Source organism: Roseovarius sp. BRH_c41 (genome assembly GCF_000961715.1).
Lineage (GTDB): Bacteria > Pseudomonadota > Alphaproteobacteria > Rhodobacterales > Rhodobacteraceae > Roseovarius.
On record NZ_LADY01000056.1, the window covers coordinates 110,214 to 167,884 of the forward strand.

53 protein-coding genes and 1 tRNA gene (2 of these 54 cut by a window edge) are annotated in these 57,671 nt (G+C 60.8%); 36 read left to right on the forward strand and 18 right to left on the reverse strand.

Annotated elements, in window-relative coordinates; all coding sequences use genetic code 11:
- From VR71_RS17000 to VR71_RS17030, 7 genes are all read left to right on the forward strand, one after another.
- Positions 1 to 429 carry the final stretch of a VWA domain-containing protein gene (locus VR71_RS17000; RefSeq protein ID WP_045685871.1) on the forward strand. Its footprint begins 1,455 nt before the window's first position, so the window shows 429 of its 1,884 coding nt (coding positions 1,456–1,884); the start codon falls outside the window, past its left edge; it ends in the stop codon at positions 427 to 429.
- A 1-nt stretch (position 430) separates the two neighbouring features.
- The gene (locus VR71_RS17005; protein WP_045685872.1) at positions 431 to 607 is read left to right on the forward strand and encodes a hypothetical protein; all 177 of its coding nucleotides are present in this window, start codon (positions 431 to 433) and stop codon (positions 605 to 607) included.
- Positions 604 to 828 carry an NnrT protein gene (locus VR71_RS17010; RefSeq protein WP_045685873.1) on the forward strand — a complete coding sequence of 75 codons (225 nt, stop codon included), beginning with the start codon at positions 604 to 606 and terminating at the stop codon, positions 826 to 828. The genes VR71_RS17005 and VR71_RS17010 overlap by 4 nt, the downstream gene beginning before the upstream one ends.
- An 11-nt stretch (positions 829 to 839) precedes the next feature.
- Entirely contained in the window at positions 840 to 1,100 is a 261-nt protein-coding gene (locus VR71_RS17015) for a DUF6522 family protein (protein WP_045685874.1), read from the forward strand.
- 123 nt (positions 1,101 to 1,223) lie between these two features.
- Entirely contained in the window at positions 1,224 to 1,442 is a 219-nt protein-coding gene (locus VR71_RS17020; RefSeq protein ID WP_296430522.1) for a hypothetical protein, read from the forward strand.
- 42 nt (positions 1,443 to 1,484) lie between these two features.
- Positions 1,485 to 2,681, forward strand: a complete 1,197-nt coding sequence (locus VR71_RS17025; protein WP_045685925.1) for a crosslink repair DNA glycosylase YcaQ family protein — start codon at positions 1,485 to 1,487, stop codon at positions 2,679 to 2,681.
- Between the two features lie 179 nt (positions 2,682 to 2,860).
- Entirely contained in the window at positions 2,861 to 3,397 is a 537-nt protein-coding gene (locus tag VR71_RS17030) for a putative glycolipid-binding domain-containing protein (RefSeq protein ID WP_009816857.1), read from the forward strand.
- Positions 3,398 to 3,480: 83 nt separating this feature from the next.
- Here the strand turns inward: VR71_RS17030 and VR71_RS17035 are convergent, their stop codons facing one another.
- From VR71_RS17035 to VR71_RS17060, 6 genes are all read right to left on the reverse strand, one after another.
- Positions 3,481 to 4,551, reverse strand: coding sequence for a DUF1513 domain-containing protein (locus VR71_RS17035; protein ID WP_045685876.1), 1,071 nt, complete (start codon positions 4,549 to 4,551; stop codon positions 3,481 to 3,483).
- Positions 4,552 to 4,554: 3 nt separating this feature from the next.
- A complete protein-coding gene (locus VR71_RS17040; protein WP_045685877.1) occupies positions 4,555 to 5,541 on the reverse strand; it encodes an imelysin family protein in 987 nt (328 codons plus the stop codon).
- Positions 5,538 to 7,013: a di-heme oxidoredictase family protein gene (locus tag VR71_RS17045; RefSeq protein WP_045685878.1), complete on the reverse strand. Its 1,476-nt coding sequence runs from the start codon at positions 7,011 to 7,013 to the stop codon at positions 5,538 to 5,540. The genes VR71_RS17040 and VR71_RS17045 overlap by 4 nt, the downstream gene beginning before the upstream one ends.
- 90 nt (positions 7,014 to 7,103) lie before the next feature.
- Complete coding sequence (locus VR71_RS17050; protein WP_045685879.1) at positions 7,104 to 8,129, reverse strand: hypothetical protein; 1,026 nt, start codon at positions 8,127 to 8,129, stop codon at positions 7,104 to 7,106.
- Positions 8,130 to 8,250: 121 nt separating this feature from the next.
- Positions 8,251 to 9,513, reverse strand: a complete 1,263-nt coding sequence (locus tag VR71_RS17055; RefSeq protein ID WP_045685880.1) for an imelysin family protein — start codon at positions 9,511 to 9,513, stop codon at positions 8,251 to 8,253.
- A gap of 735 nt (positions 9,514 to 10,248) precedes the next feature.
- Positions 10,249 to 10,334 (reverse strand) — tRNA-Leu (locus VR71_RS17060).
- Positions 10,335 to 10,480: 146 nt separating this feature from the next.
- Here VR71_RS17060 and VR71_RS17065 point away from each other — a divergent pair.
- Positions 10,481 to 11,464 (forward strand): complex I NDUFA9 subunit family protein, encoded by a 984-nt coding sequence (locus tag VR71_RS17065; protein ID WP_045685926.1) that lies wholly within the window; start codon positions 10,481 to 10,483, stop codon positions 11,462 to 11,464.
- Between the two features lie 3 nt (positions 11,465 to 11,467).
- Here the strand turns inward: VR71_RS17065 and VR71_RS17070 are convergent, their stop codons facing one another.
- Complete coding sequence (locus VR71_RS17070) at positions 11,468 to 12,271, reverse strand: undecaprenyl-diphosphate phosphatase (protein WP_045685881.1); 804 nt, start codon at positions 12,269 to 12,271, stop codon at positions 11,468 to 11,470.
- A 219-nt stretch (positions 12,272 to 12,490) separates the two neighbouring features.
- On the opposite strand from VR71_RS17070, the gene VR71_RS17075 reads away from it, so the two are divergent.
- The 10 genes from VR71_RS17075 to VR71_RS25190 all read left to right on the forward strand — a co-directional run bounded on the left by VR71_RS17075 (position 12,491) and on the right by VR71_RS25190 (position 27,207).
- A complete protein-coding gene (locus VR71_RS17075; protein ID WP_296430525.1) occupies positions 12,491 to 13,924 on the forward strand; it encodes an NAD(P)-dependent oxidoreductase in 1,434 nt (477 codons plus the stop codon).
- 140 nt (positions 13,925 to 14,064) lie between these two features.
- On the forward strand, positions 14,065 to 14,487 hold the full coding sequence (locus tag VR71_RS17080) for a GFA family protein (RefSeq protein ID WP_009816876.1): 423 nt from the start codon (positions 14,065 to 14,067) through the stop codon (positions 14,485 to 14,487).
- A 48-nt stretch (positions 14,488 to 14,535) separates the two neighbouring features.
- Positions 14,536 to 19,068, forward strand: a complete 4,533-nt coding sequence (gltB, locus tag VR71_RS17085) for a glutamate synthase large subunit (protein ID WP_045685883.1) — start codon at positions 14,536 to 14,538, stop codon at positions 19,066 to 19,068.
- Positions 19,069 to 19,158: 90 nt separating this feature from the next.
- Entirely contained in the window at positions 19,159 to 19,878 is a 720-nt protein-coding gene (gene mtgA / locus VR71_RS17090) for a monofunctional biosynthetic peptidoglycan transglycosylase (protein WP_045685884.1), read from the forward strand.
- 59 nt (positions 19,879 to 19,937) lie between these two features.
- Positions 19,938 to 20,603 (forward strand): glutathione S-transferase family protein, encoded by a 666-nt coding sequence (locus VR71_RS17095; protein WP_009816879.1) that lies wholly within the window; start codon positions 19,938 to 19,940, stop codon positions 20,601 to 20,603.
- A 118-nt stretch (positions 20,604 to 20,721) separates the two neighbouring features.
- Positions 20,722 to 21,804 (forward strand): tRNA epoxyqueuosine(34) reductase QueG, encoded by a 1,083-nt coding sequence (queG, locus tag VR71_RS17100; RefSeq protein ID WP_296430535.1) that lies wholly within the window; start codon positions 20,722 to 20,724, stop codon positions 21,802 to 21,804.
- A gap of 20 nt (positions 21,805 to 21,824) precedes the next feature.
- Entirely contained in the window at positions 21,825 to 23,825 is a 2,001-nt protein-coding gene (locus tag VR71_RS17105) for a hydantoinase/oxoprolinase N-terminal domain-containing protein (protein ID WP_045685886.1), read from the forward strand.
- Between the two features lie 77 nt (positions 23,826 to 23,902).
- Positions 23,903 to 25,096: a glycine C-acetyltransferase gene (locus VR71_RS17110; RefSeq protein ID WP_045685887.1), complete on the forward strand. Its 1,194-nt coding sequence runs from the start codon at positions 23,903 to 23,905 to the stop codon at positions 25,094 to 25,096.
- An 11-nt stretch (positions 25,097 to 25,107) separates the two neighbouring features.
- Positions 25,108 to 26,130, forward strand: a complete 1,023-nt coding sequence (gene tdh / locus VR71_RS17115) for an L-threonine 3-dehydrogenase (RefSeq protein ID WP_009816883.1) — start codon at positions 25,108 to 25,110, stop codon at positions 26,128 to 26,130.
- A gap of 96 nt (positions 26,131 to 26,226) precedes the next feature.
- The gene (locus VR71_RS25190) at positions 26,227 to 27,207 is read left to right on the forward strand and encodes a Hint domain-containing protein (RefSeq protein ID WP_296430527.1); all 981 of its coding nucleotides are present in this window, start codon (positions 26,227 to 26,229) and stop codon (positions 27,205 to 27,207) included.
- Between the two features lie 6 nt (positions 27,208 to 27,213).
- On the opposite strand, the gene VR71_RS17125 is transcribed toward VR71_RS25190, so the two are convergent.
- Entirely contained in the window at positions 27,214 to 27,672 is a 459-nt protein-coding gene (locus tag VR71_RS17125) for an Lrp/AsnC family transcriptional regulator (RefSeq protein ID WP_009816885.1), read from the reverse strand.
- 139 nt (positions 27,673 to 27,811) lie between these two features.
- Between VR71_RS17125 and ald the strand changes: the two genes are divergently transcribed.
- The 4 genes from ald (at position 27,812) to VR71_RS17145 (ending at position 33,453) form a co-directional block, all read left to right on the forward strand.
- The gene (ald, locus tag VR71_RS17130; protein WP_009816887.1) at positions 27,812 to 28,924 is read left to right on the forward strand and encodes an alanine dehydrogenase; all 1,113 of its coding nucleotides are present in this window, start codon (positions 27,812 to 27,814) and stop codon (positions 28,922 to 28,924) included.
- Positions 28,925 to 29,047: 123 nt separating this feature from the next.
- Positions 29,048 to 30,094: an ABC transporter permease gene (locus VR71_RS17135; RefSeq protein ID WP_045685888.1), complete on the forward strand. Its 1,047-nt coding sequence runs from the start codon at positions 29,048 to 29,050 to the stop codon at positions 30,092 to 30,094.
- A gap of 16 nt (positions 30,095 to 30,110) precedes the next feature.
- Positions 30,111 to 31,295 carry an ABC transporter permease gene (locus VR71_RS17140; RefSeq protein WP_009816889.1) on the forward strand — a complete coding sequence of 395 codons (1,185 nt, stop codon included), beginning with the start codon at positions 30,111 to 30,113 and terminating at the stop codon, positions 31,293 to 31,295.
- A gap of 70 nt (positions 31,296 to 31,365) precedes the next feature.
- Entirely contained in the window at positions 31,366 to 33,453 is a 2,088-nt protein-coding gene (locus VR71_RS17145) for an ABC transporter ATP-binding protein (RefSeq protein ID WP_045685928.1), read from the forward strand.
- 32 nt (positions 33,454 to 33,485) lie between these two features.
- On the opposite strand, the gene VR71_RS17150 is transcribed toward VR71_RS17145, so the two are convergent.
- Positions 33,486 to 34,445, reverse strand: coding sequence for an L-malyl-CoA/beta-methylmalyl-CoA lyase (locus VR71_RS17150; RefSeq protein ID WP_045685889.1), 960 nt, complete (start codon positions 34,443 to 34,445; stop codon positions 33,486 to 33,488).
- A 256-nt stretch (positions 34,446 to 34,701) separates the two neighbouring features.
- Between VR71_RS17150 and dgcN the strand changes: the two genes are divergently transcribed.
- From dgcN to VR71_RS17175, 5 genes are all read left to right on the forward strand, one after another.
- Positions 34,702 to 35,703, forward strand: a complete 1,002-nt coding sequence (gene dgcN, locus VR71_RS17155) for an N-acetyltransferase DgcN (protein WP_045685890.1) — start codon at positions 34,702 to 34,704, stop codon at positions 35,701 to 35,703.
- A gap of 30 nt (positions 35,704 to 35,733) precedes the next feature.
- Positions 35,734 to 36,699, forward strand: coding sequence for an N-acetyl-D-Glu racemase DgcA (gene dgcA, locus VR71_RS17160; RefSeq protein ID WP_045685891.1), 966 nt, complete (start codon positions 35,734 to 35,736; stop codon positions 36,697 to 36,699).
- A 4-nt stretch (positions 36,700 to 36,703) separates the two neighbouring features.
- Entirely contained in the window at positions 36,704 to 37,564 is an 861-nt protein-coding gene (locus VR71_RS17165) for a D-amino-acid transaminase (protein ID WP_040651189.1), read from the forward strand.
- Positions 37,565 to 37,660: 96 nt separating this feature from the next.
- A complete protein-coding gene (locus VR71_RS17170) occupies positions 37,661 to 38,152 on the forward strand; it encodes a VOC family protein (RefSeq protein ID WP_009816895.1) in 492 nt (163 codons plus the stop codon).
- Between the two features lie 56 nt (positions 38,153 to 38,208).
- On the forward strand, positions 38,209 to 39,072 hold the full coding sequence (locus tag VR71_RS17175; protein ID WP_045685892.1) for a branched-chain amino acid aminotransferase: 864 nt from the start codon (positions 38,209 to 38,211) through the stop codon (positions 39,070 to 39,072).
- 137 nt (positions 39,073 to 39,209) lie between these two features.
- Here the strand turns inward: VR71_RS17175 and gyrB are convergent, their stop codons facing one another.
- The 8 genes from gyrB to VR71_RS17215 all read right to left on the reverse strand — a co-directional run bounded on the left by gyrB (position 39,210) and on the right by VR71_RS17215 (position 48,261).
- The gene (gene gyrB, locus VR71_RS17180; RefSeq protein ID WP_045685893.1) at positions 39,210 to 41,627 is read right to left on the reverse strand and encodes a DNA topoisomerase (ATP-hydrolyzing) subunit B; all 2,418 of its coding nucleotides are present in this window, start codon (positions 41,625 to 41,627) and stop codon (positions 39,210 to 39,212) included.
- A gap of 89 nt (positions 41,628 to 41,716) precedes the next feature.
- Complete coding sequence (locus VR71_RS17185) at positions 41,717 to 42,337, reverse strand: LysE family translocator (protein WP_045685894.1); 621 nt, start codon at positions 42,335 to 42,337, stop codon at positions 41,717 to 41,719.
- Positions 42,334 to 42,765 carry a VOC family protein gene (locus tag VR71_RS17190; protein WP_045685895.1) on the reverse strand — a complete coding sequence of 144 codons (432 nt, stop codon included), beginning with the start codon at positions 42,763 to 42,765 and terminating at the stop codon, positions 42,334 to 42,336. The genes VR71_RS17185 and VR71_RS17190 overlap by 4 nt, the downstream gene beginning before the upstream one ends.
- Positions 42,762 to 43,871 carry a DNA replication/repair protein RecF gene (gene recF, locus VR71_RS17195; RefSeq protein ID WP_045685896.1) on the reverse strand — a complete coding sequence of 370 codons (1,110 nt, stop codon included), beginning with the start codon at positions 43,869 to 43,871 and terminating at the stop codon, positions 42,762 to 42,764. Before recF ends, VR71_RS17190 begins: the two co-directional genes overlap by 4 nt.
- A 53-nt stretch (positions 43,872 to 43,924) precedes the next feature.
- Positions 43,925 to 45,043: a DNA polymerase III subunit beta gene (gene dnaN / locus VR71_RS17200; protein ID WP_045685897.1), complete on the reverse strand. Its 1,119-nt coding sequence runs from the start codon at positions 45,041 to 45,043 to the stop codon at positions 43,925 to 43,927.
- A gap of 125 nt (positions 45,044 to 45,168) precedes the next feature.
- A complete protein-coding gene (gene dnaA, locus VR71_RS17205) occupies positions 45,169 to 46,515 on the reverse strand; it encodes a chromosomal replication initiator protein DnaA (protein WP_045685898.1) in 1,347 nt (448 codons plus the stop codon).
- Between the two features lie 486 nt (positions 46,516 to 47,001).
- Positions 47,002 to 47,265 (reverse strand): 30S ribosomal protein S20, encoded by a 264-nt coding sequence (gene rpsT / locus VR71_RS17210; RefSeq protein WP_009816903.1) that lies wholly within the window; start codon positions 47,263 to 47,265, stop codon positions 47,002 to 47,004.
- 177 nt (positions 47,266 to 47,442) lie between these two features.
- Entirely contained in the window at positions 47,443 to 48,261 is an 819-nt protein-coding gene (locus VR71_RS17215) for a sulfotransferase family protein (protein WP_040651191.1), read from the reverse strand.
- Positions 48,262 to 48,411: 150 nt separating this feature from the next.
- On the opposite strand from VR71_RS17215, the gene VR71_RS17220 reads away from it, so the two are divergent.
- The 6 genes from VR71_RS17220 (at position 48,412) to VR71_RS17245 (ending at position 53,650) form a co-directional block, all read left to right on the forward strand.
- Positions 48,412 to 49,989, forward strand: coding sequence for a DUF5928 domain-containing protein (locus tag VR71_RS17220; protein WP_009816905.1), 1,578 nt, complete (start codon positions 48,412 to 48,414; stop codon positions 49,987 to 49,989).
- A gap of 9 nt (positions 49,990 to 49,998) precedes the next feature.
- Entirely contained in the window at positions 49,999 to 50,385 is a 387-nt protein-coding gene (locus VR71_RS17225) for an HIT domain-containing protein (protein WP_045685899.1), read from the forward strand.
- A 78-nt stretch (positions 50,386 to 50,463) separates the two neighbouring features.
- Entirely contained in the window at positions 50,464 to 51,258 is a 795-nt protein-coding gene (locus tag VR71_RS17230; protein ID WP_045685900.1) for an ion transporter, read from the forward strand.
- A gap of 81 nt (positions 51,259 to 51,339) precedes the next feature.
- Positions 51,340 to 51,804 carry a DUF1203 domain-containing protein gene (locus tag VR71_RS17235; RefSeq protein ID WP_009816908.1) on the forward strand — a complete coding sequence of 155 codons (465 nt, stop codon included), beginning with the start codon at positions 51,340 to 51,342 and terminating at the stop codon, positions 51,802 to 51,804.
- A 69-nt stretch (positions 51,805 to 51,873) separates the two neighbouring features.
- Positions 51,874 to 52,947, forward strand: coding sequence for a phenylalanine--tRNA ligase subunit alpha (gene pheS, locus VR71_RS17240; RefSeq protein ID WP_040651192.1), 1,074 nt, complete (start codon positions 51,874 to 51,876; stop codon positions 52,945 to 52,947).
- Between the two features lie 289 nt (positions 52,948 to 53,236).
- Positions 53,237 to 53,650, forward strand: a complete 414-nt coding sequence (locus VR71_RS17245) for a BLUF domain-containing protein (protein ID WP_009816911.1) — start codon at positions 53,237 to 53,239, stop codon at positions 53,648 to 53,650.
- 22 nt (positions 53,651 to 53,672) lie between these two features.
- On the opposite strand, the gene VR71_RS17250 is transcribed toward VR71_RS17245, so the two are convergent.
- Positions 53,673 to 54,881 (reverse strand): aminopeptidase P family protein, encoded by a 1,209-nt coding sequence (locus VR71_RS17250; RefSeq protein WP_045685901.1) that lies wholly within the window; start codon positions 54,879 to 54,881, stop codon positions 53,673 to 53,675.
- Between the two features lie 150 nt (positions 54,882 to 55,031).
- Between VR71_RS17250 and VR71_RS17255 the strand changes: the two genes are divergently transcribed.
- From VR71_RS17255 to nusA, 3 genes are all read left to right on the forward strand, one after another.
- Positions 55,032 to 56,024, forward strand: a complete 993-nt coding sequence (locus tag VR71_RS17255) for a P1 family peptidase (RefSeq protein WP_045685902.1) — start codon at positions 55,032 to 55,034, stop codon at positions 56,022 to 56,024.
- 131 nt (positions 56,025 to 56,155) lie between these two features.
- On the forward strand, positions 56,156 to 56,731 hold the full coding sequence (gene rimP / locus VR71_RS17260; RefSeq protein ID WP_045685903.1) for a ribosome maturation factor RimP: 576 nt from the start codon (positions 56,156 to 56,158) through the stop codon (positions 56,729 to 56,731).
- A gap of 4 nt (positions 56,732 to 56,735) precedes the next feature.
- Positions 56,736 to 57,671, forward strand: the 5' portion of a protein-coding gene (gene nusA / locus VR71_RS17265) for a transcription termination factor NusA (RefSeq protein WP_009816915.1). 684 nt of this gene lie beyond the right edge of the window; the window shows 936 of its 1,620 coding nt (coding positions 1–936); it begins with the start codon at positions 56,736 to 56,738; its stop codon lies beyond the right edge, outside the window.

Genomic DNA, 57,671 nt, shown 5'->3' on the forward strand with positions numbered 1-57,671 from the left:
TCGCTGCGCCGGGACCGGGTGTTTCTATCCCGCTGCAAGAGGTTCGAGGATCAAATGTCCCCCGAGATCATCGCCAATATCGGCGCGCTGAAACCCGGACATTACACGCGGCTTGGGGCGGCGATCCGCCACGTCAGCACCCAACTGGCGGCTGAGCCGAGTGCGCGCAAACTGCTGATCGTCTTGACTGACGGCAAGCCTAACGATCTTGACCATTACGAGGGGCGGTATGGCATCGAAGACAGTCACATGGCCGTTCGAGAGGCCCGCAAGGCAGGCCACAGACTGCATGGGATCATTATAGACGAGGACGGTCAGGATTGGTTTGCCCGCATCTTTGGGCGCGGCGGCTTCTCTCTTCTGCCGAACCCAGAGCGCTTGACCCGCGCCTTGCCCGACATCTATCGCACCCTGACACAGGAGAATTGACATGCGCTGTCTGACAGTCGTCCTTATCACTCTCATCGCATTACCGGTCTTTGCAAAGAGCTTTGACCGACCCATCCCCCAAGCTCAGTCAGCTACGGCAGAGTTCTGGTTCGCCTTGGGCAGCATCGCAATGATCGCAGCGCTGGTTCTGGTGCAGCGGTTGGTGGCGCGCAAGTGACACGCCACGGATGGTCCGCGGCACGGATTGCACTCGCGCTCTATCCCTTTGGGGCGGGGGCGGCGGCGGTCAACGTGTTCTTTGCGTCGCTGCTCTTTAGCTGGATCGGCTGGCCCGTGGCGACAACCGGCTGGTCGATTGGATTGGGTTGCGTCCTCGGGGTGCCGGCGACATGGTATTTCGCACGCCACATCAGACATTTGATGGATGTAGCAGAGTGAAAGTACAGGCAATGAAGATTGAAATCAGAGATGGGCAACCCGTCGTGGACGCCACGGATCTGGCTGGCCTGCTTGGGCTGACACCAGCAGAGGTCCAAGCCAAGATGCGTGCGGGTGAGATTACGAGCCGGTTTGAAACCGGCGAAGGCAAAGACGCCGGGCGGATACGCCTCAGCTTCTTTCACGGTGGCAAAACCGTGCGCTTGACATGCTCTACAGATGGCACAGTTCTAAAGACAATGCGGACCGATGTCGGGCCCCGCACGCGCTGAAAGGTATGCGCGCAGGGCGGCCAGAGATATGTGCAGCATGGCGATATTGACTACCCCCGACACAGAGGCTGAAAAGCGCGGCAAGAGGCTCTCGGGTGCTTGGCGATCGGCAAAGCTGACTCCGTGGACCCAGACATCCTCGGTCAGTTAAACCTTGCCGCCGCGCGCATCAAAGACATGCACGTTATCACGCAGATCGAGCGCGCCTGTGATGAGCATGGCAGCGACGCGTTCCGAAAGTGCGAGGTCGATGATCCGGACAAAGGCCGCATCCTGATCAAAACACGCCTCCCGATTGGACCATGTCAGCCACAGCGGGAAAGCTCAAGCTGTGGTTGGTAATCCCAATTGCTCCGGATCAGCATCAAGGATACATCTGACGAGATGTTTCGCCCGCTTCTGGACAATTGCACCGCGCGCCGTCTTTTTTTGGACAGGCACCTTTTGCTGCGCCCCGAAGCGGGAACTGGCAAGGGCACAGATCTCAATCGGCTGCTGCATACCTTGGGATTTGTGCAAGTCGATAGCGTCAACACGCTGGCGCGGGCCCATGACCTGATCCTGTGGTCCAGACAAGGTAAATACCGACCACAGAACTTAACGCAACTCGTTGCCCGGCATCGGTCCGCTTTCGAACACTGGACTCACGATGCGGCCGCCGTCCCGATGCAGTTCTATCCGATGTGGCGGTTGAAGTTCATCAGAGACGAAGCGCGCATGAGGGCGCGTTGGCCGCAATGGCGCCGAGAGGGATGGGATGCCGAAATCGATACCGTTCTTCAGCACATAGCCGACCACGGTCCCGCCTGCTCTCTTGATGTCGGAAAGGACGAAACACGGGGGACGTCTGGCTGGTGGGATTGGCACCCGTCCAAGACAGCTCTCGAATTCCTGTGGCGGTCTGGCAGACTGGCGGTCTGTCATCGCGAGGGTTTTCGGAAGTATTACGACCTCGCTGAGCGGGTGATCCCGACGGAACACCTGAAAGACCAACGAGACGAGGCCGAGATCATAGACTGGGCCATGATGGGAGCGCTCGACAGGCTTGGATTCGGGACCAGTGGGGAGCTTGCTGGTTTCTTTGACATCGTGACGCGAGAGGAGGCTAAAGCCTGGTGCCAGACCGCAATGGCGGACGGCCGTATCATCGAAGTGGACATCGCCATGACGGATGGCTCACTACGGCGCAGTTTCACAACCAAAGCCATTCTCGAGGATGTCTCGTCCCTGTCGGAGCCTTCATCGCGCGTGCGCCTCTTGTCTCCGTTCGATCCGGCCTTGCGTGACCGGTCACGCGCAGAACGGCTTTTTGGGTTTCATTATCGGATTGAGATATTCGTTCCCGAAGCCCAAAGGCGCTATGGGTATTATGTATTTCCGCTGTTGCAGGGAGATCGCCTGATCGGCCGCCTTGATGTCAAACGTGACGGAGGAACCATGAACGTCCGAGCCTTCTGGCCCGAGGTTGGCGTCAAGATGGGTAAGGGACGACTCGCCAGCCTCACGGCAGAACTGGAACGCGTGAAACGCTTGGCCAACGCTGATACTATCGACTATTCGAGCGATTGGCTCCGGATTTGATTGCATGCCTTTCGGCGGCGCAGACACCACACTCACCAAAGCGTCACGACGGACTCTTTCGCCCCGATCAAAGTGTTGAACCAAGACAGGCCACGGCTGCCTTAGCCTCAGTGAGGAGCAATATGTGGTGATCGAAAACCTCAGTGTGATAAGATATCTAGATGGAGGGAGTCTTAACCATGATCGCAGGAGCACATGCCGTCGTTTGGGTCAGGCAGGACCGTCCGGGAAATGACGCCTGCCGTTTTGCTGACGCTGAGGGTGGCTATCTGATTGACGGTTCGTCGACGGATGCGGACTGGAATATTTTGCGCTACCGTGTTCGTGCGCGCGGCGATGGGACGACACGGCGCGCTCGTATCGGCTCCAAGTCGCGCATCTTTGCAGTGCGGGCCCCTGATGACACATGGATGTTGAATGGCGCACCGTTCCCGCAGGTCACGGGTGCCAAGGATATTTATCTTGGTTTTACGCCTGCGGCCCTTACTCTGCCGATCCGCCGCCTGAACCTCGGCCTAGGTGAGGACGCAGAAATCTTGGTTGCAAGGCTCGATCTCGAGACCGAACGACTCACGCCTCTTCGCCTCGTATTGCGACGAATTACAAACGAGACCTACGAATGCCTGAACACCGAAACGGGCATGACAGCCCACCTTTTGGTGGACAAACACCACATCGTTAGGACCTACAGCGGGCATTGGATTGCTCAGACGTGATTCCACCAGAGTCCGTGTTGATGGCACGAGTGGCAGCCTATTGAAACGACGAGATTATAGGACCACGAACGACTGCGGAGCCGTCAGAGGGTCACGATGTGATTGTCCCAGGTGCAACCCAGCCGCGCCAAAACTGCCGGACCGTCTCGCCCGATAGTCATCAGGCCGCCCAGGCCATCGCTCGCCAGATAGCCGCCGGGCAAGGGGGCCAGCCCGCAGATTTCGGATCTGGATATCGCACCCAGAAAAGCGCCGGTGTCCCTGAACCTATGAAGCCGTCCGCCATGGGGCGACGTGATGGCCAATTCGTCGCCATCGCCGCTGAAGGCAACACTTCCGGCATAGTCTTGCATGGCCAGTTCATCAGGCAACGGAGCCTCGGCCAGAACGGCGGCTTTTCCCACTCGGTGAAGTCCCAACAATGGGGTTGCCGCGCCCGGCGCACCTTCCCATTGCATTGCAAATCCCACCAGGCCATCGGCCCGAACCGCCAGATGCCGTATCGAATTCTGATGCAGGTCTCGGTCGAGCTCGAACCGGTCCTGCAACGAGCCATCCAAAGTCAGGTATGACAAGTTCGGGCGCATCGTAGCAAGGTTCAGTTTGGCACGGTCGTCTGGGTCGGTGGCGACGCCGCCGTTGGCGACGACCAATGTCGCTCTATTAGGCATGAGGCGGATCTCATGCGGTCCGATGCCACCTGACGAGAATGACCCGGCACGGGCGTATCCTGCCTCCACATTCCAGACACCGATCATGCCCTCACTGCTATCAGCCTTTTGTTCGCTGGTGAGCAGGAGCGCGCCTCGCTTGGCAAAGACGCCGTGACCGTTCAGGTGATACCCCGGCGGCGGAGCCAATCGGTGCAGCACATCGCCCGATGCGCAGTCGATCACCAGCGCAAATAGACCAGGACGGCGGGCAAAGGCCACAGCTTCGGCCCGGCGCGGATGACCGGCCCCGGCATGGCCTCGCGCTGGTAGTGGCACGCGGAATGTGACTGCGCCGCCCTCGCTCAGCCCATAGAGAGCAAAGCGCCCGTCCAGATCCTTTGCGGCGGCCAGATAGGCGGGATTTCCTACGGCTGCCCAGCCAAGGCGCGGAGCAACCCCTGTGGCCAAGAGCGATGCAATAAAACGGCGGCGCGTTGTCATGGCTTAATCTCCGTCTTGCGAGTTGAAGCCGGGTTCGATGCCATAGCGCGCGCCGATCTCATTTTTGATTGCTGTGCGCAAACCCATCACGGCTTGTTGCAACACCTCAGCGCGTAGCCTTCCTTGCGGATCGCTCACGTTCTGAAAGGTTGGGGATCCAATTCGTTTGGCGGCCTTTTGCACAGTCTCCAGCGCTGCGTCAGCCGCAGGGATGGGCCAATCGGCGAGTGCAGCCGACAGCCCGTGCGCGGCCTCGGCTGCAAGTACGACATTTCGCAGGCTGCGCCCGGATCGACGTGCCTCGGCCAATTCAGGTCGCGGGCGCTCGAAGGTGCCCATGGGTTCACCCAGCCGCCTCTTCGCGGAGAATTCCAGTGACGACAGGATCTGCGTGTAAAGCGCGCGCACAGCCTCGTCCTTTGACAGGAAAGTCGTGTTACCTGCCTCGCCCGCGTTGCGCAGTGTGGCGGCGAATCCCTCTTGCCAGTCAGAGTCCAACGCCTCGGCCTGATTGCTCAAATCGGCGGCAAGTGTGGCGACAAGGTCGCAGGTATAGCTGCCGGACGCGTAGCTGGAAAAGGCCGGGTCGTAGATCAGCATGTCCAGCGCGAAGAGGCCACGGGCGGCAATCGAAACATCCGCATAGCCGGTCGGGTCGCGCGCGACAGGATCTTCTTCGGCAACCAACCGGGACAGTGTGCGCTGGGTAAAGCCACGCGGATCCGGCCAGAAGCCCACGGACAGCACACCGGTTTCGGATGGACCCAGACGCAGGTCAGCCACGCGCATCCAGGCATCAAAGGCGGCCTGATAGGCTGGCCGCACCGCGTCTGGCTGGCAATTCTTGGCAGCGGCGTCGGCAAGCGTGTCGGCGCTTTGTGCGAAGGCGTTGAATCCGGGCAAGATGTGTTGGCTCAGTGCGCTATCCACCCCCGCAATCGCTGGCGTGGCAAAACCGAGGGTCAGAATGACGATGGGCAGATGTCTCATAAGCTCTCCAAGAAGCGGATCAGAGCGTTGCGATCCTCGGCTGGCATCGAGACAATCCGCTCACGGGCCTTTTGCGCCTCACCGCCATGCCAAAGAATGGCCTCAAGAAGCGACCGCGCGCGTCCATCATGCAGGAAATAGGTGTGGCCGGAAACGGTCTTGGTCATGCCCAAACCCCAGAGTGGAGCGGTACGCCATTCTTGACCGTTCGCGCGCCCCTCGGGACGGTTGTCGGCCAAGCCCGGTCCCAAATCATGCAGCAGCATGTCGGAATAGGGCCAGATCAACTGAAAGCTGGCCGGGTTATTATCTTTCAGCCGATGAGTGACAAAGTTGGGGCGGTGGCAGGCGGCGCAGCCGGTCTTGAAGAACACCTCGCGCCCACGCAACACCTCTGGATCGTCCACGTCTCGCCGGGCCGGGACGGCCAATGTCTGGCTGTAGAAGGTAACAAGGTCCAGCCCAACCTGATCGATCTCGAAGCCATTCTGTTCGGGATCGTCACCATGCATGGCGGCGGTGCAATCGGTCTGCGCATCAGTGCAGTCACCCGACCCCACTGGATGGATGGGATTTGAAATGCCGATATCGCCCGCAAACGCGCTTGCGGTCTGTTCCAGCACGGTTGGATTGCCCGCTTTCAGGCCAAACCGACCCAGCATGGGCCGGTCATGCACATCGGACCAGACAATTTGGGGACGACCCGAGATGCCGTCACCATCGGTGTCGTCAGGGTCGGCCCAGTCTAGGATATCCTGCACTGGAATCGCCTCCAATAGTCCCATACCGATCATCTGTGGGGCGATGCGGGGCGACAGCATGGCGTTTTGATGAAGTGGGCCATAGGCGAGATCGGCGGCAGTGTAGGTCGGGCTTCGGAGAGTGACTATCTCACTCTCCGACATTTCAACTTTGACATCCTGATAGTCTATCCGAAGCTGGTATTCCGGTGCATGGCCCGGCAGGCTGAGGTCCTGTAGCTGCGTGCCATAGGTGGGATCGGGGGCCGTCGCATGCGTGCCCTCAATATAGGAATTGATCTCTGACGGCTCCGGTGCCGGGATCGAGACACGCAAGAACATTGACACGGACCCGTCCTCCGGTCCTTCGGGCGGGTGACCGCGACCGTCCTTGAGGTGGCAGCGCTGGCAGGAGCGCGCGTTGTACAACGGCCCCAGACCATCCGAGGCCAGCGTCGACGCCGGTGCCGAGACCCAGGTTCGCCGGAATAGTCCATTGCCGATCCGGAAATCCAGCTGCTGTTCGAAGGTCAGGTTGCCGGCGGGCTGGGAAAAGGCATCGGGCGTCCCGCGCGCCCGAACGGTCTGCGCGCCGGCGGAATTTTCTTCGAATCGCCAAGGAGCCCAGAAATCCTTGGGCAGCGCGGTGATACTGGCGACGCGCGCGCGCTCTGCGTCAGTGCGGGGCACGGTGTCGAGATGAATGTCTTCTAGAGGTTGGGCGACGGTCATGCCCGCGCAGATGCTGAGTAATCCGACGACTTGAAGGATAACTTGATATGGCTTTGACTTGGGCACGGGCATGATCTTCGTTAGCGTTCCTTAGAATGCATAGGCAAGCAGCGCGCCAATGGTATGGGTCTCATCTCCACCCTCTTCGCCGTAACGATAGGCCAACGCGGCGCTGAGACCATCGAGGATCTCGATTTCGCCAGAGAGCGTGGCCAGATGATCGCGTGGCAGGGTCTCGACGTCGCGCAACGCATAGACTGCTGAGAGCGTGACAGGCCCGACCGGAGCTTCAACTCCGACTGTGGCAAAGGTGGCGCTGTCGGCGGTGCCGTCGAAATGATCGAAATAGGCCACTTCAGCGAGCAGCGTGACAGGCATAGAGCCGGATCCGAATTCATGGCTGACGCCGCCCACGATACCGTTCTGATCCTCCACGTCGCCGACTCCCCGCGCTTGGGATTGCAGGCCGAGGTTATAGGCGGTCGCGCCGAAGGTTCCCGATAGGGCGATGGAAAAGGACTCCGGCCCGCTGGTATTCGATACGCCACCATCATTCCGATTGGTACGCCCGCGGTTTTCGCCAAGCGACTCGCTGAGCACGCTGCGATCTGCGTTGAAGATCGACACGCTGAGCTCATGTTCAATTTGACCAGTGGCGAATGGGATCACGAGGCCCGCTCCGATCCTTTCGGTGATCTCGTAGTCCTCTGCGAAATCGACGCCGTAAATGCCCGGCGCCACGTCCCAAGCCGTTCCAAAGCCGGGGTTAAACTTGCCAAGCACCACCTGTGCTGCGCCGAAATCATGTGCGAAGTAGAGTTCTTCGGCGTAGAGTCCATGATCCTCTAGAAAGCTGTCAGAAGTGGGTGGCGTGATCTGTTCCAGAACCACTGTGCTGTTGATTGAGGTTTGGGACGTGAAGGCGAACGAAAGCGCACCCTCGACGGTGGCGAATGTGTTGTTGATCTCGCCTCCGGGTGCTGAGGAATCGACTGTGAAATCGCTTTGCAGTTCGACCGAGAATTCGGCTGAGAACCGCGAGCTCTTTTCCTGTGATTGTGCCGCAGTCGCGCCGAGTGCCGCGCAAGCGGCAAGCGTTAAAGGTAGGGTTTTCATCACTGTTCCTTAGTTTGTTCTTGGATGACGGTCTGCTACGTCACCTGCATTGTTATGTGATAACATACCTATCTACAAGATAGCTTTCCCGTCCGCCGAGCAGGACCGCGGACGAGGGGCGTTACTGAAAGACGGCCGAGGGATTGTCGAGGCTGTCAGAGCCTTCGATCTCGATTCCACCGAGGTCCAATGCCGTGACAACGCGCTCAATTGACCGGGTCTGGTTTATCAGACCATCGACGCCACCCATGATCAGCGCCTCCCCGCCTTCGTCGCCGCGCGCTAGCATCTCGTCATAGGCAAAGCCGGATTCGGCGGCGGTCTTGATACGGCCAAGGGCCAAAACCGCTTCGGCCAACCGTGTGCGCATCTCCCGATCCAACTCTGGGTCGATGTTCGCGACAAGGTCGGAAAGAGAAGCGCCGCTGACCGTCGTGCCGTCGGTGCGCACGTAGTTGCCCAAGTAGACGCTCCGGATACCAACGCCGTTGTAGTAGTGATCATTGTGGGTGTTGTCGGCAAAGCAGGAATGCTCTTCTTCGGGATCGTTGAGCATCAGGCCGAGTCGCATTCTCTCGCCCGCCGTCTCACCATAAGACAGGCTCCCCATGCCGGTCAGAATGGCAGTGAGCCCCGCCTGTTCGTCTGCGGTAATCGTCGCACGGGCTTCGCCGTCCTTTGCCCATTGCGCGGTGATCCATTCGAGGTCGGATGACAGAAGATCGGTCGCTGCCATCAGGTAGTCAGCCCGGCGTTCACAGTTGCCGTTGGTGCAGTCTTCGTTCTGCGCATAGTCGGTCCAAGGGCGGCTGCCTGCGCCGTCACCATGGCCATTCAGATCCTGCCCCCAAAGCAGGAACTCGATGGCATGATACCCTGTGGCAACATTTGCCTCGATCCCATCGGCCTCATGCAGGATGTTCTCTAGCAAGTCCGGCGTTATCTCGGTCGCGTCAATCTCCTTTCCCGAGAGAGAGAAGCTCGGATTGGCGATCACATTGAGCGCTGCAAACTGGTTTGCATCGGTCGGACCGCCATAGAGTCCATCGACATAATCGATCAGCCCCTCGTCCAGCGGCCAAGCATTCACCTTACCTTCCCAGTCATCGACGATCGGATTGCCGAAGCGAAAGACCTCGGTTTGTTGATAGGGGACGCGCGCTTGCAACCAGGCGTCGCGAGCGGCAGACATGGACTCGGCTGAGGGGTTTTTGATCAGCGCCGTGACTACCTTTTCCAGTGCCCGGACAGCTTGCAAGCTGTCGCCATAGTTCGCCTCGGCGATATCTGCATAGGTGTCGAGCACCTCATTTGCGGTCTGTGCCTGAGCGGAACCCAACAGCGCAGTGGCGATGGCGGTGGAGGTCAATAGGGTGCGGAGCATCTGTCTGTCCTGTTGTGTATTTCAACGTTTCGCGCTGCAACGGCGTCAGTTTTGGCACATGTTTTTTGTCCCGCGGTCGATATCGGCCAACTTGACAATCCCAGTGCATCCGAAGCGCTCATGTGTAAGTTGACTGATTTAGTAAGCTTAGGCAATACCCAATATTTTCCGTCAGGTTTTCGCCCAATTCTGCTCGTGTCGAGCCCTGTCGCGGCCTCTTGGCAGTCGAGAATGCCGGACGCGGCCCATTTCGTGGAGAAGCGGTTGAAAACTGCGCTCAAGACGGTTTCCCCCTCTTGAGCGCATTAATGCGCATTCCACGATTGAAGATCGACAGTGATAGCAGCTGGACCCACGCTTTGCCCTCAGCCCTTCTGGTGAAGGCCGATGATTCTGCGTTCCACCTGACTGCAAGAGGGTGCCTGCTTGCGACTGAAATCTTGCCTGCACAACCCGAACCCGACGTCACTGAGAGACTGTTGCGCCACCAACTGAGGTGGGCACAAGGACAAGGTCTATTGCCAGAGCCCCGTAGCGCTGTATTCTAAACTGCCTTTGACCAGCAACGCCGGTCGCTTCTCGGACTTTATCGGCCCTCGCCACTCTACTTTGCTGGTCGTCCCGAGCCTCAGATACTCGCACTCGATTTCAACCACGAGGCTCATAGCTGTCGCCCACCGCTGCGTCGCGTTTGTCACGAAACGAGCATGAAAATCCAACGATTTCAATGGAATTTGGTGCCCAGGAGAGGACTCGAACCTCCACGGCCTTGCGGCCACTGGCACCTGAAGCCAGCGCGTCTACCATTCCGCCACCTGGGCAGGTGTCGTGAAGCAGGCGTTTATCGCTCGCCCATCATAGTGTCAACGGCGATTTTACGGGTGTAGTGGAATTGCCTTATCGTCTTGTCCAAACCGCGCGAGAGCGGTAGGAAAGTGAGCGAATGCGCATAGCCCCGGAGGCCGAAATGTCAAAGCTAGTCACCATCTACGGCGGATCAGGGTTCGTGGGCCGCTATATCGCGCGGCGCATGGCGCAGGCCGGTTGGCGGGTGCGTGTCGCGGTGCGACGTCCCAACGAGGCGATTCATGTCAAACCCTATGGCGTCGTCGGTCAAGTTGAGCCGGTGTTCTGCAACATCCGCGACGATGCCAGCGTACGGGCCGTAATGCAGGGTGCCGATGCGGTGGTGAACTGCGTGGGCACCTTTGATCGCAAGGGCAAGAACAGCTTTGACGCGATCCAAGCCGAAGGTGCAACGCGGGTTGCGCGGATGGCGGCGGAGGTGGGCGTGGCGCATTTGGTGCATATATCCGCGATTGGTGCGGATGCAGAGTCGGATGGCGCCTATGCCCGGTCCAAGGCAGCAGGGGAGGCTGGGATTCTCAAGCATTTTCCGGGAGCTGTGATCTTGCGGCCATCGGTGATCTTTGGGCCGGAGGATCAGTTCTTCAACCGATTTGCCGCAATGACGCGGTTTGGCCCGGTGTTGCCCGTGGTCGGGGCCGAGACGCGGTTTCAACCAGTTTACGTGGATGACGTGGCGCAAGCCGCGGTCATGGGTGCAATGGGACAGGCTGCGCCGGGCATTTACGAATTGGGTGGGCCAGAGGTGGCTAGCTTTCGTACTCTGATGCAGCAAATGCTCGGGGTGATCCGCAGATCTCGTTTGATTGTGAATATCCCGTTTGGGGTGGCTGCGATCTTGGCAGGGGCAATGGAACTGGTGCAGACCGTGACACTTGGGTTGATTCCGCCGCAGATCACGCGCGATCAGGTCCGCAGCCTGCGTGTTGACAATGTGGTGTCTGAGCAGGCCAAGGGCTTTGATTCTCTTGGAATTTCCCCGATGGCTTTGGGGGCTGTTCTGCCCGATTATCTGTGGCGGTTCCGTCCTGCCGGCCAGTATTCCGCGATCAAGGAATCGGCCAAGAACCTGCGCGCGCGCTAGGTGTCAGGTATAAGCGATCGTCAGTAGGGTCACGCCAAGGATCAAACGGTAGACCACGTAAGGCGTAAAGCTCAGGCTGCGGAGCAGACGCATCATTAGGCTGAGGGCCAGCAATGCCGCCACAAAGGCGAAGGCGGCGGCAATAGCGCCATCACGCAAGAGCCCAAGATCAGCTTGCATAGCGACCTCACCACCCAAAAGAACGCCACTGGCGATGATTGTAGGCACTGACATGAGCATCGAGATGCGGGCGGCATCTTGGCGCGCGTATCCCATAAACCGCGCGCCGGTGATGGTGATACCAGAGCGGGATGTGCCCGGAATGAGCGCGATTGCTTGCCACAATCCCAAGACGATAGCATCCCGCATGTTCCAGTTTTCGCTCGCTTTTTCGACTTTTCCGGTTTGATCGGCCCAATAGAGTAATCCCCCGAAGATCAACGTTGTCCAGCCAATCACGGCGATTGAGCGGAGCGCCTCATCAAGCCCTGAGAGTTTCAGCAGGAGTCCGCAGACCATAACCGGAACCGAGGACACGATCAAAAGGAGTGCCAGGCGGGCACCCGGCGTGTCGGCGCGGCCAGAGATGAGGCGCGGGAGCCCCAGGACAGCGCCGCGCAAATCAGACCAGAAATAGATCATGACGGCAAAGAGTGTGCCTACATGCACGGCAACATCAATGACCAACCCTTGGTCCGGAATGCCCAACAGATTCGGCAAGAGGATCAGATGACCAGATGAGGAGATCGGCAGAAACTCGGTGATCCCCTGCACGATGGCGACAAGGAAAATATGGAAAAGTGCCATCGGGACTGCCTTATGCTCGTTTTTGTAATCCTATAAACCATTGTGTTTCAAAGGCAAACTTGATTGTAGGTCCGAATCGGAATTAAAATATGAAGATTTTACTAAGTGTCAGTGCTGTCCAGCATATACTAATTCATAATAGGTCATAGTTTGTGACTTTTAATTACAAAACGACTGGGGTAAACCTTCGCGTAAGAACGTGACTCGGGAGGATAAGCCGTGGCGAAGCAACCTATGCTGAAATTCGTGACCGTCGAACGGGACATGCCCGAGAAGCGTGGCGCGGAGGCGCGGCGGCAGGATTTCCATGAGATCTATGCGGAATTTGCCGATGCGAAGGCCAAGGAGCAGTCGGGGCGGTGCAGTCAGTGTGGTGTGCCCTATTGCCAGAGCCATTGCCCCCTGCACAACAATATCCCCGACTGGTTGCGGCTGACGGCCGAAGGTCGCCTAAAAGAAGCCTATGAAATCAGCCAGTTGACCAATACCTTTCCTGAGATTTGTGGGCGGATTTGTCCGCAGGACCGACTGTGCGAGGGCAATTGCGTGATCGAGCAATCGGGTCACGGCACTGTCACAATCGGCGCTGTTGAGAAGTATATCACCGATACAGCCTGGGACGAGGGTTGGGTCGAGGTGATCAAGCCGAGCGTAGAACGTGTTGAATCCGTTGGGATAATTGGTGCTGGTCCTGGTGGTCTTGCCGCTGCGGATGTGCTGCGGCGGGCTGGGATACAGGTCACGGTTTATGACCGCTATGACCGCGGCGGCGGGTTGATGACCTATGGCATTCCCGGTTTCAAGCTGGAGAAAGATGTGGTGATGCGCCGCGTCGATCAATTGGAGCAGGGTGGGGTCAAATTCGTGCTCAATTGCAACGTGGGTGTGGACCTCAGCTTTGACGAAATTCGCAGCAAACACAACGCGTTACTGATCGCCACCGGGGTTTACAAAAGCCGCGATCTGGAGGGACCGGGCGCGGGGGCAAAGGGGATCGTTCGGGCGATTGATTATTTGACGGCGAGCAATCGTGTGTGCTTTGGCGATGCTGTGCCGGAGTATGAAAGCGGCGAGTTGAATGCGGATGGCAAACGAGTTGTTGTGGTTGGCGGTGGCGACACCGCTATGGATTGTGTTCGCACCGCGATCCGGCAGGGTGCGACATCGGTCACCTGCCTCTACCGTCGGGACCGCGAAAACATGCCCGGCAGTCAGCGTGAAGTGGCCAATGCCGAGGAAGAAGGCGTTAAGTTTGAATGGCTTAGTGCGCCGGTTGGCTTTGTGGGTGATCCGATCTCGGCGGTGAAGGTGCAGAAAATGCGCCTAGGTGCGCCGGATGCCACCGGGCGGCAAAGCCCGGAACCGATTGAGGGCGCTATTGAGAATGCACCTGCCGATCTGGTGATTAAGGCACTCGGGTTTGAACCAGAAGACCTGCCAAGTCTCTGGAATCAAAAGGAATTGGAGGTCACTCGCTGGGGGACGATCAAGGCCGAGTTCACCACCGGGCAGACTGCGATGGAGGGGGTTTATGCCGTGGGCGACATCGTGCGCGGTGCGAGCCTCGTGGTTTGGGCGATCCGGGACGGGCGCGATTCCGCAGCGGCAATTCTTGACTATCTGAGCACCGCACAGGCCGTCGCGGCAGAGTGAGTTTGCGGGCCAACCGTACGTTTGTGCGGTGAAAACGTACGGGTCGCTGTCGGAGACAGGGCACGGCAAAAGAGCAGCGGAACTTTCCGCATGACAGGACAACAATCCTGACCCACCGGGTAAAGGAAGGGTTAAGACCGATGACAGGAAAAATGACCGGACATTGCCTGTGCGGCGCTGTGACGCTCACGGCCCTGTCGCATGCCGGGGCGGTGAGCGCCTGTCATTGTTCCATGTGCCGCCGCTGGAGCGGCGCGGCGATGTGGGTTCTGGAGGTGCCGGTGGACTCGGTCGAGGTGGCGGGGCCGGTGGAGCGCTATCGCTCATCGTCTTTTGCCGAACGGGCTTGGTGCGGCGCTTGCGGAACGCAACTCTGGATCAAGAACGATGACGGGCCATACGAATTTATGCCGGGGCTGTTTGATGAGGCGCGCGCGCTTCCGCTCTCGCATGAGCTCTACGTTGACCAAGCATTTACCAGCGTCACGCTGGCGGGCGGGCACAGGCGCGTGACGCGGGCAGAGTACGAGGCGTCAGAGCGCGCCGTGCCGGATCAGTCGTGATAAAGAATAAAACGGATGCGCCGCGGCGCAGGATGAGGAGTGATTGCGATGTCAAACTTCGATAGCAACTGGGCCGCCGAAGAAGAGGCCAAGCGCGACTGGATGGCCGAGAACGGGATGTATGCGCATGAAGAGGAGCATTCCTCTTGCGGTGTTGGTCTTGTGGTGTCGATTGATGGTCAACCGTCGCGCCGCGTGGTCGAGGCAGGGATCAACGCGCTCAAGGCGATCTGGCACCGGGGCGCTGTGGATGCCGATGGCAAGACCGGCGATGGCGCGGGCATTCATCTGCAAATCCCGGTGTCGTTCTTTTACGATCAGATCCGCCGTACCGGGCATGAGCCCAACGAGAGCCGCCTGGTTGCTGTCGGTCAGGTGTTCTTGCCGCGCACCAATTTCGGCGCGCAGGAACAGTGCCGGACCATCGTGGAAACCGAAGTGCTCCGCATGGGTCATACGATCTATGGCTGGCGGCATGTGCCGGTGGATATCACCTGTCTGGGGGACAAGGCCAATGCGACGCGCCCTGAGATCGAGCAGATCCTGATTTCCAACGCCAAGACAATTGGGGAAGAGGAATTCGAGCGCGAGCTTTATGTGATCCGCCGCCGGATCGAAAAGGCAGTGCAGGCCGCCGGGATCATGGGATTCTACATGGCCAGCCTGAGCTGCCGCAGCATCATCTACAAGGGGATGATGCTGGCCGAGCAGGTGGCGGTGTTCTATCCGGATCTGATGGACGAGCGGTTCAAGAGCGCCTTTGCGATCTATCACCAGCGCTATTCGACCAATACATTCCCGCAATGGTGGTTGGCGCAGCCGTTCCGCATGTTGGCGCATAACGGTGAGATCAACACGCTCAAGGGCAATACCAACTGGATGAAAAGCCATGAGATTCGCATGGCAAGCGGGGCCTTTGGCGATCTGGCCGAGGATATCAAGCCGATCATCCCGCAGGGATCAAGCGACAGTGCAGCCCTGGATGCGGTGTTCGAGGTGCTGGTGCGCGCCGGACGGTCTGCGCCTATGGCCAAGACCATGCTGGTGCCCGAGTCCTGGTCCAAACAGGCCGAGGAGCTGCCGCAGTCCTGGCGGGATATGTATTCCTATTGCAATTCGGTGATGGAGCCTTGGGACGGTCCGGCTGCGCTTGCGATGACCGATGGTCGTTGGGTTTGCGCCGGGCTTGACCGCAACGGGCTGCGCCCGATGCGCTATGTGGTGACGGGTGACGGTCTGGTGATTGCCGGGTCTGAGGCCGGAATGGTGCCAATCGACGAACGCACGGTCAAGGAAAAGGGTGCGCTTGGGCCGGGGCAGATGCTTGCCGTGGATATGGCCGAGGGCAAGCTCTATCACGATTCAGAGATCAAGAACCGGCTGGCCAATGCGCAGCCGTTCGGCGACTGGGTCGGCAAGATCAACGAGCTGGATGAGGCGCTGGCGGTGGTGAGCGAAGCGCCGATCTATTCCGGGGCGGAGCTGCGCAAGCGGCAGATCGCGGCAGGCTATAGTATCGAAGAACTGGAGCAAATTCTGGCTCCAATGGCCGAGGATGGCAAAGAAGCGGTGGCGAGCATGGGCGACGACACGCCGAGCGCCGTGCTGTCCAAGCAATATCGCCCTCTGAGCCATTTCTTTCGGCAGAATTTCAGTCAGGTGACAAACCCGCCGATTGACTCCTTGCGCGAATACCGGGTGATGAGCCTCAAGACGCGGTTTGGCAATCTCAAGAACGTGCTGGACGAGTCGAGCGCGCAGACCGAGATTCTGGTGCTGGAAAGCCCGTTCGTGGGCAATGCCCAATGGGCGGAGATGATCAAGCAGTTCAATGCCGATGTGACCGAGATCGACTGCACCTTTGCGCCGGGCAGGAATGCCCTGCAGGACGGGCTGGAGCGTATTCGGGCCGAGGCAGAGGATGCCATCCGTTCGGGCACCGGGCATCTGATCCTGACGGATCAGAACCAAGGTGAGAGCCGGGTTGGCATGCCGATGATTCTGGCGACGAGCGCGGTACACAGCCATCTGACACGCAAGGGATTGCGGACGTTTTCGAGCCTGAACGTGCGGTCGGCCGAATGTATCGACCCACATTACTTCGCGGTGCTGATCGGGGCCGGGGCGACGGTGGTCAATGCCTATCTGGCCGAGGACAGCATTGCCGACCGGATCGCACGCGGCCTGATCGACGGCAGCCTGACCGAGGCGGTGGCGCGGTATCGTGCGGCGATTGATCAGGGTCTCTTGAAGATCATGTCGAAGATGGGGATTTCGGTGATTTCCTCGTATCGCGGCGGTCTGAATTTCGAGGCGGTTGGCCTGAGCCGCGCCATGTGCGCGGAGTATTTCCCCGGTCTTACCAGCCGGATCAGCGGTATCGGCGTGTCTGGGATTCAAGCCAAGCTGGAAGAGGTGCACGGCCGCGCCTATGCTGGCGGACAGGATATTCTGCCGATCGGCGGGTTCTACAAGGCGCGGAAATCGGGCGAAACCCATGCTTGGGGTGCGCAGACGATGCATATCCTGCAAACCGCCTGCAACAAGGCGAGCTATGAGCTCTGGAAGCGGTATAGCGCCGCGATGCAGGCCAATCCGCCGATCCATCTGCGCGATCTGATGGCGATCAAGCCAATGGGCAAGGCGATCCCGATTGAAGAGGTCGAGAGTGTGACCGCGATCCGTAAGCGGTTTGTCACGCCGGGCATGTCGCTGGGGGCGCTGAGCCCCGAGGCGCATAAGACGCTGAACGTGGCGATGAACCGGATCGGGGCGCGCTCGGACAGTGGCGAGGGCGGTGAAGATCCGGCGCATTTCACGCCGGAGGCCAATGGCGACAACCCGTCGGCCAAGATCAAGCAGGTGGCGAGCGGTCGCTTTGGCGTGACGGCGGAATATCTCAACAATTGCGAGGAGTTGGAGATCAAGGTCGCCCAAGGGGCCAAGCCCGGTGAGGGCGGGCAGTTGCCGGGCATGAAAGTGACCAAGCTGATTGCGCGGCTGCGGCATTCGACCGAAGGCGTCATGCTGATCAGCCCGCCGCCGCATCACGATATCTACAGTATCGAGGATCTGGCGCAGCTCATCTATGACCTCAAGCAGATCAATCCCAACGTCAAGGTCTGCGTCAAGCTGGTGGCACAATCGGGCGTGGGCACGATTGCCGCCGGTGTGGCCAAGGCCAAGGCGGATGTGATCCTGATCTCGGGGCATAATGGCGGTACGGGCGCAAGTCCCGCGACCTCGATCAAATACGCGGGTCTGCCGTGGGAGATGGGGCTGACCGAGGCGCATCAGGTGCTGAGCATGAACAATCTGCGCGAGCGGATCACGCTGCGCACCGATGGCGGCCTGCGCACGGGTCGTGACATCGTCATGGCGGCGATGATGGGGGCCGAGGAATACGGCATCGGCACCGCCGCGCTGATCGCCATGGGCTGTATCATGGTGCGTCAGTGCCAGAGCAACACCTGCCCGGTTGGGGTCTGTACGCAGGACGATGCGCTGCGCGCCAAGTTTACCGGCAATGCCGAGAAGGTGGTGAACTTGATTACCTTTTACGCGCAGGAAGTGCGGGAGATTCTGGCCAGCATCGGCGCGCGCAGTCTGGATGACGTGATCGGGCGCGCGGATCTGTTGACTCAGGTCAGCCGTGGGTCGGCGCATCTCGACGATCTGGATCTCAACCCGATGCTGATTACCGTCGATGGGGCCAAGGATCAGCGTTATGATCGGTTGCGTCCGCGCAATGAGGTGCCCGATACCCTAGATGCGGAAATCGTGCGTGATGCACAGCGGTTCCTCAACGATGGCGAAAAGATGCAGTTGCATTATGCGGTGCAGAACACGCATCGGACCGTCGGAACGCGGGTGTCCAGCCATATCGTGCGCAAGTTTGGCATGCGCAACAGCCTGCAGCCGGATCACCTGACGGTGAAGCTGACGGGGAGTGCGGGGCAATCGCTGGGTGCCTTTGCCGCGCCGGGGCTGAAGATCGAAGTTTCGGGCGACGCCAATGATTACGTCGGCAAGGGTCTCTCGGGGGGGACTATCGTGGTGCGTCCGCCGATGGCAAGCCCGCTCGTGGCGTCGCAGAACACGATCATCGGCAATACCGTGCTCTATGGCGCGACCGATGGGTATCTCTTTGCCGCCGGGCGCGCAGGCGAGCGGTTTGCCGTGCGCAACTCGGGTGCGAAGGTGGTGATCGAGGGCTGTGGCAGCAACGGCTGTGAATACATGACCGGCGGTGTGGCGGTGATCCTGGGCGATATCGGGGCCAATTTCGGGGCCGGGATGACCGGTGGCATGGCCTATCTCTATGATCCGCAAGGTCGCGCGTCGGCCCTGGTCAATGGCGAGACATTGGTAAGTTGCGCCGTAACAGAGCCGCATTGGGAGGCCGAGTTGAAAGGGCTGATCGAGCGGCATGTGGCCGAGACCGGAAGCCGTTGTGGGCAGGATATTCTGCAATACTGGGATCAGGAGCGGGTAAATTTCATCCAGCTTTGCCCCAAGGAGATGCTCAACAAACTGAGCCATCCTTTGGGTATGGTGCCAGAGGCTATTCCGGCGGAATAGAGCCTGTTGCGGCCCGGTTTCTCTGGAAGAAATCGGGCCAGCACTGCCAAACGGGTTTTGCTGCGCGCGCGGTGTCGCTATAGCAGAGTCATGGCACGGGCGCGCAAATCAAGTGCTTCGCGAAGCACGGCACGACTGAACCCGACAGCATGGCTGTTGCGGTGGGCATGGCGTGTGGCCGTGGTGGCCGTCTTGATCGTGCTGGGCGTGATTGCCGTGCATCGGGAGATCGAGCCGCCCAAGACCTATTACATGGGACAGGAAGAGCGACGGTTGGGCACAATTGCGCGCGACTGGGTGCCGATGGCGCGGATAGCGCCTGTGATGGCGCGCTCTCTGGTGGCGGCGGAGGATGCCAACTTCTGCCAGCACTGGGGCTTTGACATGGCCGCGATTCGCACCGCGATTGCCGAAGGATCAGGGCGGGGTGCCTCGACCCTCAGCCAGCAGGTGATCAAGAATGTGTATCTCTGGCATGGGCGCAATTGGCTGCGCAAGGCGCTGGAGGCCAGCCTTACGCCGGTGGTCGAGACGGTCTGGTCCAAGCGGCGGATCATCGAGGTCTATCTCAACGTGGCGGAATTCGATGAGGGTGTGTTTGGCGTTGAGGCGGCGGCGCAGCATTATTTCGGCGTGAGCGCCCAAGACCTGAGCGCGGTTCAGGCCGCGCGGCTTGCGGCGGTCTTGCCCGATCCCAAGGGGCGATCCGCGTCAAAGCCATCGCAAGCCTTGCGCAACCGGGCGGCGGGAATTCTGGACGGGGCGGCGACGATTGACCGAGACGGGCGGGCCGCCTGTTTCGAGGATTGAAAATCGCGACCAAAGGGGGCATTGAGGGACAACCCCCAAGACCCAAGGTGTGATTTTCCATGGCCAAACTCTATCATGTTCCCCTGTCGCCCTATTGTCGCAAGGTGCGGCTGAGCCTGGCCGAAAAGCGGATCGAATGCGAGTTGGTCGAGGAGCGCTATTGGGAGCAGGACCCGGATTTCTTGCGTCGGAACCCGGCGGGCAAGGTGCCGGTGCTCAAGATCGACGGTAAGACCATGTCGGAGAGCGCGGCAATCTGTGAGTATCTCGAGGAGAAATATCCCGAACCGTCGTTGATGCCCAAGGGCACCGATGCGCGCTATGAGGTGCGGCGGCTGGTGGGGTGGTTTGACGACAAGTTTCACCGCGAAGTGACCAGCAAGCTGGTCTATGAGCGGGTCAACAAGAAGGTGATGAAGCTGGGCTTTCCCGACAGTCGCAATGTCAAGGATGGGGCGCGAGCGGTCAAATACCATCTGGATTACATGGCGTGGCTCCTGGATCATCGCCGGTGGTTGGCCGGAGATGTGATGACGCTGGCGGATTTTGCCGCTGCGGCGCATCTGAGCGCGCTGGATTACATCAGCGATGTGGATTGGACCCGCAGCGAGGCGGTCAAGGACTGGTATGCCAAGATCAAGTCGCGCCCAGCGTTCCGGGGGATTCTGGCGGATCAGGTGCCGGGATTCCCGCCGCCCCCGCATTATGCCGATCTGGATTTTTGATAAAGCATGTTGCTCAAAAGTGGGAACCGGTTTTGAGCTACTCGAACATGCGACATAACTCAGGGGCACTGCCCCTCTTGGCCTCCGGCCAATTCACCCCGGAGTATTTGCCGGCATGATGAAAGATGCGCTGAAACAGAGACTGGTTGCGCAGGCGCACGCCGAAGGGTTCGACGCCTGCCGGCTGTGTCGTCCGTCGGATGTGGGGCATGTGCCGGAACGGTTGGCGGCGTTTCTGGCGCGGGGCTATCACGGGCAGATGGGATGGCTCGCGGAGCGCAGGGAATGGCGCGGTGCGCCTGAGGTGCTCTGGCCCGAGGCGCGGACGGTGATCATGCTGGGCGAAAGCTATACGCCCGAGGGCGATCCGCTGGCGGGTCTGACGAGGCGGAATTGTGGCAATATCTCGGTTTATGCACGCAACAGAGACTATCACGACACGGTCAAGAAGCGATTGAAGCGGCTGGCGCGGTGGTTGATCGAGGCTGGCGGTGGGGAAGTGAAGGTGTTTGTGGACACGGCCCCCGTACCCGAAAAGCCGCTGGGACAGGCGGCGGGATTGGGATGGCAGGGCAAACACACCAATCTGGTGAGCCGCGAGTTGGGGAGTTGGTTCTTCCTTGGGTCGGTGTTCACGACCTTGGATTTAGAGACTGATCCGGCGGAAGTCGATCATTGTGGGTCTTGCCGCGCCTGTCTCGATATCTGTCCGACGGATGCCTTTCCCGCGCCCTATCAGTTGGACGCGCGGCGCTGCATTTCCTATCTGACGATCGAGCATAGGGGGCCGGTGGATGAGGATTTGCGCGCCGGTTTGGGCAATCGGATTTATGGCTGTGACGATTGTCTGGCGGTCTGTCCGTGGAACAAGTTTGCCGTTGCCGCGCGCGAGGTGAAGTATCATGCGCGCGATGATCTGGTGACGCCACGGCTGGCGGATCTGGCAACGCTGAACGATGCAGGGTTTCGCGAGACGTTTTCCGGCAGTCCGATCAAGCGGATCGGGCGCGACCGGTTTTTGCGCAACGTGCTCTATGCGATTGGCAATTCCGGCGATCCGGGGCTGCGCGGCGTGGCGCAGGCGCAGTGCGAGGATGCCGATGCGGCGGTGGCGGATGCGGCGCGCTGGGCCGTGCTGCGACTGGATCGTGACGCAAACGGGCTGGCATCGCGCGTGAAACCCGCTACACCCCTAGCCTGAGATACCAAGAGGGCAGGCAGATGGCGTTGTTGTTGGGCGTGGACACAGGCGGCACCTATACGGACGCCGTTCTGATCCGGGATGAGCGTGAGGTGATCGCGAGTGCCAAGGCGCTGACGACACGGGCTGATCTGGCGGTTGGTATCGGGGCTGCGGTCGAGGCCGTGCTGCGCGAGAGCGGGGCGGATGTGGGCGACATCGGTCTGGCCTCTTTGTCCACTACTTTGGCGACCAATGCACTGGTCGAAGGGCAAGGCGGGCGTGCGGGCCTTGTCTATATCGGGTTTCGGGCGGCGGATTTGCAGGCGCATGGGCTGGCCGAGGCGCTGGGTGGTGATCCGGCGCTTGTGCTGAGCGGTGGCCATAACCATGCCGGAGGCGAGGCGGTGCCGCTGGATAAAGACACGCTTTTGGCTTGGTTAGAGACTGGAACAGGAGCAGAGGCCTATGCGGTGGCCTCGCTCTTTGCCACCCGAAACCCGGCGCATGAATTGGCAGCGGCCGAGATGATCCGCGCGGTCACGGGACGGCCCGTGAGCCTGTCGCATCATCTGTCGGCCAAGCTGAACGGGCCGAAGCGGGCGCTGACGGCGCTGCTCAATGCGCGGCTGATCGGGATGATTGCGCGGCTCATCGACCGGGCTGAGGGCAAATTGCGCGAGTTGGGGATACACGCGCCGCTGATGGTGGTGCGGGGCGACGGTGCCTTGATCAGCGCGGATCAGGCGCGGGAACGGCCCATTGAGACGATCCTGAGCGGGCCTGCGGCAAGCATCGTGGGCGCGCGTTGGCTGACCGGGGCGGAGCATGCGCTGGTGTCGGATATTGGTGGGACGACGACCGATGTGGCGGTGCTGCGCGAGGGGCGACCAGCGATTGATCCCGAAGGCGCGCGGGTCGGCCCGTGGCGCACGATGGTCGAGGCGGTGGCGATGCGGACCTTTGGCCTAGGTGGCGACAGCGAAGTGCATGTGCGCGACGAGGGGCTGGAGGGGGGTGTGATCCTTGGGCCAAGGCGTGTCGTGCCGGTGAGCCTGATGGCGGCAGAGGCACGCGACGCGGTGCATGGTGTCCTGGAGGAACAGTTGCGCGCGGCGGCCCCCGGTGAGCATGACGCGCGATTCGTGCGCGCGGTGCCGGGGATCGAAGCGGGCGGGCTGGGCGAGCGGGAAGAGGCGCTGTTGGGCCGGATTGGGGACGATGTGCGCCCTGTTGGCAAAGTGCTCAAGACCCGGATGGATGGTGCGGCGCTGACGCGTCTGGTGCGCCGGGGGCTGGTGCAGGTTGCGGGTATCACGCCGTCGGATGCAAGCCATGTGCTGGGCGGATTGGACAGTTGGGACGCAGAGGCCGCGCGCATGGCGCTGGATCTGGTGGCGCGCAAGCGGACGGGGTCGGGCAACCGGCTGGCAGAGGGGCCGGAACATTTGGCGCGGATGATCGTGGATCGCCTCACGCATCAGACAAGTTTGGCCTTGTTAGAGACTGCTTTTTCCGAAGAAGAGATGGATTTTGGCCTCTCGCCTGCGGCGCTGGCAGAGCATGTGCTGATGCAAAAGGGTCTTGATGGGCATCGCGGTCTGGTGCGGATCGAGAGCGGGCTGGCGGTGCCGGTGATCGGGCTGGGCGCCTCGGCGGCGAGCTATTATGGCGCGGTGGGCGACCGGTTGGGCTGCGACATGATCCTGCCCGCGCATGGGGGCGTCGCCAATGCGATTGGCGCGGTGGTGGGCCGGGTCACGATCCGGCGGGGCGGCACCGTGACATCGCCGTCCGAGGGAAAATTCCGCGTGCATCTGGAGAGCGGGCCGCGGGATTATGCCGCGTCCGAGGCGGCGATGGCGGCGCTCGAGGCGGTTTTGCGCGCCGAGGCGCAGGCCGAGGCCGAAGCGGCGGGGGCGGTGGATATTCATGTGACAGCGCGGCGCGCCGTGAAAGAGGCGCAGGCCGAGGCGAGGCGGGTATTTTTGGAGGCCGAAATCGTGGTAGAGGCGAGTGGACGGCCAAGAATTGCCGTTTGAAGCGTGGGGGCGCGGCCCCCGTCGCCCGATGGGCGATTCCCCCGGAGTATTTCGGGAACAGTGAAAGGGAGGGCGACATGACAGCGGCGGATCGGTTTGACGCGGATATGGCGGAGCGGCTGGACGGCCTGCGCGCCGAAGGGCTGTATAAGAGTGAGCGGGTGATTGCCTCGATGCAGGCGGGCGAGGTAACGCTGGCGGATGGGCGCGCCGTGGTGAACCTCTGCGCCAACAACTATCTCGGGCTGGCGGATAACCCGGAGATTATCGCGGCGGCGCATGGCGCGCTGGATCGCTATGGGTTCGGCATGGCGAGCGTGCGGTTTATATGCGGGACGCAGCAAGAGCATAAAGAGCTGGAGGCGCGGATTGCCGGGTTTCTGGGGAAAGAGGATGCGATCCTCTATGCGGCGGCCTTTGATGCCAATACCGGTTTGTTCGAGACGATTTTGGGGCCTGAGGATGCGATCATCTCTGATGCGCTCAATCATGCGAGCATCATCGACGGCGTCCGGCTCTGCAAGGCGGAGCGCTATCGCTATGCCAATCGCGACATGGCTGATCTGGAGCGGTGTTTGCGTGAGGCGCGGGGCGCGCGCCATCGGTTGATCGCCACGGATGGCGTGTTTTCGATGGATGGGTATTACGCGCCCTTGGATGAGATTTGCGATCTGGCCGCGCGCTATGATGCGATGGTGATGGTGGATGACTGCCATGCCACCGGGTTTGTCGGCGAGACCGGGCGCGGCACGCCGGAGCGGTTCGGGGTGATGGACCGGGTGGATATCCTGACCGGCACGCTGGGCAAGGCGCTGGGCGGGGCCTCGGGCGGCTATACGGCGGCGAGTGCGCAGGTGGTGGATTGGCTGCGGCAACGCTCGCGCCCCTATCTTTTCTCCAACACGCTGGCGCCGGTGATTGCGGGTGCCTCGCTCAAGGTCTTTGACATGCTGGAGGAGGGCGCGGAGCGGCGCGCGCGGCTTTGGGAGAATGCCGGGTATTTCCGGGAGCGGATGGGCGCACTGGGCTTTGAATTGCTGCCCGGAGAGCATGCGATCATTCCGGTCATGTTGCGCGATCCGAAACTGGCGCAGGAGATGGCGGCGCGGTTGAATGCACGGGGCGTTTATGTGACCGCCTTCAGTTTTCCGGTGGTGCCCAAGGGGCAGGATCGCATTCGCACGCAAATGAGTGCCGGGCTTAGCCGCGGGATGCTGGACCGGGCGATTGACGCCTTTGCGGTCGTGGGCCGCGAATTGGGAGTGATCTGATGCAGAACGAGATGAAGGCGCTGGTCAAGGCCAAGGCGGAGCCGGGGCTGTGGATGGAGTATGTGCCGGTGCCCGAGGTGGGGCCATCGGATGTGCTGATCAAGGTGCGCAAATCGGCGATTTGCGGCACTGATGTGCATATCTGGAAATGGGATGAGTTCAGCGCGAAAACGGTGCCGGTGCCGATGGTGGTGGGGCATGAGTTTGTCGGTGAGATCGTCGATACCGGCGCGGCGGCGGTGAAATACCGGATCGGGCAACGGGTCAGCGGCGAAGGGCATATCGTCTGCGGCACCTGTCGGAACTGTCGCGCGGGTCGTGGGCATCTGTGCCGGAATACACGCGGGGTGGGCGTGCATCGGCCGGGGAGTTTCGCCGAGTATCTGTGCATTCCGGAGAGCAATGTGGTGCCGATTCCAGAGGATATTCCCGACGAGATCGCGGCGATTTTTGACCCCTTTGGCAATGCTGTGCATACCGCGCTGAGTTTCGATCTGGTGGGCGAGGATGTGCTGGTCACGGGGGCAGGACCGATTGGCATCATGGGGGCGCTGGTCGCGCAGAAGGCGGGCGCGCGCAAGGTGGTGATCACCGATATCAACCCTTACCGCCTTGAACTGGCGCGGCGGATGGGGGTGCAGCACGTGGTCGATGTGGGCCGCGAGCAGCTGCGCGATGTGATGGCCGAGATCGGCATGACCGAAGGCTTTGACGTGGGGCTGGAAATGTCAGGCGCGGCCCCTGCGATGCAGCAGATGATTGCGCGGATGAACAATGGCGGTAAGCTGGCGCTCTTGGGCATTGCGCCCACGGAATTTGCGGTGGATTGGAACGCGGTGATCTTTAAGATGCTGCATATCAAGGGGATCTATGGCCGCGAGATGTTTGAGACCTGGTACAAGATGATCGCGTTGGTGCAATCGGGGCTGGATGTGTCGGGCCTCATCACCCACCGGATCGGGATCGACGATTTCGAGCAAGGATTTGCCGCGATGATTTCGGGCAATTCGGGCAAGGTGGTGATGGACTGGTGAGGGCCGGATTACCTTCAATTTTAGGCAAATAGATCGGGGGCGTTAGGCCGCGTTTCATAGTCTCTGACCCAAGGTGCCGCAAAGGAGCGGCGTGGCATGGTCAAGACTTTTGAGGGCCTCGATAACGAATTCGCGGTGGCGACGGGCGGCAATGTCAACACTGGGCCGGGGATATCAACCTTTGATTATCCGCCCGATGGCACATTCGATCTGCTTGTCACCTCGCATGAGGGCGACACAAATCCCAACCTCTTTCAGATCGGAGAGAGCTATACGGTCAGTTGGACTGGAAATGGCGGTGGCGGCCTGTTGGAGGATGCCGTCGTGGTGCGCAGCGATCTGGCACCGAATGGCGGTGGGATCGTGGTGTTCGAGGGGCTCGATCAGAATGGCGACCTGGCGCAGGTGGTCTGGTCGCCGGGTTTCGATCTGGAGAGTTGGTATTGGGCGAATTTCAACCATGGGGCCTCGCCAGGGTTTTACACGACGGATCGGACTGCGAGTTATACGCATCAGTTCGTCTGCTTTGCGGCGGGCACGGGGATTGCCACACCAAAGGGCGCGCGGCGGGTCGAGACGCTGGAACCGGGTGACAGGGTCGAGACGCGGGATCATGGGGTGCAGCGGGTGCTCTGGGTCGGGCGGCGCGTGGTGCGGGGCATTGGGGCGGATGCGCCGGTGCGGTTCGCGCCGGGGAGCATTGGCAATCGCGACATGCTGCTGCTCTCGCCGCAGCATCGGGTGATGATCCGCTCGCCCATGGCGGAGCTGCTCTTTGGCGCGCATGAGGTGCTGGTGCCCGCCAAGGCGATGATCGACGGGCGGGCGATCCGCGCGGCGCCTGTTGCGCGCGTGACCTATGTGCATCTGCTCTTGGAGCGGCACGCGCTCCTCGACGCGGCGGGCGGCGCGCCGTGTGAGAGCCTGTTTCCGGGGGATGTTGCCATGGGGCTATTGCGGGCCGAGTTGCCGGAGGGATTGCCGCGCTACCGCGCGGCGCGCCTGATGCTGACCTATCGCGAAGCCCGCTGCGTGGTGGGCGCGCGGATGCCGGTGGCGCGGATGGCGATGCTATAGGCGCCTTTAGATCGGCAGGGCCGTGGTCTTGAATACGGTGCGCAGCGCAAAGCTCGACTGCATCTTGGCCACACCGGGCAGACGGGTTAGGTATTGGCGATGGATGCGGGCGAAATCCTCGGTATCCTCGGCCACGACCTTGAGGATATAGTCGGCGGTGCCGGCGGTGAGGTGGCATTCGAGCACGTCGGGGACGCGCGAGACTGCCTTTTCAAAGGCATCCAGCACGTCGTCGGCCTGTGTGGTCAGGGTAATTTCAACAAAGATGGTGGCGGGCACGCCCATCTTGCGGGGGTCAAGCAGGGCGACATAGCCCTTGATATAGCCGTCGGATTCGAGGCGCTGCACGCGTCTGTGACAGGCGGAGGCGGACAGATTGACCTCTTCGGCGAGGTCTGCGTTGGAAATGCGCCCGCGTCGCTGAAGCACGTTCAACAAGCGACGATCTGTCGGATCAAGGGACATTGACGCAATACCTTTTCAACCAAGCACGATTATCTCGAAGGATATTCACAAAATATCGTAAAAGGCGAGCGATTTTTCAATCCCATTGCGCGCGATCCGGTGCAGGATTCGCCCAAAATCAAACAGGGAGAAGCATAACATGAGAATCGGTTGCCCAACAGAAATCAAGCCGCAGGAATTTCGCGTGGGCGTCACGCCCATTGCTGCACAAGAGGCCGTGAGCCACGGCCATGAGGTTCTGATCCAATCCGGGGCCGGACTGGGCGCCGGGTTTGACGACGCGGCCTATCAGGCGGCGGGGGCCAAGATCGTCGGCACCGCCAAGGAAATTTTCGCGCAGGCGGATATGGTGGTGAAGGTCAAGGAACCGCAGGCCGGCGAGCGCAAGATGCTGCGCGCGGGGCAGGTTCTGTTCACCTATCTGCATCTGGCACCGGACCCCGAACAGACCAAGGACTTGCTGGCCTCTGGCGCGACCTGCATTGCCTATGAAACGGTGACGGATCGCGCGGGCGGTCTGCCGCTGCTGGCGCCGATGTCAGAGGTCGCCGGGCGTTTGGCCCCGCAAGTGGGCGCATGGACGCTGCAAAAGGCCAATGGCGGGCGCGGTGTGCTGATGGGCGGCGTGCCCGGTGTGGGCCCGGCGCGGGTGATCGTGATCGGCGGCGGTGTCGTGGGCACGCATGCGGCCAAGATCGCCGCTGGCATGGGCGCGGATGTGACCGTGCTCGATCGTTCCTTGCCGCGTCTGCGCTATCTCGATGACGTGTTTGGCGGCACGTTCAAGACCGGCTATTCCTCGGCCGGGTTGCTGGAAGAGTTGCTGCCGCTGGCGGATATGGTGATTGGCGCTGTGCTGATCCCCGGAGCCGCCGCCCCCAAGCTGGTGCGGCGCGATCAGTTTCCGATGATGAAGCCGGGCGCGGTGCTGGTGGATGTGGCGATTGACCAAGGCGGATGCTTTGAGACCTCGCGCGCCACGACGCACCAAGACCCCATCTATGAGATCGACGGGATCATGCATTACTGTGTGGCGAATATGCCGGGGGCCGTGGCGCGCACCTCGACGCTGGCGCTGGGCAATGCAACGATGCCCTTCATGCTGGCGCTGGCCGACAAGGGCTGGAAACAGGCCTGTGCCGATGATGCGCATTTGCTCAACGGTCTGAATGTGCATGCCGGGCAACTGACCTATGCCGCCGTGGGCGAGGCGCTGGGGATTGCGACGGTTGACCCTAAATCCTTGATCTGAAGGACTGCGCCCCCGGTCTGAACAGGGCCGGGGGCGTTTTCTGACAAGGTGGGGTCGCAAATGATGCTGGACCGCCTGCCCCCTCTCGACTAGCGTCATTGAAAACGCCAACAGGGGGCGACTATGGCCATGTTCATCCTGCGTCGCGTCGGGGTCATGATCCTGACGGCGCTCTGCCTGACGTTTATCGTTTTCTTTCTGACCAACCTCTATCCCAATCTGGAAAAGCTCGCCAAGACGCAGGGCGATTTCCGCATGAGCGATGAGGAGGTGGCGAGCTATCTGGGCCGCAATGGGTATTTGCAGCCCATGGCCGTGAAATACGGGCAATGGTTGGGTGTGGTGCCGGGGTTCGTGATCGAGGATCGCGACGGGGTGACACGCGGGCAGTGTATCGAAGCCGGGACAGCCGCCGAAGATGCCCAGCGATTCTGTGGTATCCTTCAGGGGGATTGGGGCTATTCCACCGTGTTTCGGGAGGATGTCGGCAAGATCCTGAACGACAAGCTGGCGCTGACCGGAAAGCTCATGTTCTGGGTGATGGTGCTGATGGTGCCGTCTGCGCTCATCCTCGGGATTTTGGCGGGGATGCGCGAGGGGTCGCGCACCGACCGGACGCTGTCGACGATTGCCATCACCACGACCGCGACGCCGGAATATGTGTCGGGCGTGCTCTTTATCGCGGTGTTTGCCAGCACGGCCGTGGGCCTCAAATGGTTCAAGGGCACGGCAACGGCGGCGATGGATGGGGCGAATTTCGAGAATTTCTTTTTGCCGGTGCTGACCATCGCGCTCTATGGCATGGGGTATATCGCACGGATGACGCGGGCGAGCATGGCCGAGGTGATGACCGCACAATATATCCGTACGGCCCGCCTCAAGGGCGTGAGTTTTCCCAATGTGGTGATGAAACATGCGCTGCGGAATGCGTTGATTGCGCCATTTACCGTCATCATGCTGCAATTTCCCTGGCTTTTGAACGGCGTTGTCATCGTCGAGACGCTGTTCAACTACAAGGGCTTTGGCTGGACGCTGGTGCAGGCGGCCGGGAACAATGACATAGAATTGCTGCTGGGGGTTTCGGTGATCTCTGTGGTGGTCGTTCTGGTGACGCAACTGATCTCGGATATCGGGTACGTCTATCTCAATCCGCGCATCAGCGTTCGCTAAGGGAGGTATCGGGGCCATGGACGCACTGAGCTGGAGCGACATCATCCTGCGCATGCTGGAGCAGTTCACGCCAGTCTGGATCGCATTGATCGTGACCTTTGTCCTTTCATTCTCGTTCAAGCGGCATCTGGGCCTTTATGGCAAGCTGTTTGACAGCCCGATTGGGATGGTGGGCTATGCGATGGTGATGTTCTGGGTGTTCACCGGGGTTTTCGGCGGTGGCTTCGACATGATCGTGACGCATGACGTTCTGGCGCAATCCGCTCCGATGAAGAACAAGGGGCCGGGCACGGCCTTTACTCAGTTGATGGGCACGCCGGACCCGAATGCCTATCCCTATTACCTGCTGGGCGGGGATAACCTTGGGCGGGATGTGTTCAGCCGGATGGTGGTCGGCGCATGGGAGGTGATCAAGATTGCCCCCTTTGCCAGCCTCTTTGCCTTTATGGTCGGGATCACGCTGGGGCTGCCTGCGGGCTATTACGGCGGCAAGCTGGATACGTTCCTGTCGTTTCTGGCCAATCTGATCCTCGCCTTTCCGGTGATCCTGCTGTTTTATCTGCTGGTCACGCCCGAGATCGTTCTGACGGGGATTCCTGTCTATATGGCGGCGGTGCTGTTTCTCTTTCCCATCGTGTTTCTGGTGCTGCTCTGGAACTCGCGCTATCACACGCAGCCGTCGCGGCGGAATGTCTATGTGGGGATCACGCTGGTGATCGGTCTCTGGCTTTATCTCGGGATTGCCTGGGATGCCGACCCGCTGGGACTGGTCAGTTTTCCGCCCAATCTGCTGGTGGTGTTCGTGGCGGTTGTGTTCGTCAATTCGCCAACGGTGTTCCGGATCGTGCGCGGTCTGACCATGGACATCAAGACGCGCGACTATGTGGCCGCGGCACAGACGCGGGGTGAGCGGCCGTGGTATATCATGCTCTGGGAAATCCTGCCCAATGCGCGCGGGCCGCTCTTGGTCGATTTCTGCCTGCGGATTGGCTATACGACGATCCTTTTGGGCACATTGGGGTTCTTTGGTCTGGGCCTCAGCCCCGAGAGCCCGGATTGGGGCAGCACCATCAATGACGGGCGCAAATTGCTGACGATGTATCTACATCCCGCTCTGCCGCCGGCCTTTGCGCTGTTGTCTTTGGTTCTGGGGCTCAACCTTTTGGCGGATGGGCTGCGCGAAGAAAGCCTGCGCGATTGACGAGTCGAAGATGAGTATTTGAAGAACGATGAAAGAGGGCGGCAGCGCCCCGGTGACAAGGGAGATGGACATGGCCAAGCTGGACTATGACGGGCCGATCCTCGAGATCGAGAACCTGTCGATTTCCTTTTTCACCCGGCTGCGGGAGATCCCGGCGGTGATGGATTTCTCGGTCACGGTGCAACCCGGCGAGGCGGTGGGCCTTGTGGGCGAATCCGGCTGTGGCAAATCCACGGTGGCGTTGGGCGTGATGCGCGATCTGGGCGTGAATGGTCGCATCGTGGGCGGAACGGTGCGGTTCAAGGGCCGCGATCTGGGCGATATGAGTGCCGCCGAATTGCGCGACATTCGCGGCAACGAGATCGCGATGATCTATCAGGAGCCGATGGCGAGCCTGAACCCGGCCATGCGGATTGGCAAACAGCTGATCGAAGTGCCGATGATCCACGAGGGGATTTCCGAGGCTGAAGCCCTAGCGCGGGCGCTGGAGGTGGTGCGCGATGTGAAGCTGCCGGACCCTGAGCGGATCATGCGCAGCTATCCCCATCAGTTGAGCGGTGGGCAGCAACAGCGGATCGTGATTGCGATGGCGCTGATGTCCAAGCCGTCGCTGCTCATTCTGGATGAGCCGACGACCGCGCTTGATGTGACGGTCGAAGCGGCGGTGGTGGAGCTGGTCAAGGATCTGGGCAAGAAATACGGCACCTCGATGCTGTTCATCAGTCACAATCTGGGGCTTGTGCTGGAGACCTGCGACCGGATTTGCGTGATGTATTCCGGTGAGGCGGTCGAGACCGGCAGCATTCGGGACGTGTTCGACAAGATGCAGCATCCCTATACGCAGGCGCTGTTTCGGTCGATCCCCCTGCCCGGTGCGGATAAGAACACGCGGCCGTTGAAGGCCATTCCTGGAAATTTCCCATTGCCGCATGAGCGCCCGGACGGTTGCAACTTCGGGCCACGTTGCGATTATTTCAGGGCGGGGCTCTGCGACAAGTTTGACATTCCCATGGTTGGGATCGCGGGCGATGATCGCCACTTTACCCGCTGTTTGCGGATTGACGAGATTGATTGGCATGCGCCTATGGAGGCCATGGCGCAGCACGAGGCGACCGTGCCGGGCAAGGTCGTGCTCAAGATGGAGAACCTCAAGAAATACTATGAGGTGGCGGCCAATGCGCTCTTTGGCGGAAACAGCGGCAAAAAGGTGGTCAAGGCCAATGAGACGCTGAGTTTCGAGGCGCGCGAGAGCGAGACTCTGGCGATTGTGGGCGAGTCGGGCTGTGGTAAATCCACCTTTGCCAAGGTGCTGATGGGGTTGGAGACCGCGACCGAGGGGCAAATCCTGCTCGATAACCGCAATATCGAGCAGGTGCCGATCGAGAAGCGCGATACGCAGACGGTGGCCGATGTGCAGATGGTGTTTCAGAACCCGTTTGACACGCTCAACCCGTCGATGACGGTGGGCCGTCAGATCATCCGCGCTCTGGAGGTGTTTGGCATTGGCGACACGGATCAGGCGCGGCAGGACGAGATGCTGCGCCTGCTGGACCTGGTCAAGCTGCCGCGCGAGTTTGCCGAGCGTATGCCCCGGCAGTTGTCGGGCGGGCAAAAACAGCGGGTGGGCATTGCCCGCGCCTTTGCCGGGGGCGCGCGGATCGTGGTGGCTGACGAGCCGGTTTCGGCGCTGGATGTGAGCGTGCAGGCGGCGGTGACGGATCTCTTGATGGAGATTCAGCGCAAGCAGAAGACGACATTGTTGTTTATCAGCCATGACCTGAGCATCGTGCGCTATCTCAGCGACCGGGTGATGGTGATGTATCTGGGGCATGTGGTGGAACTGGGCACGACCGAACAGGTCTTTGCCCCGCCCTATCATCCCTATACCGAGGCGCTCTTGTCCGCCGTGCCGATTGCCGACACGCGGATCACCAAGAAACATATCGTGCTGGAAGGCGACGTGCCCTCGGCGATGAACCCGCCACCCGGCTGCCCGTTCCAGACGCGGTGCCGGTGGAAAGCGCAGGTGCCGGGGGGGCTCTGTGAGCGCGAGGTGCCCCCCGTGCGCGAATTGGTGCCGGGGCATCAGGTGAAGTGCCACCTGTCGCAAGAGATGTTCGACCGGATGGAGCCGGTGATCACCGTTGCGGCGGAGTGAGGGGGCGACTGCCTGTGCCGCCCCCGTTCGGATTACTGCCCCGCGATCATCTCGGACTGCTTGACGATCACCTCGGCCTGTTTGATCGAGGCGATGTCGACCAAGCGGCCCTTGTAGGTGGTAGCGCCTTCGCCGCGCGACTTGGCCTCTTCCATCGCAGCCAGAATTTCGCGGGCTTCTTGCACAGCGGCGTCGGAGGGCGTGAAAATCTCGTTGGCGATTGCAATCTGTTTGGGGTGGATGGCCCATTTTCCGACCATGCCAAGGGTGGCCGACCGGCGCGCCTGCGCGCGAAAACCCTCGTCATCCGAGAAATCGCCAAACGGGCCGTCCACCGGCAAGAGACCATGGGTGCGGCAGGCGGCGACGATAGCGGTCTGTGCCCAATGCCACGGGTCAGACCAATAGCGCTGGCCCTCGCGCAGCATATAGTAATCCTCTTGCGTACCGCCAATGCCGGTGGTCTGCATGCCCATTGAGGCGGCAAAATCGGCGGCGCCAAGGCTCATCGCCTGAAGTCGGGGCGAGGCGGCGGCGATGTCCTCGACATGGGCGATACCGGCAGCGGATTCGATGATGACCTCGAAGGAGATCCGCTTGGCGCGGCCCTTGGCGGCCTCGATGGCGGTGACGAGCGCATCAACGGCATAGATGTCCGCGCCGCAGCCGACCTTGGGGATCATGATCTGATCAAGCCGGTCGCCTGCCTGTTCCAAGAGGTCCACGACATCGCGATACCAGAAGGGGGAATCGAGGCTGTTGATGCGGACAGAGAGGTATTTCTTGCCCCAATCGACGGTATTGATCGCCTGAATGGTGTTCTGGCGGGCGATGCCCTTGTCGGTGAGCGCGACGGAATCTTCGAGGTCGATATTGATCACATCAGCGGCGCTGGCCGCCATTTTCTCGAAGAGTTTGGTGTTGGATCCGGGGCCGAAGAGCTGGCAGCGGTTGGGACGTGCGGGCGGGGTCGGTTGCAGGCGAAAGCTCATGGTCTGGCGGCTCCGTTCAATAAGGAAATTGCGGGATTGTCGCGTTTGTGGTTATGAAATTGCGCGGGGCTCTGCAAGGCAGATTTCCCCTGCGTCTTGCTTGGGCAGTGAATGCGCATCGTGAAGAAAATTCTATGAATATTATAAATATTCGAAGAAAGATGTGTAAATTGTGAATTTATCATGAAATCAAACAGCAAATCGCGGGCATTTCATAGGAACTTTCCAGTCAAACGCCATTGAGTGAGGACGCGCCATGATCGAGACCCCCTATCTATTGTTTCTGGGCGATGCGCCCGACATGCTGGCGGCGAAGGTCGCTATTGGCATCCGTGACTGGCGGCCCGAGAATGCCGTGGGTCAGTTACGTTTGCCCGGTTGCGGCGCCGATCTGGGTCTACCTGAGATGACGCTGACCGAGGCCAAGGCGGCCGGGGTCAAGACCGTGGTGATTGGTGTGGCCAACCGGGGCGGGGTGATCAGCCAGGAGTGGAAGAAGGTGCTGGTTGCGGCGTTGGAAGAGGGGTTCGATCTGGCGTCAGGCTTGCACAACCTCTTGCGCGAGGAGGCGGATTTGCGCGCGGTCGCTGAGGCAACGGGCCGCACCCTGCATGATGTGCGGGTGCCGTCGGTGAAATATCCCATCGCGGATGGCAAGAAGCGGACCGGCAAACGCTGTCTGGCGGTGGGCACGGATTGCTCTGTGGGCAAGATGTATACCGCCATGGCGATGGAGCGTGAGATGCACGCCAAGGGGATGAAGGCCACGTTCCGGGCGACCGGGCAGACGGGGATTCTGATCACCGGCGATGGCGTGCCTCTGGATGCGGTGATCGCGGATTTCATGGCCGGGTCGGTGGAATGGCTGACGCCGGATAACGACCCGGATCATTGGGATTTGATCGAAGGACAAGGCAGCCTGTTCCATGTGTCCTTTTCCGGGGTCACGATGGCGTTGATCCATGGCGGGCAACCTGACGCGCTGATCCTGAGCCACGAGCCGACACGGGTGCATATGCGCGGATTGCCCGAGTATACCCCGCCGACGCTGGAGGCGTTGCGCGACATGGTGCTGCCGATTGCACGGATCGCCAATCCGGCCTGTCAGGTTGTCGGGGTGTCGGTCAATACGCAGCACATGACCGAGGATGCGGCGCGTGCCTATCTGGCAAAGGTCGAGACGGAGATGGGAGTGCCTGCGACCGATCCCTACCGTTTTGGAGCCGAAAAGCTGGTGGCTGCTCTGGCGGCGATTTGAGTATTCTAGGCAAGATGAAAGGGGGCGCCTGTGCAGATTGATGTTACGCGGGATGTGTTCCGGCTGGCGCAGGTGTTTACCATCAGCCGGGGATCACGGACCGAGGCCAAGGTGTTGACCGTGCGGATCACCCAAGGCGGTGTGACCGGCTGGGGTGAATGCGTGCCCTATGCGCGCTATGATGAAACGCTGGAGAGCGTAACCGCGCAGATCGAAGGACTGCCAGCGGAATTAACGCGGGACGCGCTCTATGACTTGCTACCGGCTGGTGCGGCGCGGAATGCTGTGGATTGCGCGCTCTGGGATCTGGAGGCGAAGCGCGCGGGGCGTCGTGTTTGGGATCTGGCGGGGTTGCCTGTGCCGGGGCCAGAGATCACGGCCTATACGCTGTCGCTTGATACGCCAGAGGCGATGCAAGCACAGGCCGAGATACATGCGCATCGCCCGATGCTCAAGATCAAGCTGGGCACGCCGGATGACATGCCACGGCTCGAGGCGGTGCGGCGTGGCGCGCCGGAGGCAAAGATCATTATAGATGCCAATGAGGGGTGGAGCGCCGAGGTCTATGCCGATTTGGCACCGCATCTGGTGCGGCTTGGCGTGGCCTTGGTCGAACAACCGCTGCCCGCCGGGGATGACGCGGCGCTGATCGGGATGGCGCGCCCGGTGCCGGTCTGTGCCGATGAATCCTGCCATGATCGGGGCAGTTTGCCGGGATTGAAGGGCAAATATGACGTGGTCAATATCAAGCTGGACAAAACTGGCGGTCTGACCGAGGCGCTGGCCCTGCGGGAGGCCGCATTGACCGAGGGCTATGGGATCATGGTCGGCTGCATGGTCGGCAGCTCGCTTGCGATGGCGCCTGCGGTGCTTGTGGCACAGGGCGCGATGGTGACAGACCTTGACGGGCCGCTGCTTCTGGCCGAAGACCGCGAGGACGCTTTGATTTTCGATGCCGCAGGCGTACATCCGCCGCGGCCCGAGTTATGGGGATGAGACCATGCGCACTGTCTATGTAAACGGCGAGTATCTGCCGGAAACCGAGGCCACCGTTTCGATTTTCGACCGGGGGTTCCTGATGGCCGATGGCGTTTACGAGGTGACAAGCGTGCTGGGGGGCAAGCTGATTGATTTCGGCGGGCATCTGGCGCGGCTGGAACGGTCGCTGAGCGAGCTCGACATCAAGAAACCGGCGGCGTTTGGAGATCTGCTGGAAATCCACCGCGAATTGGTGCGGGCGAATGATATCGTCGATGGTCTGGTGTATCTTCAGGTCACGCGCGGCAGCGATGGCGACCGTGATTTCGTCTTTCCTGATGCAGAAACCACAGAGCCGACATTGGTGTTGTTCACCCAGTCCAAACCCGGTTTGGCGGCTAATCCGGTTGCCAAAAAAGGCATCAAGATCATCAGCATAGAGGATATTCGCTGGGGTAGGCGGGATATCAAGACGGTGCAGCTCTTGTATCCGTCGATGGGCAAGATGATGGCCAAGAAGGCCGGGTGTGATGACGCCTGGATGGTCGAGGACGGCCATGTGACCGAGGGCACCAGCAACAATGCCTATATCGTCAAAGGCAACCGGATCATCACGCGGCAGTTGTCGAATGACATCCTGCACGGGATCACCCGTGCCGCCGTGCTGCGCTTTGCCCGTGAGGCGCAGATGGAGGTTGAGGAGCGCGCCTTTACGATTGATGAGGCCAAGGATGCCGATGAGGCGTTCGTGACTTCGGCGAGCGCGTTTGTCATGCCGGTGGTCGAGATTGACGGGGTCGCCCTTGGGGGCGGTGTGCCGGGCCGGGTTGCGGCGCGGTTGCGGGAAATTTATCTGGACGAGAGCCTGAAAGCGGCGGTCTGAGCCGCGCATTTCTGCACAGAATATGGGCGGAATCGGGGAATTGAGTGCGGGGGGCGTTGAGGCCATTCTAGGGGAAACCTGAGACTGGAGCCGCAAATGACCCCCGTTCACCCGCAAGCCCGCATCGGCCATGTGCATCTGAAAGTGGCCGATCTTGACCGCGCCATCGGATTCTACTCCGGTGTCCTAGGCTTTGAATTACAACAGAAATTTGGCACTCGAGCGGCGTTTCTGTCGGCTGGCGGCTATCACCATCACCTTGGCTTGAACACTTGGGAGAGCCTCGGCGGGAGGCCTGCGCCCAAGGGTCATACCGGCCTCTATCACACCGCGTTTCTCTATCCGGACCGGGCGCAGTTGGCGGATGCGCTGCGGCGGGTGATCAAGGCTGGGATTTCGATCGAGGGGGCGGCGGATCATGGGGTGAGTGAGGCGATTTATGTGAGTGATCCGGATGGGAATGGCGTGGAGCTTTACTGCGACCGCCCCGAATCCGAATGGCCGCGGGATGCCGCGGGTAATCTGGCGATGGGCAATGATCCCATTGATTTGAATGAACTTTTGTCGCATGCCCCGGCAGAGGGCTAGACGATCCGGCGCGCAGAGCCTAGGCTAGTCTCATCGCATCAGGAGAGGGCGCGCAGATGGCGACGGGCATAAATATTCGCACATATTTCAATGGCTTATGGCATGATGGCGACCCGGCGGTGATCCGGGCGGCGGATCATGGGGCATGGTTGGGCACTACGGTGTTTGACGGGGCACGATATGTTGATGGAATTGCCCCGGATATCGCTAAACATTGTAGTCGGGTGAATGCCTCGGCCAATGCATTGATGATCACGCCGACGGTTGACCCACAAGATATGGTAGAGATCATCTGGGAGGGGTTGAAGGCCTATCCCAAGGAGGCCGCGATCTATATCCGGCCGATGTATTGGGCGCTGGAGGGCGGCGATCTGGGAATTGTACCCAAGGAAGGCGCCACGGGGTTTGCCATCAGCCTTGAGGAAATCCCGATGCCACCGCAGGGATTCAGCACGACGCTGTGCCGGACCCGGTTTCGACGCCCGGTGCTGGAGGATGCGGTGGTCAATGCCAAGGCGGGTTGCCTCTATCCCAATAACGCACGGATGCTGAAAGAGGCGCGAAACAAGGGGTTTGGCAATGCTCTGGTGGCGGATGCGCTGGGCAATGTGGCCGAAACCGCGACCGCCAATGTCTTTGCTGTCAAGGATGGCGAGGTGTTCACGCCGATCCCCAATGGCACGTTTCTGGCGGGGATCACGCGGGCGCGGCATATCGAGAACATGCGTCGGGCGGGCATGCAGGTGCATGAGACCGTGATGACATTTGACGATTTCCACGCGGCGGATGAGGTGTTTCTGTCCGGGAACCTGATGAAAGTGACGCCGATTTCCGCCTTTGAGGACACTAAATATAGTATCGGCCCGGTAACGGAACGCGTGCGGGAATTATACTGGGATTGGGCGCATTCCGCCAACTGAGCCGGATGTGTACAGGCTGTACGTTTCGTACGCGCAGTCTGTACACAAGGTGAAGCTCTGATTTCTTTTCAGAGTCTCATCTCCGCCTGAGCGGGGATGAGACAGTGTTTTGAGGCCAGATTGCCCCCCTATCCAGATCAGAAATCGAGATTGGCGACGTTGAGGGCGTTTTCCTGGATGAACTCGCGGCGGGGTTCGACCACGTCACCCATCAGCTTGGTGAAGAGGTCGTCGGCCTCGGCCACGTCGTCGATTTTCACTTGCAAGAGGGTGCGCGCCTCGGGGTCGAGGGTGGTTTCCCAGAGCTGACCGGGGTTCATTTCGCCCAGACCCTTGTAGCGTTGCAGGCTGAGACCTTTTTCGCCCTCTTTCAGGATCGCATCGAGCAGGTCGAGTGGGCCAAAGATCGGCTGCACGCGGTCCTTGCGGATCAGGGTGGCGCGCTCGCGGTAAATCTCGCGCAGCGGGGTGGTCATCTGCGAGAGTTTGCGGGCCTCGCCGCCGCGCAGCACCGGGCCGTCGAGGGTGCGCATTTCCTCGACCCCGCGCACGGTGCGGGTGAGGCGGATGCCGTTGTCCTGCGTCGGGCGGCCTTGCCAGCCGCGCTCGTATTCATTCGAGATCATGTCGAGGCGCTGCGCGACGGTATCAGCCACGCCTTGCAGGTCGGCATCGACACGGCCCGCCAGAAACGCCTCGGCAATCGCCGCCTGTTCGAGAATGTGGCGGGGATAGTGGGTCGGGAACGCCTCCAGGATACGCTTGGCTTGCCGTGCCTCTTCGACCACGCGCACGAGGTCGGGACCGGCGATTTCCTCGCCCGTGCCGAGGCGGAGGCCGGCATCGGTGGTGCCTTGGGCGATCAGGTAATCCTCGAGTCCGGCCTGATCCTTGAGATAGACCTCAGACTTGCCGCGCATCACCTTGTAGAGCGGCGGTTGCGCAATATAGAGGTATCCGCCCTCGATCAGTTCCGGCATCTGCCGGTAGAAGAAGGTGAGCAACAGGGTACGGATATGCGCGCCGTCAACATCGGCGTCGGTCATGATCACGATCTTGTGGTAGCGCAGTTTCTTGATGTCGAATTCATCCCGGCCAATGCCGGTGCCAAGCGCCATCACGAGATTGCCGATTTCCTGAGAGCCGAGCATCCGGTCAAAGCGGGCACGTTCGACATTGAGGATCTTGCCGCGCAGGGGTAGAACCGCCTGCGTGCCCCGGTCGCGACCGGTTTGAGCCGAGCCGCCGGCGCTGTCCCCCTCGACCAGGAAGAGCTCGGTCTTGGAGGGGTCTTTGGATGAGCAATCCTTGAGCTTGCCTGCGAGGAAATTGACATCCATCGGATTCTTGCGCCGGGTCAGATCGCGTGCCTTGCGCGCCGCCTCGCGGGCGTGGGCGGCCTCGATGATCTTGCTCACGATGATGCGGGCGATCTGTGGATTTTCCTCGAACCATTCGGCGAGTTTCTCGTTGACGAGACCCTCAACCGCCGGGCGCACCTCGGAGCTGACGAGCTTGTCCTTGGTCTGAGAGGAGAATTTGGGATCGGGCACCTTGACCGAGAGCACGCATGTCAGCCCCTCGCGGGCGTCATCGCCGGTAAAGGTGACCTTTTCCTTTTTGGCGATGCCAGTGGTCTGGGCGTAGTTGTTGATGGTGCGGGTTAGCGCGCCGCGAAAGCCCGCCATATGGGTGCCGCCATCGCGCTGTGGGATGTTGTTGGTAAAGGGCAGGACGGTTTCGTGATAGCTGTCGTTCCACCACATCGCCACTTCGACGCCGATGTCGTCCCGCTCGCCGGTGATAAAGATCGGTTCGGGCATGGCGGGGGATTTGTGGCGGTCGAGGTATTTGACGAATTCCTTGACGCCGCCCTCATAGAACAATTCTGACATCAGCGGCTCTGTCGGGCGCTCATCGCGCAGGATGATACGCACGCCGGAATTGAGAAACGCCAGTTCGCGCAGGCGCTTTTCCAAGGTCTCGAAGATGTAGTCGAGATTCGAGAATGTCTCGAGCGAGGCGAGAAAGCGGACTTCGGTGCCCTTGCGGCCGTTGGCATCGCCGACGACGCGCAGAGACTCGACAGTAAAGCCGCCCTCAAAGCGGGCATAGTGTTCCTTGCCATTGCGCCAGATGCGCAGTTCCAGCCACTCAGACAGGGCGTTGACCACCGAGACGCCGACGCCGTGAAGGCCGCCCGAGACCTTGTAGGAATTGCTGTCGAATTTGCCGCCTGCGTGCAGTTGGGTCATGATGACCTCTGCGGCGGAAACGCCTTCGCCCTCGTGCATATCGACGGGGATGCCGCGACCATTATCGCTCACCGATACGCTGGAATCCGCGTGGATTGTGACGTTGACGGCATCGGCATGACCGGCCAACGCCTCGTCAATGCCGTTGTCCACGACCTCATAGACCATATGGTGCAGGCCCGAGCCATCATCGGTGTCACCGATATACATGCCGGGACGCTTGCGGACTGCCTCTAACCCTTTGAGAACCTTAATAGAATCGGCGCCATACTCTTCGGGTGCAGCGGCTGCTTCGGACATGCGGTTTTTCCTTCGGAAGTTTTGTCATTTTATACGAGCTATGGGGGGGAATGTCACGTCATTCCCCCATATTTTGCGGTTCCGGGCCGTCAGGTAAAGGGGATGATGAGGCCCACCAGAATCAGCAGCAGACCGGAGCCGAAATTCATCCGCGCGATGGCCTTGGGGCTCTGCAAAAGACGCCGGGCACGGTCGAGAAAGAGGGCAAGGCCGAGATTGCCCAGCATCGGCACGATGGCAGACACCGCGAGGATCGCAGCGATGTCGGGCACCGTGATTGTGGAGAGGTCGAAGAAGCCCGGCAGAAAGCCCATGTAGAAGAGGATCGCCTTGGGATTGCCGACCACCGCCGCGACGCCCACGGAAAAGCCCGCCCAGATGCCGGGGCGGGTCATGCGGCTGTCGGTGCCCGGCGTGCGGGCCGGCGCGCGGATCAAGAGCAGGCCCATCACGATGAACACGCCCGCCGCGACCCAGCGCAGCATCGAGAGGGCGTCGCCATAGAGCGACAGCACCCAAGCAAGGCCGAGGATGGCGCAGAGGGGCCAGATCAGATCGCCCAAGGCCACGCCCACCGCCAGCGGCCATGCCGCACGCATGCCGCCCGAGAGGGCGCGTGCCGTGAGGGCCACCCAGACCGGGCCGGGCACGGCCCAGAGACCCGCCATGGCCGCGGCATAGAGCATCAGATCGAAAGGGGCGATGGTCATGGGGTCTTTGGCAAGGTCAGGCTGCCATCCTCGGACAGTGGCCAAAAAGGGTTCATCGCCACTTCCCAGACATGACCGTCGGGATCGCCGTAATAGCCGGAGTAGCCACCCCAGAACACCTTTTCAGGATGTTTGAGCGCGGTGGCTCCGGCGGCGAGAGCGCTGGCAAAAGCGGCGTCCACCTCTGCCTCGGTTGCAAAGTTCTGTGCCAGAGTGATTGCGCCAGTGCCGAGGTCGGCATTCGGGCGGCCTTGGTCAGCGGCGAGATGCGCCTTGCCGAAGAGACCAAGGACCAAACCGTTCATCTGGTAGAATACCACCTCTGGAAGCGCCTCTGCCGGGGTCCAGCCAAGTGTTTCATAGAAGGCACGCGACCGGTCGAGATCCTCGACGCCAAGGGTGATGAGAGTGACGCGTTGCGGGGTCATGGGGCCTCTGGTGTGATCTGGCTGATGCCAGCGGTGTCGGTGACGTGGATATGTTGTGCGCGGTCGCCCAATTCGGAGAAGAGCTCTGGTCCGGTGCCGGTCATCCAAGCCTGAGCGCCGAGGGCGCAGATTTCGTCATAGAGCGCAGCACGGCGGGTGGCGTCAAGATGGGCTGCGACCTCATCCAGCAACAAGAGCGGCGGCGCGCCGAAATCGCGCGCAAGGGCGCGGGCATTGGCAAGGATGAGCGAGACCAAGAGCGCCTTTTGCTCGCCGGTGGAGCAGTCGGCGGCGGGCACCCCCTTGGCGGCATAGACACCGTAGAGATCGGCGCGGTGCGGACCGATCAGGGTGCGCCCGGCCACAAGGTCGCGAAAGCGGCTTTCGGCCAGCGCCTGACGCAGGTCTTCGGCGGTCTCGGGCATCTCGCCCTCTGTCTGGGTCAGCTCCAGCTCGGCGGTGGGAAAAGCGGTTTCAGCCTGCATCTGCGCGCCTGCGATCAGCGCGAGGGCATGCTGGCGATTGGCGTGGATATCGGCGCCTGCATCGGCCATCTGCCGTTCAAGGGCGAGATACCATTGCGCATCGCGGACCTGATCCTTGAGCAGGCGGTTGCGTTCGCGCATGGCCTTGTCATAGGCGAGCGTGGCCTCGGCATGGGCGGGAACAAAGCTCATGGTCATGCGGTCGAGAAAGCGGCGGCGGCCCTCCGCGCCTTCGATCCAGAGACGGTCCATGGCCGGGACAAGCCAGAGCACGCGCGCGATGCGCCCGAGGGCAATCTGCGTCGCGGTCTTGCCGTCGATGCGGAGCTGACGGGCGGCGCTGCCTTCGGCAAAGGTCTCGACCTCGTGGACCTGATGCAAAGAGTGCAGGATCGTGGTGATCTTCCATCCCAGCGCCTCGGGTCGCCGCGCCATGTCCTGCGCCGCCGCGCGCCTCAGGCCACGACCGGGCGACAAAAGCGAGACGGCCTCGATCAGATTGGTCTTGCCTGCGCCATTCGGCCCGTGAATTGCCACGGGCCGCGCGTCAAGCGAAAGCCGCGCGGCTTTGTGCGAGCGAAAATGCGAGAGGGTCAATTCCGACAGGGAGAGTCCGGGCATTCACTGCCCTTTCTTCTTGCCAAAAATATCCCCGCCGGAGGCTCCGACAGGCGTCACACCCGCATCGGCATGACGACATAGACCGCCGTCGTGTCATTGCCTTCGCGCATCAAGGTGGGATCGCCCGAGGAATTGAAGAGGAAGACGGCGTTCTCGCGGTCGACCTGGCTTGCGATTTCCAAGAGGTATTTGGCGTTAAAGCCGATTTCCAGCCGCTCATCGCCGTAGGCCACGGCCAATTCTTCTTCGGCGGCGCCGCTGTCGGGGGCGTTGACCGACAGGATAAGACGGTCTTCGTCGAGCGAGAGTTTCACGGCGCGCGAGCGCTCGGAGCTGACGGTTGCCACGCGGTCGACGGCCTGAGCGAATTCGGCGGCGTCCACCTCCATCCGGCGGGTGTTGCCCTGCGGAATGACGCGGGTGTAGTCGGGGAACGTGCCGTCGATCACCTTGGAGGTGAGGGTGATGTCGGGGGTGGCAAAGCGGATCTTGGTTTCCGAGACCGAGACCGCGATCTTCATGTCGTCGTCTTCCAAGAGCTTGCGCAGTTCGCCTACGGTCTTGCGCGGGACGATCACACCGGGCATGTCCAGCGCCCCGTCGGGCAGGTCGGCGTCAATGCGGGCGAGGCGGTGGCCATCGGTGGCCACACAGCGCAGAACCTTGCCGCCATCGGCGTCAGAGACATGCAGGTAGACGCCGTTGAGGTAATAGCGGGTTTCCTCAGTGGAAATGGCGAATTTCGATTTGTCGAAGAGGCGGCGCAGCACCGGCGCGGGGGCCGAGAAGTTGCTGGCATATTCCGAGGAGGCCATCACCGGAAAGTCTTCCTTCGGCAAGGTGGCCAGATTGAAATTGGAGCGACCAGCCTGCACGGTGAGGCGGCCCGAGGTGCCATCGTCGCTGAGCGTGACGAGCGATCCATCCGGCAGTTTGCGCACGATTTCATGCAGCATGACCGCCGATACGGTGGTGGCACCGGCGCGCTCGACCTGGGCCGGGGCCTTGTCCACCACTTCGATGTCAAGATCGGTGGCGCGGAACTGCACGCTGTTGCCCTCGGCCTCGATCAGGACATTGGCGAGGATTGGAATGGTGTTGCGCCGTTCGACCACAGATTGGGCCTGGGACACGGCCTTGAGCAATGCGCCGCGTTCGATGCTGAGTTTCATTCCCTCGCTCCTGTCAGGTGCCGGTTTAACGCCGGGAGGGGCAAGGTAGCAACTCTACCCCGCACCTCAAGTGTTTTCTTGGTGTTTTCGGCTGGAAAACCGACAGCGTCAAGGGCCAGCGCCCCTCAGCCCTCGAGTGTGCGGCGCAGAAGCTCCAGGTCTTCTGCGATTTGCCCGTCCTGAACGCTGAGTTCCTCGATGCGGCGGACGCCGTGCATGATGGTTGTGTGGTCGCGTCCGCCAAAGCGACGGCCGATTTCAGGCAGGGAGCGCGAGGTCATCTGTTTGCACAGATACATCGCCACTTGCCGGGGCCGCGCATAGCAGCGGGTGCGCTTGGGGCCGATCATATCGCTGAGGCGGATGTTGTAATGATCCGAGACCTTGCGCTGAATTTCCTCGATCGAGACCTTGCGTTCGGAGGCGCGGAGCACATCCGCCAGACAATCCTGCGTCAGTTCCAGCGTGATCGGTTTGCGCACCAATGAGGCGAAGGCGAAGAGCCGGGTCATGGCACCTTCGAGCACGCGGACATTGGTGGTGATCCGGTGGGCGAGGAATTCGAGCACGCCGTCATGCAGGGTGAGGTCCGGATATTGCGCGCGAAAGCGGTCGACCTTGGATTGCAGGATGCCCAGGCGCAATTCGTAGTCGGTCGGGTGCAGATCGACCACGAGGCCGCATTGCAGGCGCGATTTGATGCGTTCCTCAAGATTGGCAATCTCGCCGGGGGCGCGGTCGGCGGAGATCACTATCTGTTTGTTCTGATCCACGAGGGCGTTGAAGGTGTGAAAGAATTCCTCTTGGGTGCTGTCTTTGCCGGCGATGAATTGCACATCGTCCACCATCAACACATCGACCGAGCGGAACACGGATTTGAAATCCATCATCTTGCGGTCGCGCAGGGCTTGCACAAAGCGATACATGAACTGTTCCGCCGAGAGATAGACCACGTTGAGATCGGGGCGGGTGGTTTTCAATTCCCACGCGATGGCGTGCATGAGGTGGGTTTTGCCCAGACCGACGCCGCCATAGAGAAACAGCGGATTAAAGGTGACGGGGCCACATTCGGCCACCCGGCGGGCGGCGGCATGGGCCAGCTCATTGGGTTTGCCGACAACGAAGCTGTCAAAGGTGAACCGCTCGTCCAGCGGCGCGGAGGGCACGATGCTGTCGATCTGTTGCTCCGGTGCCGTGGCAGCGGCGGGTTTGGAGGGGCGGTTCGCACTATTGGCCGCGACCCGGAATTGCACACGCCGGACATGCGGCGCGAGTGTGGTCATCTGATAGAGGATCAGATCACCGAAATGCTGCGAGACATAGTTGCCGAGAAAACTGGTGGGGACGTGAAAGGTCGCGACACCATCATCTACCCGAGCAAATTCCAGTGGTTCGATCCAGTTCTTGAAATTGCTCTGTCCGACGGATTGCTGAAGTTTCTGCTTCAACTGGCCCCATTGTTCTTGTGTCATTCTGTCCCCGTTCCACGACGCTGAGATACTGTTTCACCAAGATCGGAAAACACAGATCCAATCCCATGCGATACAAGTTCGGGGTGACAACAGACCACGTATACCGTTGCAAAGAGCAACGGTCGTATGACCTCTCATCGATAAGCGTGCATTTCGGAATCAGTGAGTACGCTTGCGCAGCCCGTCCCAAAGCTACGCGGTCTCTGACCCAAAATACCTTCGCAATGGACAAAACCAGAGCAGCAGATGCTCAGTCGCGGTGCCTGGGCCGGGATTTCCCCTGTGCCTAGTACCGATGCGGCCTGTCCCCCCAAGCGTGAATCGCAGGTCTGAAACTAGCAACCTCGGAGGCGCGGCGGCAACTACTCAATGCGCTTGACAGGGGCTTTGAGTGAAAAGAATCTCTTGGCGTGTTTTGAACGCCAGTCACGAAAAAAGGCACCGCGGGCCGCAGTGCCTTTATCTTCAAAGACTTGGACGAAAGCCTTAGCCGAGCGACTTGACGCGGGCCGAGAGGCGGGAAATTTTGCGCGATGCGGTGTTCTTGTGCACAACACCTTTGGTGACGCCGCGCATCAGCTCGGGCTGAGCATTGCGCAATGCGGTCACGGCTGCGTCTTGATCACCGGAGGCAATCGCTTCTTCAACCTTGCGGATGAAGGTACGGATACGCGAGCGGCGTGATTTGTTGACAGCGAAACGCTTTTCGTTCTGCTTGGCGCGTTTTTTGGACTGCGGCGTATTGGCCATGTGACGTGGACCCTTTCAAGGTTCGATATGTGTAAACGCACGTCATACCCAACCGGGACCCTCGCCGAACGAGGTGATTCTTGCCTGAGCGGGCATCACGCGCATGTCTGGCGTGCCGTATACGCCAGTTTTGCCGGAATGCAACCCCTTGTGGTGGGGCGGTATCGCGGGTGCGGGTCAGTCGCCCAGTTTGGCGTGGACCTCTTCCAAGTCGATTTCTGCCACGGGCATTTTGTTGCCGGGATTCTCGAAATCGTATTTGAAGAGGTCGAAATCGCGTTTGTAGATTTCATAGACCAGATGCATCGACAGGTCGTCGAAATAGGCCTCGACCGGGTGGGCGCGTTTGGGGCCGTGGCCTTCGGATTCGTTGAAGCGGGGAATCGTCTTGAGGTCGATCTTGTGCCGGGTCTGGATCGCGCCCAGCACCTCGCCCATGCCGTCATCGAATTTTTCGGTCCAGAAAATCTTGTCGTAGCGGCCACCGTTGACGATGAATGTCGAGATATGGCCCGACATGGCGGACCAGTGAATATCCGGCTCCATCGGGCGTTTCCAGCGGATGGTGTCGCGGGCAAAGAGCAGGAATCGCCGAAAGCTCTGGATCTGGTCGAAGTCCTGCTTACCGTCGTCGCCCCCCACCTCGATCCCGTATTTCTGGATGATGGTCGGCACCAGCTTGCCGCGATAGCGGCTGCCGTTGCGCTGGATGCCGCAGATCTTGTCAAAGAACGAGGACAGGATGCGGGTATAGGGATTGCGCACGCAGGAAAAGGCGTAGGAGGTGTGGGTTTTCACATTGGCGTTGATTAGTTTCTGACTGTCTTCACGCGCCCATTTGTGCAGACCTGTGGTGGCGTCGTGGATGTCACCCTCGAAAAACACGCCGTGATCGGAGTAATAGAGAATCTGGCCGATGGTCGAGCAGGCGCATTTCGGCACCACGCGGTAGACCACGCTCTCGCTCTCGGTCATCCAGGTTCCGGGAAATCCCATGATCACTGCCTCCGCCATCACTTTCCCACTTAATGCGGGCTTCATCCTGTCTAACCTGTTCAAAAAACCAAAGAAAGTCTGTTTATTCAGGCGCTGTTCACGTCTATTGCTATAACCAGTCGGTAAATCGAGGGTTAAACCGTTTCCGCAATGGCAAAAATCGCGTTCATCCTGTTGTGTCACAAAGACCCTGAGGCGATTATCCGTCAGGCAGAGATGCTGACGGCGGCGGGCGATTACATGGCGATCCATTTCGACGCCCGCGCCAAGCCCGAGGCATTTGCCCGGATCAAGGCGGCGCTGGCGGATAATCCCAATGTGACCTTTGCGAAAAAGCGGATCAAATGCGGGTGGGGTGCGTGGTCGCTGGTGCAAGCCACACTTTATGCAGTGGAGGCGGCGGCAGAGGACTTTCCACGCGCCACGCATTTCTACATGCTCTCGGGCGATTGCGCGCCGATCAAATCGGCGCGGTTCGCGCATCAGTTTCTGGACAACCGCGATGTCGATTATGTCGAGAGCTTCGATTACTTCGACAGTGACTGGATCAAGACCGGGATGAAGGAAGAGCGGCTGATCTATCGCCACTTCTTTAACGAGCGCACGCAGCCGAAGCGATTCTACGCCTCTTATAATGTGCAGCGCAAACTGGGCCTGACCCGACCGATACCGCATGACATCCAGATCCAGATCGGAAGCCAGTGGTGGTGTCTGCGGCGGCGCACGGTGGAATGGATCCTCGAATTCACCCGCAAGCGGCGCGACGTGATGCGGTTTTTCCGCACCACTTGGATTCCGGACGAGACATTCTTTCAGACACTGGTGCGGCATCTGGTGCCGGATGCCGAGATCGAGACACGCACGCTGACGTTTCTCATGTTCACCGATTATGGGATGCCGGTGACCTTCTATAATGACCATTACGATCTCTTGCTCAGTCAGGATTATCTCTTTGCCCGCAAGATCAGCCCCGAGGCGCTGGAGCTGAAGCGGCGATTGGGCACGCTCTATTCGGATGAGGTGACGCAGTTCCAGATTTCGAACGAAGGGCGCGGCCTGTTTCAATTCCTGACCGCGCGCGGACGCGAGGGGCGGCGGTTTGCACAGCGGTTCTGGGAAACCGAGAGCACGCTGGGCCGCGAGCGCGAATTGATGATCGTCGTGTGCAAGAAATGGCATGTCGCCAAGCGATTGCTGGAGCGTATCCGGCAAGTGACGAATGTGCCCGCGATCGAGTATCTCTTTAACGAAGAGGGCACCGCCCTGCCTGATCTGGGCGGGCTTCAGGCGACGCTGGCCAAGCGGACGCGGCACAGGCGGGCGCTGATGCGGATGCTGTTCGATTATTATGAAACCGACCGCCTCTTGGTCTGCATGGACCCCGGCAGCATTGATCTCTTGCAGGATTTCTGTGGGGACCGGGCTGTGACCAAGCTCTTGGAAGTGCAATGCCATTTCACCGATGAGTATCTGACAGGGCATGCCATGCGCGTGGGGCTGGCCGGAGAGCAGACCCCGCACGAGACCTTGGAGCGGCTGTTGCCGACGATCCGGGGTGACATGACCTATGAGAGCGACCGGATTCGCGATGCCGAGTTCGAGAATCACATGATCCTGAGGCAATCGGATGACCGGGGCTATCGCGCCGATCTCCTGGCGCGGTTCCTTGATATTCCGCGCGAAAAAGCGCAGGAAATCGCTGAACCCGACCACCTGTTTGCAGATTGAGGACGCGCCATGCCCTTTGCCTATGATGCCCAGAATATCTTTGCCCGTATCCTGCGGGGCGAAATCCCCAACAACACAGTGCTGGAGACCGCGCATACGCTGGCATTTCACGATATTCAGCCACAGGCGCCCGTGCATGTGCTGGTGATCCCCAAAGGCTCTTATGCGAGCTATGATCATTTCGCCGCCGAGGCGAGCGATGCCGAGATCGTCGATTTCAACCGTACCGTGGCCGAGGTGTGTCGCATGACGGGCGTGCATCTGGGCGAGGGTGGGCAAGGATTCCGCGCCATTACCAATGCGGGCGAGCATGGCGTGCAGGAGGTGCCGCATTACCACCTGCATATCCTTGGCGGTCGTCCGCTGGGCCGGATGCTGGCGCGCAGCGAAAGCTGAGGCGCCCCGCTTGCAGGGCAGATGCGATGCGCCCATATGAGGGGCCTTGGTCACGCACAGGATTTGATAGGCAGCCCCATGACATTTCGCAGCCGCGTCGGCGCATTTCTTGACACGTCGTTGTTTCAGAACGCCATTCTGGGCGTGATCCTGTTCAACGCTGTGATTTTGGGTCTGGAAACCTCGGGTCTGATCATGGCGCAGGTGGGCGTGTTGATCCTCTTGCTCGACAAGCTCTGTCTTGCGGTCTTTGTGGTTGAGATCGCCGCCAAACTCTTTGCGCGAGGGCTCGGGGGGTTTTTCCGGAACGGCTGGAATCTCTTTGATTTCGTGATCGTGGGGATTTCGCTGATTCCGGCCACTCAGGGGCTGTCGGTGCTGCGGGCGTTGCGGATCTTGCGTCTGTTGCGCGTGGTCTCGGTCGCGCCGTCACTGCGCCGGGTGGTCGAAGGGCTGGTGACGGCTCTGCCGGGGATGGGATCGGTATTCCTGCTGATGGGCATGCTGTTTTATATCGGGTCGGTGATGGCGACCAAGCTCTTTGGCGCGGCCTATCCGGACTGGTTTGGCGATATGGGGCGCTCTGCTTATTCGCTCTTTCAGATCATGACGCTGGAATCCTGGTCGATGGGGATCGTGCGCCCGGTGATGGAGGAATTTCCCTATGCCTGGGCGTTCTTTGTGCCCTTCATCATGGTCACGACCTTTGCGGTGGTGAACCTCTTGGTCGGTCTGATCGTGAATTCGATGCAGGATGCGCATCACGCCGAGGATGTGGCAAAAACCGACAATTACCGTGACGAGGTTTTGGCGCGGTTGACCCAGTTGGAGGCGATGGTCCGCGAGGGCCAGGCCAAGACCCCCAAGGGCTGAGGTCGGTTTGCGCAGGAATCGGGTCGAGTTTTAGGGCGGCTGCGGGCAGGGTTTCGGAAACCACAAGCCGGAGACCCGCCAATGATCCTTATAACGCCCCTTGCCACCGAGACTGTCCGCGCCTTGCAGGCCGGCGCGCCCGATGCCTATGGAATCCCGCCAGAGCAGCATGTGGCGCAGGGCACTGGCAATCCGTGCCGCCATTGTCTGCGCTTCATACCCGAGGGGGCGGAGATGCTGATCCTCGCCTATCGCCCCTTTGCCGGGCTGCATCCCTATGCCGAAACCGGGCCGATTTTCCTCTGTGCCGATGCCTGCGCGCAGCATGAGGGCGGAGCAATGCCGGAGGTCTTGCGCGACAGCCCCGACTATTTGCTCAAAGGGTATAATGCGCAGGACCGCATCGTTTACGGCACTGGCCGCGTCGTGGCCGCAACAGAGATCGCAGAGTATGCAGAGACGGTGTTCGAGCGCGGCGAGGTGGCCTATATTCACGTCCGGTCTGCCCGCAACAATTGCTATCAGGCGCGGATCGACCGGGGCTGAGCGGTGCAATCGCTTGCACGCCGCGCCGATGCGCGGTAACTCGCCGGAGAGACCAGCGGGATGGATGCGATGAGTGATCTGCGGGAAAAATATCTGACGGCGGTTGCCAATGCCGGTGACGAGGCCACGCTAGAGGACCTGCGCGTGCAGGCCGTGGGCAAGAAGGGCGAAATCAGCCTCGCGATGCGCGAACTGGGCCGGATGAGCCCTGACGAGCGGCAAGAGGCCGGGCCGCGTCTGAATGCGCTGAAAGACGAGATCACAAGCGCGCTGGCCGCCAAGAAACAGGCGTTGGGCGATGCCGCATTGGACGAACGGCTGCGGGGCGAGTGGCTGGATGTGACGCTGCCTGCGCGGGGTCGGCGGATGGGCACGATCCATCCGGTCAGTCAGGTCACCGAGGAAGTGACCGCGATTTTTGCCGATATGGGATTTGCCGTGGCCGAGGGGCCGCAGATCGAATCCGATTGGTTCAACTTCGACGCGCTGAACATTCCCGGTCATCATCCGGCGCGGGCCGAGATGGATACGTTTTACACGCATCGCGCAGAGGGCGACGAGCGCCCGCCGCATGTCCTGCGCACCCATACCAGCCCGGTGCAGATCCGCACAATGCAGGCCGAAGGCGCGCCCATTCGGATCATCGCGCCGGGTCGTGTGTATCGCGCGGATTATGACCAGACCCATACGCCGATGTTCCATCAGGTCGAGGGGCTGGCGATCGACAAAGACATCAGCATGGCCAACCTCAAGTGGGTGCTGGAAGAGTTCGTCAAGGCGTTCTTTGAGGTGGATGATGTCGAGCTGCGCTTTCGCGCCTCGCATTTCCCGTTCACAGAGCCGTCGGCCGAGGTGGATATCCGCTGTTCCTGGGAAGGCGGCACGCTCAAGATTGGCGAGGGCAATGATTGGCTGGAGATTCTCGGATCCGGCATGGTCCATCCCAAGGTGCTGCAGGCCGGGAACATTGATCCCAATGAGTGGCAGGGCTTTGCCTTTGGCATGGGGATCGACCGGATTGCCATGCTGAAATACGGCATCCCCGATCTGCGGGCGTTCTTTGATTCAGACCTGCGCTGGCTGCGGCATTTCGGGTTCGCCAGCCTCGATCAACCGACGCTGCATGGTGGGTTGTCGCGGTAGGGTGGGTGCAAACCTACCGTGCGAGGCGATGACCTGGGATTGACGAGAGTCGCACAACCTAAGGGCGGCGCTTTAGGCTATGCTAACGTATGGCGTATACCTGTGGGTGGGTTGTTTTAGTTCGTGCGCGACGTATTTGGTTAGCACGAGGCAAAGCGCGTTTGATCCATGGTTGTGCGGACCCGGTTCCGGGCCGCAGACGATTGGTCTTTGCGCTGAGTCTTGAGGGTATTGTCCTATCGACGGCGCGATCTGCGTCGCCTATCGTGACGCAGTAAGGAGCCACGCCATGCCGCTGACACAGATGATCTATGCCTCGCAGCCCTTTGGCTTTGACGATGCAATGCTGGCGGGGATTCTGCTCGATGCGCGGCGGTGCAATGCGCGCGATGATGTCACCGGGGCGCTGATCGTGCGCGGAGACATGTATCTGCAACTGCTGGAAGGGCCGAAATCCAAGGTTGAGGCGACCTATGAGCGCATCATTCAGGATGACCGCCACGTCAATCCGGTGCGCTTGTTGACCCATGAGATTGACGCGCGGATGTTTCCCGAGTGGTCCATGCTCGACGATCCCGCGAAGAGCTGGGTCTGGAGCATTGCTGAGGTGCGCGGTGGCGCGGTGGAACGCTTTTCTGCCGGGAAAGAGGCGCTGAAATTCTTTCAGCGGTTGGCCGCGTCGCGTGCAGACACGGCGGGGTAGTCCCCGCCGCGCCGTTTTCCGATCAGCCGACCACGTTGAAATCGGGGCCATAGGGATAGCCGGTGATATTCTCGTGGCCGTCCTCGGTGATGACCAGAATGTCATGCTCGCGGTAGCCCCCGGCACCGGGCTGGTCGGCGGCCAGCGTCAGCATCGGTTCCATCGAGATGACCATGCCCGGTTCGAGCACCGTGTCGATATCCTCGCGCAGTTCCAGACCCGCCTCGCGGCCATAGTAATGGCTGAGAATGCCAAAGCTGTGACCATAGCCAAAGGTGCGGTATTGCAGCAATTGGCGCTCTTCGAGGAAGGTGTTGATCTGATGCGTGACCTCGGCGCAGCTGACGCCGGGTTTCAGAAGCGACATGCCATATTCATGGGCGGCGACGTTGGCCTGCCAGATTTTCAGGCTGGCATTATCCACCTCGCCCGCGAACATGGTGCGCTCGAGCGCCACGTAATAGCCTGACACCATCGGAAAGGTGTTGAGCGACAGGATATCGCCGCGTTCAATCGCGCGGGCGGTCACCGGGTTATGCGCGCCGTCCGTGTTGAGCCCCGATTGGAACCAGACCCACGTGTCGCGGTATTCGGCGTCGGGGAAGCGTTTGGCAATCTCTGTCTCCATCGCGTCGCGGCCCGCCATGGCGACGTCGATCTCGCGCGTGCCGATCTTGACCGCATCGCGGATGGCATAGCCGCCCACATCGGCCACCTGCGCGCAGGAGCGGATGAGGGTGATTTCCGCCGCCGATTTACGCATGCGCTGGCGCATGGTGGCGGGGGCGAGATCCTTGAGGGCGCTGGGCTTGAGGAAATGCTCTAGCTTGTCGCGCTGCAGGAGCGTGAGGTGATCGCCCTCATAGCCTATGATGCGCCCCTCGCCTGTGACCGACAGGATCGCGCGCCAGTAATTATCGCGCTGCCAGTCGGTATAGGTGATGTTGTCGCAAAACGAGCGCCGCCACGGTTGGCCGGCGTCGATGCCTGCCGAGATGGTGACGCAGTCGGTGTCCGTGACAACGAGCCCATAGGGGCGGCCAAAGGAGCAGTAGAGAAAGCCCGAGTAATAGGCGATGTTGTGCATCGAGGTGAGGACGACGGCGGCGGTGCCGGTCTCGGCCATGATGGCGCGCAGCCCCTTGATCCGGGCCTCATACTCTTCGGTGGCAAAGGCCAGCGGCGCCTTTTCACCATTGTGGAAACGATAGAATTCAGGACGTGCAGTCATAGTGACCCTCCTTGCAAAAGAAGGTCCCGGCGTTCAGGACTGTGGGGAAAGGCCATGAGGGGGCGACGCCATCGCCCGGGCCTGAGGCGTTCTTGCCGATTGGATGCGGTCTGGCAAGCGGGTTTGCGACAAGGATAGAGGGATTGCGGCATGGGGACGAAAATCGCTGCGCGAAATCTGATCACCGATGTGGCGGGGCTGCGCGTGGGCCATGCGCAGGATATGCGGCTGCGCTCGGGTGTGACGGTGCTGGTGGGCGATGCGCCCTTTACCGCGGGCGTGCATGTCATGGGCGGCGCGCCGGGCACGCGGGAGACCGATTTGCTGGCCCCCGACCGGGTGGTTGAACAGGTGGATGCGCTGGTGTTGTCTGGCGGATCGGCCTTTGGTCTGGATGCGGCATCCGGCGTGGCCGATGGGCTGCGCGATATGGGGCGCGGGTTTGCCGTGGGTGATGTGCGGGTGCCGATCGTGCCGGGGGCGATTCTCTTTGATCTTTTGAACGGCGGGGATAAGGCGTGGCGCGAGAACCCCTATAAAGCTCTGGGCCGGGCGGCGTTGGCGGCGGCGACACAAGACTTTGCGATCGGCAGCGTCGGGGCCGGAACCGGGGCGACCACGGCCAATCTGCGCGGCGGGCTGGGATCGGCGTCGGTGACCTTGCCGGGGGGCGTGACGGTGGGCGCGCTGGTGGCGGTCAATGCGCTGGGCTCTGCCACGGTGGGCGACGGGCCAGAGTTCTGGGCGGCGCCATTCGAGCGGGACGCAGAATTTGGCGGGCGCGGGGTGGCGCGGGCCTATCCCGATCCGGTGCTGGCGCCAACCAAGCTGGCGCAGCATGGCAATACCACGATTGGAATTGTCGCCACCGATGCCACGCTCACTCAGGCGCAATGCACGCGGCTGGCCACGGCGGCGCAGGACGGGTTTGCGCGGGCCTTGGTGCCCTCGCATACCTTGATGGATGGGGATTTGATTTTTGCCGCAGCCATGGGCGCGCGGCCTGCGCCCGATCTGGCCGGACAGGTGATGCTGGGTCATGCTGCGGCATGCGTCATGGCGCGGGCAATTGCGCGGGCGGTGTATGCGGCGCGGTCGGTTTTGGGCGATGCGCTGCCGGCGTGGCGGGACAGATTCGGCTGAGGCGGAATCCCCCTTGCAGACTCAGGGAGAGGGGCGTATATGCCCCTCAACAGCGGCGCTTTCGGGTCCACTCGAATGCACCACCGGAGAGTGTAACGGGCCGCGCGCCCGTTTTTTTGTGCTTGGGAAAGATGACGAACGACCTGATTGCAAAAGCAGCGATTGATCGCCGGATGGCAGAGATCATCACCCCCGTGATCGAGGATCTCGGGTATGAGTTGGTGCGCGTTCGGTTGATGGGCGGGCAATACTACACCCTTCAGATCATGGCGGACAAGCCTGATGGCGGCATCGAGGTGGATGACTGCGCCGTGATCAGCACGGCAGTGAGCGCGGTGCTGGATGTCGAGGACCCGCTGGTCGAGGCCTATACGCTGGAAGTGTCGAGCCCCGGCATTGACCGGCCTCTGACGCGGCTCAAGGATTTCGAGGCCTTTGAGGGCTATGAGGCCAAGATCGAGACGACCGAGTTGATCGACGGGCGTCGCCGCTTCAAGGGTGTGCTGGCGGGCGTTGAGGGCACCGAGGTGCTGATCAATGTCGAGGAAGGCACGATCGGACTGGAATTTGACTGGCTGTCTGATGCCAAGCTGGTTCTGACGGATGAGTTGATCAAGGAAATGCTGCGGCAGCGCAAGGCGGCGGGCGTGATTAACGAAGAGCAATTTGACGAGATCGAAACCGAGAACGGTTCTGAGGAGGACTGACACGATGGCAATCACATCCGCCAACCAGCTGGAGCTGTTGCAGACCGCAGAAGCGGTCGCGCGCGAAAAGATGATCGACCCGGCACTGGTGGTCGAAGCGATGGAAGAGAGCCTCGCCCGCGCCGCCAAGAGCCGCTACGGCAGCGAGATGGATATTCGGGTGGAGATCGACCGTAAGACGGGCCGTGCCAAATTCACCCGCGTGCGGACCGTGGTCGCGGATGACGCGCTCGAGAATTATCAGGCGGAAATGACGGTCGAGCAGGCCAAGCAGTTTCTGGACGACCCCAAGGTCGGCGATGCCTTTGTCGAAGAAGTGCCGCCGGTGGAAATGGGCCGGATCGCCGCGCAGAGCGCCAAGCAGGTCATTCTGCAAAAGGTGCGCGAGGCCGAGCGCGATCGTCAGTTCGAAGAGTTCAAGGACCGCGTCGGCACGATCATCAACGGGGTGGTCAAGCGCGAGGAATATGGCAACGTCATCGTCGATGTGGGCCGGGGTGAAGCGATCCTGCGCCGCAACGAAAAGATCGGGCGCGAAGCCTATCGCCCCAATGACCGCGTGCGTTGCTACATCAAGGATGTGCGCCGCGAACAGCGCGGGCCGCAGATCTTCCTCAGCCGCACCGATCCGCAGTTCATGGCCGAACTGTTCAAGATGGAAGTGCCCGAGATTTACGACGGTATCATCGAGATCAAGGCCGTGGCGCGCGATCCGGGCAGCCGGGCCAAGATTGCCGTGATCAGCTATGACAGTTCGATTGATCCGGTCGGTGCCTGCGTCGGTATGCGCGGCAGCCGGGTTCAGGCGGTGGTCAACGAATTGCAGGGTGAAAAGATCGACATCATCCCGTGGAACGAGGATCAGGCGACCTTCCTTGTCAACGCGCTCCAGCCGGCCGAGGTCAGCAAGGTGGTGATCGACGAGGACGCGCAGCGCATC

Coding starts and splice junctions, on each gene's coding strand:
- VR71_RS17005 (WP_045685872.1), top strand. CDS start 431: ATGCGCTGTCTGACAGTCGTCCTTATCACTCTCATCGCATTACCGGTC.
- VR71_RS17015 (WP_045685874.1), top strand. CDS start 840: ATGAAGATTGAAATCAGAGATGGGCAACCCGTCGTGGACGCCACGGAT.
- VR71_RS17025 (WP_045685925.1), top strand. CDS start 1,485: ATGTTTCGCCCGCTTCTGGACAATTGCACCGCGCGCCGTCTTTTTTTG.
- VR71_RS17030 (WP_009816857.1), top strand. CDS start 2,861: ATGATCGCAGGAGCACATGCCGTCGTTTGGGTCAGGCAGGACCGTCCG.
- VR71_RS17035 (WP_045685876.1), bottom strand. CDS start 4,551: ATGACAACGCGCCGCCGTTTTATTGCATCGCTCTTGGCCACAGGGGTT.
- VR71_RS17040 (WP_045685877.1), bottom strand. CDS start 5,541: ATGAGACATCTGCCCATCGTCATTCTGACCCTCGGTTTTGCCACGCCA.
- VR71_RS17045 (WP_045685878.1), bottom strand. CDS start 7,013: ATGACCGTCGCCCAACCTCTAGAAGACATTCATCTCGACACCGTGCCC.
- VR71_RS17050 (WP_045685879.1), bottom strand. CDS start 8,129: ATGAAAACCCTACCTTTAACGCTTGCCGCTTGCGCGGCACTCGGCGCG.
- VR71_RS17055 (WP_045685880.1), bottom strand. CDS start 9,513: ATGCTCCGCACCCTATTGACCTCCACCGCCATCGCCACTGCGCTGTTG.
- VR71_RS17065 (WP_045685926.1), top strand. CDS start 10,481: ATGTCAAAGCTAGTCACCATCTACGGCGGATCAGGGTTCGTGGGCCGC.
- VR71_RS17070 (WP_045685881.1), bottom strand. CDS start 12,271: ATGGCACTTTTCCATATTTTCCTTGTCGCCATCGTGCAGGGGATCACC.
- VR71_RS17080 (WP_009816876.1), top strand. CDS start 14,065: ATGACAGGAAAAATGACCGGACATTGCCTGTGCGGCGCTGTGACGCTC.
- gltB (WP_045685883.1), top strand. CDS start 14,536: ATGTCAAACTTCGATAGCAACTGGGCCGCCGAAGAAGAGGCCAAGCGC.
- mtgA (WP_045685884.1), top strand. CDS start 19,159: ATGGCACGGGCGCGCAAATCAAGTGCTTCGCGAAGCACGGCACGACTG.
- VR71_RS17095 (WP_009816879.1), top strand. CDS start 19,938: ATGGCCAAACTCTATCATGTTCCCCTGTCGCCCTATTGTCGCAAGGTG.
- queG (WP_296430535.1), top strand. CDS start 20,722: ATGAAAGATGCGCTGAAACAGAGACTGGTTGCGCAGGCGCACGCCGAA.
- VR71_RS17105 (WP_045685886.1), top strand. CDS start 21,825: ATGGCGTTGTTGTTGGGCGTGGACACAGGCGGCACCTATACGGACGCC.
- VR71_RS17110 (WP_045685887.1), top strand. CDS start 23,903: ATGACAGCGGCGGATCGGTTTGACGCGGATATGGCGGAGCGGCTGGAC.
- tdh (WP_009816883.1), top strand. CDS start 25,108: ATGAAGGCGCTGGTCAAGGCCAAGGCGGAGCCGGGGCTGTGGATGGAG.
- VR71_RS25190 (WP_296430527.1), top strand. CDS start 26,227: ATGGTCAAGACTTTTGAGGGCCTCGATAACGAATTCGCGGTGGCGACG.
- VR71_RS17125 (WP_009816885.1), bottom strand. CDS start 27,672: ATGTCCCTTGATCCGACAGATCGTCGCTTGTTGAACGTGCTTCAGCGA.
- ald (WP_009816887.1), top strand. CDS start 27,812: ATGAGAATCGGTTGCCCAACAGAAATCAAGCCGCAGGAATTTCGCGTG.
- VR71_RS17135 (WP_045685888.1), top strand. CDS start 29,048: ATGGCCATGTTCATCCTGCGTCGCGTCGGGGTCATGATCCTGACGGCG.
- VR71_RS17140 (WP_009816889.1), top strand. CDS start 30,111: ATGGACGCACTGAGCTGGAGCGACATCATCCTGCGCATGCTGGAGCAG.
- VR71_RS17145 (WP_045685928.1), top strand. CDS start 31,366: ATGGCCAAGCTGGACTATGACGGGCCGATCCTCGAGATCGAGAACCTG.
- VR71_RS17150 (WP_045685889.1), bottom strand. CDS start 34,445: ATGAGCTTTCGCCTGCAACCGACCCCGCCCGCACGTCCCAACCGCTGC.
- dgcN (WP_045685890.1), top strand. CDS start 34,702: ATGATCGAGACCCCCTATCTATTGTTTCTGGGCGATGCGCCCGACATG.
- VR71_RS17165 (WP_040651189.1), top strand. CDS start 36,704: ATGCGCACTGTCTATGTAAACGGCGAGTATCTGCCGGAAACCGAGGCC.
- VR71_RS17170 (WP_009816895.1), top strand. CDS start 37,661: ATGACCCCCGTTCACCCGCAAGCCCGCATCGGCCATGTGCATCTGAAA.
- VR71_RS17175 (WP_045685892.1), top strand. CDS start 38,209: ATGGCGACGGGCATAAATATTCGCACATATTTCAATGGCTTATGGCAT.
- gyrB (WP_045685893.1), bottom strand. CDS start 41,627: ATGTCCGAAGCAGCCGCTGCACCCGAAGAGTATGGCGCCGATTCTATT.
- VR71_RS17185 (WP_045685894.1), bottom strand. CDS start 42,337: ATGACCATCGCCCCTTTCGATCTGATGCTCTATGCCGCGGCCATGGCG.
- VR71_RS17190 (WP_045685895.1), bottom strand. CDS start 42,765: ATGACCCCGCAACGCGTCACTCTCATCACCCTTGGCGTCGAGGATCTC.
- recF (WP_045685896.1), bottom strand. CDS start 43,871: ATGCCCGGACTCTCCCTGTCGGAATTGACCCTCTCGCATTTTCGCTCG.
- dnaN (WP_045685897.1), bottom strand. CDS start 45,043: ATGAAACTCAGCATCGAACGCGGCGCATTGCTCAAGGCCGTGTCCCAG.
- dnaA (WP_045685898.1), bottom strand. CDS start 46,515: ATGACACAAGAACAATGGGGCCAGTTGAAGCAGAAACTTCAGCAATCC.
- rpsT (WP_009816903.1), bottom strand. CDS start 47,265: ATGGCCAATACGCCGCAGTCCAAAAAACGCGCCAAGCAGAACGAAAAG.
- VR71_RS17215 (WP_040651191.1), bottom strand. CDS start 48,261: ATGGGATTTCCCGGAACCTGGATGACCGAGAGCGAGAGCGTGGTCTAC.
- VR71_RS17220 (WP_009816905.1), top strand. CDS start 48,412: ATGGCAAAAATCGCGTTCATCCTGTTGTGTCACAAAGACCCTGAGGCG.
- VR71_RS17225 (WP_045685899.1), top strand. CDS start 49,999: ATGCCCTTTGCCTATGATGCCCAGAATATCTTTGCCCGTATCCTGCGG.
- VR71_RS17230 (WP_045685900.1), top strand. CDS start 50,464: ATGACATTTCGCAGCCGCGTCGGCGCATTTCTTGACACGTCGTTGTTT.
- VR71_RS17235 (WP_009816908.1), top strand. CDS start 51,340: ATGATCCTTATAACGCCCCTTGCCACCGAGACTGTCCGCGCCTTGCAG.
- pheS (WP_040651192.1), top strand. CDS start 51,874: ATGAGTGATCTGCGGGAAAAATATCTGACGGCGGTTGCCAATGCCGGT.
- VR71_RS17245 (WP_009816911.1), top strand. CDS start 53,237: ATGCCGCTGACACAGATGATCTATGCCTCGCAGCCCTTTGGCTTTGAC.
- VR71_RS17250 (WP_045685901.1), bottom strand. CDS start 54,881: ATGACTGCACGTCCTGAATTCTATCGTTTCCACAATGGTGAAAAGGCG.
- VR71_RS17255 (WP_045685902.1), top strand. CDS start 55,032: ATGGGGACGAAAATCGCTGCGCGAAATCTGATCACCGATGTGGCGGGG.
- rimP (WP_045685903.1), top strand. CDS start 56,156: ATGACGAACGACCTGATTGCAAAAGCAGCGATTGATCGCCGGATGGCA.